The following is a 57,671-nucleotide window of genomic DNA, read 5'->3' on the forward strand; positions in this document are numbered from 1 at the left end:
GCACCTGGACCGGCCGCGGGTAAGTGGTCAGGTGGCTCTAACCATTGGTAACCATAATGTTAATATTGCCGCCATGCAAGTAGGTCGCCGGGAAAAGGGAGGCGAGGCTATTATACTTATGAGTCTGGATTCTGAGATCCCGCGGGAAGCCTTACACGCCGTGCGTCAGGTTAACAATGTACTTGAAGTGTGCTATATTTATCTTTAAAGAGCGATAAAAAGTGTTATCCGTACATATGGTCTTATTGGCAATTTATGACGCTAATGGAGAAATTGCTGACAAGATAGTTTCTTTAGAAAAAGAAAAGAAATGTTTATTCCTGCTTAACCCTTGCCAATATTCCTTTAAAACGCCTGTCCACGCGCAGGCTTTTTGTTTGCTGAAGTAAATAAGTTATATCCAGATCTTCCTGGTGAGATAGGATGTTTTCCACGTCCCACAGGTCCTTCGGACCACCTGCTTTAAGTTTGAGGATAATAAGATCTTCCGGGCTGATAATCTTAAGGTCGTGGTTTTCATATTTAATAATTTGTGCCCGCTCTATTGCTTTATAATGATAGGTATATTTAGCCTCAATAAGCTGGACGGGAACGGTTAACTTTATGGTAATAATATCGCCTAGGGGGTCTAACACGTCGGTCCTGGACAACACGAAAGATAAGTTTTCTTCTTGTAAGTTAGCTTGCAAATGCGCCAGATAATCATTTAAGCGGGACACCAAAAAATCAACATCAGCAGTATATCTGGGCGCGCCATAGGCGGCAACAGCATAGCCACCAATTAGACAGTAGGGCATATCTATCTTTTCCAGTATGGTACTAACCTTAATTATCGGGTCGTTCATTTTTCCCAGTCTTCTTTACCCCCTGCCTTAGCTTTGCCGCAAACCGCCCCAGTTCCGGCACCATCTTCATTTTTTGCTCTGGCGTTAGCTGTTTAAAATAATTAATGAGGCTTTCTTTTTTTTTATCCACTTGGTATCCACTCCTGGGATTGCTTGACTCAATATTATCATTCTTTTTCATGACGAACAATAGCAGCGGGTTGTTTCCGGGAAGCCGGGTACGAGGACGAGGTCTTTACTTTCAACGTTCCCAAGAAATACGGCTTACCCTGGAGGTAGTTCAAGGCTCCCTTTTACTCACAAAAACTAGCCCCGATTAACACAGGATTGTCAGCATCAGCTACCTGTTAGCAGTACCTTATCATCGGCAAAGATGTTACCGCTGGCCTGTCCAAACATTTTCAAGAGGTCGGCTACCGTGGTTCTAGACCGTTCCGGGCCGGAAAGGTCCAGGATAATTCGCCCCTCATGCATCATAATGGTACGGGTGCCGGTACGCAGGGCCTGCTCCAGGTTGTGGGTTACCATCAGGGTGGTGAGGTGGTGGTGCGCGATTATTCTTTCCGTCAGTGCCATTACCGTACGGGCCGTGCGCGGGTCCAGGGCCGCCGTGTGTTCGTCCAGTAGGAGTAGTTTAGGGGTGGCTATGGTCGCCATAAGCACGGTTAAGGCCTGGCGCTGACCGCCGGATAAGAGGCCTACCCGGGTACCCAGGCGGTCTTCCAGCCCGAGGCCCAGGAGGGCCAGGTGTTCCCGGAACATTTTTCTTTCGGCGGCGGTAATACCCCGCCGCAAGAAACGCGGCCTGCCGCGGCGTAAAGCCATGGCCAGGTTTTCTTCGATGGTCATGGATGCAGCCGTGCCCAGCAAGGGATCCTGGAAAACCCGACCTATCCAGGCCGCCCGGATATGCTCGGGTCGGCAAGTGACATCCTCCCCGTCCAGGAGTATTTTGCCGGATTCGATTTCGCAAACACCGGCCACCACGTTTAATAAAGTCGACTTACCGGCACCGTTGCTGCCTATAATGGTAATTACCTCCCCGGTTTGGACATGGAGGGTAATTTCTTGCAAGGCAGACTTTTCATTGACACTTCCCGGATTAAAGATCTTCGTTACTTTGCTTAGCTGCAGCACCCTGCTCACTCCTCAGGCGTAGGGTTTTCAGTCCCAGGTGTCGCCGCACCAGAGGGAAGGCCATGGCAATGACCACTATTAGCGAAGTCAACAATTTGAGATCCGTCGGTGGCAGCCCCAGTTGTAGCACCAGGCTGATTACGGCGCGGTAGATTATCGAACCGGTAATGGCCGCCAGCAGTGCCCGGACCAGGGTTTGCCGTCCCACCAGGGCCTCGCCAATGATTACTGCCGCCAGGCCGGCGACGATCATGCCGATGCCCATACCGATATCGGCAAAGCCCTGGTACTGGGCGATAAGCCCGCCGGAAAGGGCGATCAGGGCATTGGCGATGGCCAGGCCTATAAGTTTCATGGTGTTGGTATTTACACCCAGGCTGCGAATCATCTGCTCGTTGTCGCCGGTGGCCCTGATGGCCATCCCCAGTTCTGTGTCCAGGAAAAGGTAAAGGAGGACTAAGACAAGGGCCACCAGCATTAATCCCAGGAGAAAGGGGCCTAAGGGAACAAGGGCGGCATATCCTTTGATCCAGGTAAAAATGGTCGGGGCACGAAGAAGGGACAGGTTGGCCTGTCCCATAATCCTCAGGTTGATTGAATAGAGGGCGATCATGGTCAGGATGCCGGCAAGCAGGGGCGCCACCTTTAATTGCGTGTGCAACAGGCCGGTAACAAGACCTGCTAGGGCACCGCAAAGGAGGGCCACCACGAGGGCCAGCCAGGGATCATATCCCGACAGGATTAATTTGGCTGCCACCGCCGCTCCCAGGGTAAAGGAGCCATCAACGGTTAAATCCGGGAAGTCGAGCACCCTGAAGGTCATGTAGACCCCCAGGACCATGGCTCCCCATAGCAATCCCTGCTCCAGGGCTCCTAACCAGACGCTCAAGGACATTCAGTTCACCTACTTAAAATGTTCTATTCGATAATTTTACTGGCTCTCTTTTTAAGATCCTCGGGGATAGTTACCCCGAAGGCCTGCGCTGCTCTGGCGTTTAAAACGATACTAAGGTCTTTTTGCTTTTCGATGGGCATATCCTGGGGTTTTTCGCCCTTCAGCACCCGCAGGGCCATCTGCCCGGTCTGTTCACCCAGCTTGTAATAGTCGATGCCGATTGTCCCCAGGGCGCCGGCCTCAACGGTATTGCTTTCTCCGGCAATAACCGGTATTTTATGCTGTTCCGCCACCTGCAGGACCCCGGCTACGGAGGCCACCACGGTATTATCGGTGGGAATGTAAATGGCCTCCACTTTTCCCACCAGGGATTGAGCTGCCTGGACCACTTCATTGCTCGCCGTTACCGGCGCTTCTATCACGGTCAAGCCCAGGCCGACGGCCTCTTCTTTTACAATTTTCACCTGTACCTGGGAATTAACTTCGCTCGAATTATAGATGACACCTACTTTTTTAGCCCCCGGTACCAGTTGCTGCAATAGCTCCAGCTGTTCTTTAATGGGGTTCATATCTGTTGTACCGGTGACATTGGTACCGGGTTTTTCCATGCTGTTAACCAGCTTGGCGGCAACTGGATCGGTAACGGCGGTTATTAAAATAGGGATCTCCTGCGTTTCATTGGCCATGGCCATGGCCGATGGGGTGGCGATGGCCAGGATCAAGTCTTTTTTATCCTGGGCAAACTTGCGGGCGATGTTTTGCAGGGTGGACTGGTCGCCCTGGGCGTTCTGGAAGTCAACCTGCAAATTTTTACCTTCTTCATAACCGCCGGCCTTCATGGCCTCTAGGAAACCCTTCCGGGCGGCATCCAGTGCCGGGTGCTCGACAATCTGGATGATACCGAGTTTGATAACTTTAGTTTCGTTCCCCTTTGAGGATTCCTGCCCGCCACCGGCAGTTTTGCTACCGCCGGAGCTACAACCGGCAAGCAGCAGGCTGATAACCAGCAACAGGGATGCCAGCATTAAAAACCGTTTTTTCACTTTTCCTTGCCTCCTTGTCTTGTTTTAATTTCCCGGCTGGCAAGGCAGTTTGCGGGTCATGGTCATAAATAAAAATACTCCCGGCGGGAGCATGATTGCCCTACCTGCCATCCTACCGTACTTATTGCCGGCGGGCCAACCGGTCAAAGTAAATTTAACTTTATTTAATCTTAATTTAATAAAGCTCTAGATGTCAATAGCCTGGCAGCCAGTAATTTTTCGGTCGCAGCAGGATACCATACATATATTATAATGCGTTGCATAAATCCAGAAGCATTGTAATGGTGGAGCTTATTTTACCCCGCTTTTCCCAGGAAAAGGCTAAGGAGCAGTATTAGCAAAACGTAGGCAGAAATGAGAGTATAATTATAATCCCGCCGCAAAAAGAAGGCAACTGTGGAGGCCGTCACCCAGAAGATGGGCGTGGCGAGGAGGATCAGCAGGCCGAACTCGATAATGGCAAAGGATTTGAGCTGGATGAGGCCATGTAAAACCTCGATGATGCTGGTAGGGAAAGTAGCGTCCGGGTAGCCGCTCTGGCCGGTGGTAAGGAGTAAGATTAGGCCGCCGGTAGTCACAATCGAGCTGATTATAACGCCTACTCGCAGGGCCAGGCTGATTAAATCTTCCACCATAAAGGGTTTGGCTGCAGTTTGTTTTTGCTCGTCGCTAAAAGTCACAGGATCACCCCCGAATTCCTTTAACCAGCATTTCCAGGGCTACATATAACAACACCGGTAGGAACACTTTGCGGATAGTAGAATTACGCAGGCGTACCATGAGGCGTGTCCCTAGCACGGCACCCAGGACTACTCCCAGGGCAACCGGGGCGGCAATGGCCGGATTGATATACCCGCGTACGAAATAAACACCGGCGCTGGCGGCAGCCGTAATGCCAATCATAAAGTTGCTTGTTGCCGTTGACACCTTCATTGGTAGTTTCATGAACATATCCATGGCCATGACCTTAAAAACTCCGTTACCGATGCCCAGTAAGCCGGAGAGGATACCGGCGGCAAACATGGTGCCAAAGCCTGCATAGACCCCGGCCGAGGTATAGTTAACCTGTTGTTGAAGTACCTGATCGTAGTAGCTGCCTGCGAGTTGTAGCTTGACAGCAAGAGGATGGGGGGTCACATCCCGGGCCAGTTCCACGTTGCGTCGTTGGTAGAGGGCCAGGGTGGAATAACCCATTACGAAGGCGAAAATGAAGTATAAAAGCCGCGGGCTGATCAGGCCGGCCAGAAAAGCACCGACGATAGCACCGGTGGTAGTGGCCGTTTCTAAAAACATACCGATACGGATATTGGTAATGCGGTCGCGAATGTAGGTCGCTGCTGCACCGCTGGAAGTAGCTATGACGGCGATTATGCTGGCGCCGATGGCGTAGCGGATGTCGATACCAAAGGCCAGGGTGAGCAAGGGGATAATAATGATGCCCCCGCCCAGGCCCAGCAGGGCGCCGATGATACCGGCCATAACAGAGCCGGTGAAGATCATGAGAGTCAAAGAGACACTTATCAAACTAAGACCCCCTAAAGCCTGTTTACCTCCCATTTATCCCGTATCGCAGGTAGCTGCGCGTAACGGGCGGTTTATAACTTCGTTATAGCCGTACCTAGTTGCCGTTTCTATTCTCTAATCCCAGGGGATGTCTTTGCAGGTTGACGTGATATTCGTAACGGTCCCCACGGTAAATGGCACAGGAGAAATCAATGGGCAGCCCGCCTTCGACGTAGGTGGTACGCCTGACGACCAGGACGGGACTGCCAACTTTGCACTGCAGGTACCGGGCCTGTTCCCGTGAGGCCAGGCCGGCGCTGATGCGCTGCCGTCCGTTGCTGATTCTATACCCGTAAAGCTCAAGTTGGGTGTAGATCAAGTCCCGGGACAGGTCGGTGTTCTGGAGCAAATGGCCGATAGTCGGTGGAAAGTAGCTGGTGTCAAGGAGTAGAGGCTGCCGGGCAGCGGTTATTAGTCTGATAACACCAAATACAGGTTCGCCTTCTTTTAGCTGGAGTTCTTTGCGGGCTTCAGGAGTAGCCTCCTGGAAACCGGTTTTAATTACCTTAATCTCAACCTCCAGCCCTTCCAGGGTCAACTCCTCGGCTACTCCCAGCAGCCTGGCCAGGGGTCGCTCGATGCGTTTGGGGGCGACGAAGGTGCCCTTGCCGTGCTGGCGATATAATAAGCCTTCGTTGACCAGCTCGGCAATGGCCTGCCGCACGGTAACCCGGCTGACGCCGTAAGTTTCCATTAATTGCCTTTCACCGGGTAGGGCTTCCCCCGGTTGCAACTCGCCGGAGGAAATTTTTTGTTTGAGGATATCTTTGAGTTGTTCGTATAACGGCCTGGCACTGCCGGGGTAAAGCACAGGAGAAGCCCCCTTCGTAGAAGTGGGAAGTTAGAAGTGAGAGGTGGGATACTTGTGGAAATTGGCTACGCCAATTTCTTATTTGAAGCCTCCCACTTTAGCTTAGTTTGGTTTATTGGCCATGGAGGTTGCGGTTATAGCTTTTATCTTGTACTGATGCCGTCTGGGTAGCAGAAGTATGCCTATCCAGTTGGGCCCTTTAGGGGTACGTATGCCTAATCTACTTACGTTTTAGATGTACTGCGACCCTCAGAAAGCTTTCCGGGAGGACCAGGATGCGCGGGTTTTTGCCCACATATTTTAACGCCCGCTTTAGGGCCTCGGCAAAAGTATTGGTGGGGATGCAGCCCATGGCGCGGGCGTAACCGGGTTTCCTGGCGCCGGGGATGAAAATGGCACTGGTATGCTTTAGGGCTACACCTCCCATGGAAACCATGGAAAGGGCATGGAAGGGGTGATAGCCGTAAGCGTAGCGGTATTTATATATATACTCCGGGTCATGGGCGATTTCGTCCTCAAAGCGCACGGCCTCGGCGAAGTCGGCTACTTCCTGGAGTTTATGGAATACCTTACGGTAAGAGGGGAACCATTCGTCGTTGAACCAGCCGTCGCACATGGATGGGGCGATGATGACGCCGCCGTCATTAAAGACATCGAAGTTGCGCGCCAGGTTGGCACCGATAGCCTGGAGCATAAGTATCGGGTTGGTTCCCATGCCCGGGCCGTAATGAAAAGTACGTGGTAAACCAAAAACCATAATATCAAATTTATCTTTAATATCCAGGTAGACATTGGTGCGGCGCTCGGCCAGCTGCCAGCTGGCTTCCTGGACCTCTTTAGCCGCGCCGGCATAAACTCCCAGGACCTGGGAGTTGGTTCCAGTGACGGCGTCGACGCAGAAAAACTTTTTCCCCATGCCCTTTTCAATGGCCTGGCCGATGGAATCGAACTGCTGGCGCATTAAGCTTTTTTCGGTGTTGACGGGGATAAAATCATCCCGGTGCATGGTGTCCGGGCAGTGATGGCAGCGAATAGAACGCCAGGTTGTGACACCGGTGACGCACATCTTGTAGCCGCCACTGTAGCCACCGTAGGGGTTTCCCTGGACGTGGCCGATCATAATGGCCAGGTCAGCCTCGGCTACATCGCGGTTGACGTTGACGACGTTACCCATTTCATCATAACCATATTCGACGATGCCATCAGGGTCTTCGGCGTCGTGCATAACCAGACGGTCCGGCCAGAAAGCGTCCACTATTTCCTGGCCCAGGTACCAGTAGAGTTCCTTTTTTGTGTTCTTGCGGTGCAGCCCCATGGCGCAGATAAGTTTGATGTCTTTAGCTTCGACTCCGGCTTTTTGTAGTTCTTCAACAATAATGGGGATGCACACCCGCCGATGGGCCCTCGCGTGGGCGCCGCCTTTTACCCGATCGGGGAAAGCTATGACTACCTTGCTGCCTTTTTTAACCAGGCGGTTTAGAGGCGGCATGCCCAGGGGATTGGCCAGGGCCTGACGGGTGGCCTCCCAGGGGTCAACTTCCGGGGGGTCGACGTTATCCCGGCCTACCTGGAAAATAGTAGCAGTATCCGGTACTTCAATGGGCATCTTGCCATCGCCGTATTCTATCATTACTTCCTGCATGGAGAACAGCTCCTTTCTTCTACTTTTAAACAACTTCCGGCCCTGCCGGGCTGTTTATTGCCCGTTTTCCAGCCCTGCCCATGATTTGTTTTTTTAAAATAATGTCACGTACTTACGTTGCGTACCTGGTAATGATGTTTTTTAATCCTTCCGGTTCAAAACCGATCTCACCGGTAAACCTGGTTAAGGCTACCAGTCCGCCGCCAATCGTTTCAATATCTGCTATCATTTTCGCATTTTCCTCTTTCAAACCCCCGCCGTAAACGACTACAGGGTCGAAATTAAATTTTTCTTTTACTATTGCCTTTATAGTTTTAGATACAAAGCTTATATACTCTTTACCCGGGGGTGTCTTACCCGGACCTATGGCCCACACCGGCTCGTATCCAATTACAATCTTTTTGGCGCCGGTTTCACTTTCAATGCCCTGTAAGCTGGTTTCAAGCTGGGCTTTCAAGACGGCTTCTATGCGCGGCTTTTGCACGTCAAAGGGCCCCTCGCCCCTCTCCTCTGCGGTTTCACCCACACACAGCAATACCTTCAACCCTGCCTTTAGGGCGCACAGGACTTCATCATTTATGATGCCGTTTATAGCTTGCATTGCTCTGGCCTTTAACATTTCACTTTTATGGCAGGAAGGATCATAGCGTTCTATAATTCCCAGCTTATCTTTGCGCTCTTCGGAATGGCCGATGATCGTCCAGGTACATCCCAGGTTTCTGGCAGCAGCGGCGGGCAGATTGGTGGTGAAGGCGCCGAAGTTCCCCCCGGGAGTAATGTCTTCGCGGAAAACTCCCTGGCAACCTAAATATAAATTCTTTACTTCGCCCGGCGGATAGGAGGCAAGTTTTTCTACAGCACTGATAATAAGGGCCTCCGGTAAAAGGAAGGTGACCCTTATATCCTGCAATTTACCAAGTCCATATTTTATGCTTTCTTCTAGCACCCACTCAATCCATTTTTTAGGATTATCGATAGGACAAATACCTCCCAGTCTTTTGGGGACTTCAAAACGTTTCAGGTTAACAAATATTTCCTTCATAAACTGCCTCCTTTCAGGTATGCTGGTTAGTACCAGTATAATACACGGGACAAATTAGAGCAAGACTTTCGTATCGATAAAAGTTTACTTTGGGCAGGGGTGTAATTATGATATAGTAAAACGCTGGCATGGCCAACCAGCGTTTTTATTTTTAACCCTTGCCACCGCACCCGCACAGGGTGATCTTCTGCTTCACCACTTCGCGCACGGCTTCCCTGGCTTTCATAGCCGCCTGCCATGGTTCTGTTGTGCCGGCCGCCAGGGCCTCCTTCATGGCTCCAGCCCAGGCGACCTTGAGCTCCGTGCCGATGTTAACCTTGCTGATCCCCCTGGCAATGGCCTCCCGTATCATATTATCAGGTATGCCTGAACCGCCATGGAGGACGAGAGGTACCGGGACCAGGGCGCGGATTTTATCCAGGCGCTCGAAGTCGATTTTAGGCTGGGATGTATACAGGCCGTGGGCCGTGCCCAGGGCCGGGGCCAGGGCGTCGATGCCGCTTTCCCGCACCAGTCGCGCCGCTTCATCGGGGTCGGCCAGGCTGGTACCAGCGCTGCCCCGGTCGACGGAATCTTCCACCCCGCCGATATGTCCCAACTCGGCCTCGGCGGTAGCACCAGTGGCATGGGCAGCTTCAGCCACCTGCCGCGAAAGGGCGATATTTTCCGCCAGGGGTAATTTAGAGGCGTCAATCATAACCGAGGTAAAATCGTGGGCCAGCGCCCAGATAACCCATTTAAAACTGTCGCTGTGGTCCAGGTGCAGGGCTACCGGCACCCTGGCGGCGGCTGCTGCTTCCCGGGCCATGGCAGCCGCGGCCGTAGCCCCGATTTTTTCTAAATAAGTAGGGGTGATTTGGAGGATAACCGGGGCCTTTTCAGCTTCAGCGGATTCAATAATAGCATACAAAATCTCCAAGTTATGAAAGTTGAAGGCACCAACGGCATAGCCTTTTTTTTGCGCCCATTCTAGAAGTTCGGCAGATGATGTTAACATTTTTTTAACCTCCATATAACAAAATACTTGACGCAATAATACTAACAAAATATAATTAAAGTGTAAAGACGCAAATATATAATATTACAAAAGGATGAGACCCTCCCCGATGCCTTTTAACAAAAATGAACCCCTACCATTACACTACCAGCTCACCAACGACCTGCGTGAGGCCATTAAGAGTGGCCGGTGGAGCGTAGGAGATCTCTTTCCTACTGATAAAGAATTAATGGAAAAATATGGAGTCAGCAGTACGACCGTGCGCCGGGCGGTAGCCCAGCTGGTCCAGGAAGGCTGGCTCGAGCGTAAGCCGGGTAAAGGAACTTTTGTTAAGAAAGAACGGGTTGAAGAAACCCTGGGCCGGCTGACGGGGTTCTTTGAGGAAATGCGCCGTCACGGTTTTACCCCCAGCGCCGATGTCCTGGATCTCCGTCCTGTTGAAATTACCCCTAGAGAATTAGAAAAAACACCGGGTCTTAGCGTTTTTGGCAACCAGAAAATGTTTCTGGTGGAAAGGTTACAGAAATTAAACGGCAAACCAGTAGTTTACTTGCGCAGTTACTGGCCCTATGAATATGGGAAACGCATGGCTGAATTCGATCTTAGCAAAGAAGCGCTGTATGAAATTGCAACCAGGGAGCTGGGCCTGACCCTCACCAGGGCCGAGCAGACCATTGCCGCCGGTGTGGCCCGTAAAAAAGAAGCCGAGCTGCTGGACGTGAGGGTAGGTTTTCCTGTGCTCATCATGGAACGTATCGCCTATGCCGGTGACCGGCCGGTAGAACTTTCCATCAATGCCTACCGGGCCGACCGCTATAAGTACCGCGTCTTTTTGTACCCTACCAACAATAACATCGAAGGGGTCTTGCTACCATAAAATAATAGGCCGGAATATGGTACCATCGCGGTAACCCCCGCGGAGGAGTTTTTCGATTTGCCGCCTAGATATAACTAAAACATACGCGGAGTGAGTGGTATTTTGATATGAAGCAAAAGTCGTTGTTTGTGGCCCAATCAGGCGGCCCTACTTCGGTAATTAACAGCACCCTGGCGGGAATCATCGCCGAGGCCGGGCGGCAGCTGCAGGTAGAGCGAGTATACGGGCTGCTTCACGGACTGGAGGGCGCTTTAAGGGGGGAAATCGTCGACCTTAGCAATTTAAGCGGGGAAGAACTTGATAAGTTGCGGCATACACCGGCGGCCATACTGGGAGGAAGCCGGTATCCTTTGAATGATGAAGATATACTTAAGATTGCCAAGTTTTTAAAAGACAACTATTGCCAATATTTTCTATTTATAGGCGGCAATGGTACCATGGATACCTGCTTACGACTGCAAAATATGTGCCAGCAGGAAAAAATTGCCATAGAAGTGGTGGGCGTTCCCAAGACCGTTGATAACGACCTGGAGGTAACCGATCACGCCCCCGGTTATGGCAGCGCGGCCCGTTATGTTGCACTGTCGGTCAGGGACCAGGTCCTGGACCTGCAGGCCATGCAGCGCTTTGAGCAGGTGCGCATTATTGAAACCATGGGCCGCATGGTGGGGTGGCTGGCGGCCGCTTCTTTCCTGGCCATGGGCCCCACCACGACCATTAATCCCCTGTTTATCCCGGAAGTACCTGTTGATGAAGATGAATTTATTGCTCATATTGATAAGGTATATAAAAAACAGGGTTATGTATTAGCCGTTATCGGGGAAGGGCTGCGTAATAAAAAGGGCGAGCCCATGGGTAACAAGCCCTTTGCCGGTATGAATGATACAGGGTGTCATACGGTGCGGACTGGGGCGGCCGAATACCTGGCGCAGCTGGTCAACGAAAGGCTAGGCGTGCGGGCACGGGCGCAGATCCTGGGGATGAATCAGAGGAGTTTTGCTGCCTGCGTATCACCGATTGATGAGGAGGAAGCCTACCGGGTCGGCCGGGCGGCTGTCCGGCTGGCAGTTGAGGGAGGAGGAGGACAAATGGTAACCCTCATCAGGGAGGGGGATTACTCGGAAACCGGTGTTACTCCCCTGGAGCGGGTAGCCGGAATAGAGAAACAGGTACCATTGAACTACTACGACCAGGTCAATAAGAGAGTGACTCAGGAATTCGTTGAATGGCTGGCGCCCCTGGTAGGGGAGATAGAACCGGTTTTTTGGCCGGGCGATTTAAGAACTGCAAATGCAGCAACATGCGCTGTTTGTGGAGGGAGGACTTGCCTTGGCAGGAGTTAAGCTTGCGGGAGTAAGCAAGGTTTTCGGCAACACCACTGCTGTTGCCAGGACCGACCTGGAGATTAAAGACGGTGAATTTTTAGTCCTGGTGGGGCCTTCTGGCTGTGGTAAGAGTACCACCTTGCGGATGATTGCCGGCCTGGAAACGCCTACGGAAGGAGATATATATATAGGTGATAGGAAGGTAACAAACCTCGAACCCAAAGACCGGGATATCGCCATGGTCTTCCAGAATTACGCCCTCTACCCCCATATGAAGGTCTTTGATAACATGGCCTTCGGGCTGCGCCTGCGGAAAGTACCCAGGCAAGAAATTGAAGCCCGCGTCAAAGAGGCGGCGGAGATTTTAGGCATAGCTCACCTGCTGGATAGATTCCCCAAGCAGCTTTCCGGTGGCCAGCGGCAACGGGTGGCACTGGGCCGGGCCATTGTCCGTCACCCCCAGGTGTTTTTGATGGATGAGCCGTTGAGTAACCTGGATGCCAAGCTGAGGGTGCAGACCCGGGCCGAGCTGATCAAGCTGCACCAGCGTTTAAAAACGACGGTTATTTATGTAACTCATGACCAGACGGAAGCCATGACCATGGGAACGCGGATTGTTGTTATGAAGGATGGGGTTGTCCAGCAAGTAGGGACTCCCAAAGAAATTTACAATAACCCCGTCAATATTTTTGTAGCTGGATTTATAGGTTCCCCACCGATGAATTTTATTAAGGGTATTATCGAAAATACAAACGGAAAGTTGCTTTTTAAAGCGAAAGGTATTACCTTACCCCTTCCGGCGACAGATATGGCGGTACCCTCGAACACAGAAGTTATATTAGGTATCCGTCCTGAAAGCCTAGCCATAGTGAATGGCGAGAATAACGGGACTCAATCTATATCCTGTGAAGTGGAGGTGGTAGAAAATATAGGGTCGGAAACCATTATCCATGCGCGAACCCAAGGTAAAGAGGAGGTTGTCATTAAGGCGAGCGGGTTTGATAAGGCCCCGCAAATGGGAATGGTTATGAAAGTTAAAGCCAGTCAAGGAAACATGCATTTGTTCGATGCTCAAAGCGGTACTTGTTTAATAACGTTTGCTATTCTTGCTTAAATGATAATGTATTTTTAAATTTAAGGAGGTCAAAGTTGATGTCCAAGAAGAAATGGGTTATTTTGTTGACAATGCTTACAATTCTTACTCTTGTATTAACTGCTTGTGGCGGAGGAGGTTCTGCGCAACAAAAAAATGCAAGTGGCGGCTCTCAGGGTACGGTGGAAATTACCTTTGTTAACTGGGCTACGGCAGAAGAGGCCACTAAGCAACAAATGCTGGATGTTATTAAAGAGTTTGAAAAACAAAATCCTGGTATTAAGGTCAAGAATGTCCCCATACCTGTTGGAGAACAATTAAATCAGCTAACTATTATGACCACTGGTGGCAATGCTCCGGATATTGCCCAGGTACACTTTGACGTAGGTATAAGCCTGGCGGCTATGGGGGCATTAGAGCCCAATGATAACTTGCTTTCTAAGGAATTTTTAGATGATGTCAATAAGAAGCTTTATGATTTTGGCATGTACGAGGGGAAACATTACCTTATACCCTGGGTCGGGCATCCGCTAGGTTTCTGGTACAATAAGAAGCTTTTGCAGGAAGCGGGACTGGATCCTAATAATCCGCCGCAAACGATGGATGAACTTACTAAAGCTATGGAAATAATAAAGCAAAAGTTACCTAAAGATGTTGTTCCTTTGCAGATCGATACAACGATTCGTACATTAGGTCTATCCCATGAATGGTCTTTCATGAGTGCCTTTGGCACAGTACCCGTTGATGGTGATAAAGTCCAGGCTAATCAAATGGGACCCTATGCCGAGTGGTTGCGCATGCTAGTACAGAAAGGTTATACCTTACCCGGGAAAAAATTTGGTGAATTCCGGCCGTTGGCAGCCCAGAATCGTCTTGTATTTGGTTTTGATGGCCCGTCCTTTAAAGGGATAATACAGAGCTTCGATAAATCAATTACCGATGAAAAATTCTATGAAACCTGGGGAGTAACAACTTTACCTGTAGGGGTTGACAAAAAGCCTTATTCCGCGCCGGACGATCATAATTTAGCCATATTTAAGGCTTCCAAGCATAAAGAAGCCGCGGCGAAGTTTGCTGAATTCCTGGCACGGAGCGATTTCTCAATTAAAACTTATGTTATCCCGCTAGGATTTTTGCCAACTGTTCAAAGTGCGGTGCAAAGGTTCCCCAAGGAATTTAGCGATCCGGCCAGGAAGGCATATGTAGAAAAAGTAGTCCCGGCAGAAGTACGGTTACCATATGGACCAAACTATTCCAAAATAGCAACGGTAGTTATGGCTGGTATGCAAGAGGTAATTACAACCAATAAGCCGATTCCCGAGATATTAAACAATGTCCAAACGAAGCTGGAGGGTATTATTCATGGCAAATAAGCCCGACAGAATACTCGAGGAAGTAGGCAGGCGAGGTTTTCCTCGCTTGCCCCTCCCTTTCCTTTTAGTATTCCCTGCTATTTTTGTGTTGAGTATAGTTATTCTTTACCCACTTATAAGCTCATCCTTTCTCTCGCTCTTTCATTATGAGTTAACCAAACCGAATGAAGTAGAATTTAATTTTCTAACAAACTACAATAATATGCTGCACGATGATACCTTCTGGTTGGCTTTTAAAAACACATTAATATTTACGGGGGTTTCAGTTGTTGTAAGTTTAGTGATCGGTTTAATAGGAGCCATTGCCATTGACCAGCTTCCAGAGCGATTTGCCGGCCTTCGCGGTGTGGTATTGGTGCCCTGGATTATTCCCGGCGTGGTGGTTGGTTTTTTATTTATGTTAATTTTTGATGTTGAAGTCGGCGTAGCCAATGTTATTCTCAAACACTCTGGTATTATCAAGGAATTTCTCCCCTGGCTTATGGATGAACATTTAGCGATGATTGCTGTTATCGTAGCTAATATATGGAATCAAGTTCCTTTTTATATTTTAATGTTTACGGCAGGTTTAAAGGCAATTCCTATGGATGTCAAAGAAGCCGCCATTGTAGAAGGGGCGAGCCGCTGGCAAGAATTTATTCATGTAACCTTGCCTTATCTAAGGGGCATCCTGGTAATTACGAGCTTACTAATGGTAATTCGTAATTTCAATAATTTCCCGATCATCTATACGATGACAGGAGGGGGGCCTGTTTTTTCAACGACTACCCTGGTCATTTATATTTACCGGCTGGCTTTTGAACAGTTTAACCTTGGCTATGCTTCGGCGGTAGGTATTGTCTGGTGTGGGGTGCTATTAATGGTATCTATGATTTATGTAAAGATGCTTTACAAACAAGTACATGGGTAAATATTAAGTTAATGCGGGAGGCCAAGTGCATGTTTCGGCGTCGCTTTTCTTTAGGCTGGACATTAAGTGTATGGGGAACAGTAATAGTTATCTTAGGCTGGTCGCTTTTCCCGATTTACTGGATGCTGGTAACATCTTTAAAAACCAACATGGATGTCTTTAAAGTGCCACCCGATTTCTGGCCTTTAAAACCGACTCTGGAGAACTATACTGCCTTAACTACCGGCATATCGCCTATAGGAAGGTTTTTCTTCAACAGCCTGATAACAGCTCTATTAACTGTTTTGATTACCATTGTCCTTGCCACTTTAGCAGGTTATGCTTTGTCAAGGCTAAAATTTCGTTTTCGGGACCAGATTTTGGTGAGTGTTTTGGTAACGCAAATGTTTCCCCTGGTGGTTATGCTAGCTCCTTTATACCTCTTATATGTTAAGGCGCACCTGCTTAATACGTACACCGGCATGGTTATCGCCTTTACGTCCTTTGCTCTTCCCTTTGGTATCTGGATGATTAAAGGTTTTATCGATTCAGTGCCAGTAGAAATTGAACAGGCAGCCATGGTAGACGGTTGTAGCAGGTTAAAAGCTATGTGGACAGTTGTTCTTCCCCTGACGATTCCCGGAATAGTAGCTACTGGTATCTTTGCCTTTTTAGATGCGTGGAATAACCTGCTGTTTCCTTTGACCCTTACCAATGATATTATGATGAAAACTTTACCTGCAGGGATGGTTTTGGCCTTTACCGGGCAATTTAAACATGACTGGAGTGGCATGATGGCAGCCTCTTTTATCACCACCCTACCAGTCCTTATTCTCTTTGTCTTACTGCAACGTTACCTGGTTGAAGGCCTTACCGGTGGTGCCGTTAAAGGGTAAGGTCAAAATGGAGGATATAAAGTATAAAATGACAGGTCGAGAAAGGGTTTTAATAGCTGTTAATCATAAAGAACCCGACCGGGTCCCCTTTGATTTAGGTTCATCAGGGGTGACGGGTATTCATATCCTTGCCTACCAGCGTTTACGGCAATATTTAGGTTTAAAAGAGGGTTCCGGTAAGCTATATGATCCAATTCAACAACTGGCGTTGGTAGAAGAAGACGTAGTTGATCGTTTAAGAATAGACGCGCGTCCAATAACGCGACGCCTACCGCCTACCTTAATAACCGAGGACGAAGATTATTTTAGCTTTAATGATGAGTGGCAAGTTTTATGGCAAATGCCTAAAGTAAATGGTTTTTATTACGATGCCATGTCTAGCCCCTTAAAACATGTGGAGACGGTGCAAGATGTTGAAGAATTTCCCTGGCCCGATTTTAATGAACCGGAACGGTATCAAGGACTAGCTGCAGAACTAAAGGTTATAGCCGAGCGAACAGGATGTGCGATTGTAGCCCAGGACATTTGCCCTGGGTTTACGGAAACTGCCGCCCGTTTACTCGGTATGGAAAAGTTTTTAATGGGTTTCATTCTTAATCCCAGCATGGTATGTAGTGTTATGGACAAGATTATTGAGAACAAAAAGCAGTACTGGTACAATATGTTAACAAGATGCGGCGGCTATATTGATATTGTCCAACAAGGTGAAGACCTGGGTACACAATACTCCCTCCTTATATCGCCGGACTTGTATCGAAAATATGTTAAACCCAGGCAAAAGGATTTATATGATTTTATAAAAAGCCTGGCGCCGGTTAAGATATTCTTTCATTCCTGCGGGGCAATAAAAGAATTGATTCCTGATTTTATTGAAGTAGGGATCGATATTTTAAATCCTATTCAATTAAGTGCAGCAGGGATGGATGATACGGCTAAGCTAAAACGGGAATTTGGTAAGGAGGTTTGCTTTTGGGGTGGAGGTATTGAAACGCAAACAATTTTACCCCATGGGAAACCGGAAGAAATAAAAGATGAAGTTCGCCGGCGCATTGAAGATTTTGCGCCGGGTGGCGGTTTTATCTTCAATACGGTACACAATATTCAACCGGATGTTCCGCCGGAAAACATCATAGCTATGTGGGAAGCATTACAGGAATATGGAGTTTATTAAATTAAAGAGTTAAAGAGTAAAAGGTGAAAGGGTGTTGTGGCTTGGTTAGTTCGGCTGCAAAAGCAGGTTTAGTAATGCTGGGCCGGCCGTTTTTTGACATGCCGCTGGCCAATGAATTTTTCTCTAAGGTTAAAGAAACTTTACAAGAAGCAGGGGTTGCCTCTGAAGTCATTGAAGAACCGGTGACCGTTCCAGAAGAAGCAGTGGCTGCAGCTCGGAAACTAAAGGAAATGGAGCTGTCGGCCGTCATTGCCGTCCAGGGAACCTTTACCGATGCTTCCTTAATCCTTAACCTGGCCGGAAACATGGATTTGCCTTTGCTAATCTGGGCCGTAAAAGAAGAGCCTACAGGGGAACGCTTGCGCCTGAACTCTTTTTGCGGGCTGAATTTAGGCGCCCATGCATTAACTGCTGCCGGGAAGAAATTTAAGGGCGTGTATGGTAACCCGGGATCACCGAAGGTAGAGCAAGAGGTTCTGGCTTTCATCAGGGCTGCAGGGGCCATTAATTGGCTCAAAGGCAAGCGTATCGGCCTGGTGGGCCACCGCCCGGCTGGGTATTATACCTCTAATTTCAACGAAGTGGATTTGTATAGTACTTTAGGAGTGGCTGTAGAGTATATTTCCCTGGCGGAAGTTTTTGCCCTTGCTAATGAAATAAATCTAATTGATGAGCCCGCCTTGACTGCCGGCCTGGTAGGCTACGAGCAAGTCGACGCCGGGGCGGCGCAGAAATCATTACGTGCTTACCTGGCTTTAAAGAAAATAGTAGCTGACAGATCCCTTGATGCCGTGGCGGTAGAATGCTGGCCCGATTTTATGGTTTCTTACGGGGGAGCGGTATGTTTTACCCTGGGGCAACTGAATGATGACGGCATCGTTGCCGCCTGTGAAGCCGACATTAACGGCGCTGTGACCATGCTAATTGGGCAATACTGGTCGGGTCAAGCCACTTTCCTGGCCGACCTGGTAATCGGGGAAGAAGAAAAGAACGAGTTAACCTTCTGGCACTGCGGTGCCGCGCCCCGGTCATTGATGGCCGCCAATGCCAGGGCAACGGCGGGGGTACATCCCAACCGCAAGATCCCGCTATCCCTTTATTTCCCCTTACGGGAAGGGCAGGTAACCATCAGCCGGCTGAGCCCCGACAAGAATGGCAAGTTAAGGTTATTGGTAGGCAAAGGAACCGGTCTGCAGGCGCCGCTATTATTTAGTGGTAATACCCTGCCGGTGCGTTTAGAAAAACCTGTAGAACCGTCACTAAATACGATCCTGACAAAAGGATTTGAACACCATTATGTTTTAACCTATGGTGATTTTACGAAAGAACTGCGGGAGTTTGCCCGGCTTTTGGAATTAGAGATAGTTGAGATTTAAGGGCTGAAAAGTTCATGGCAGGAGCAACAAAAAGAAAAGTGAGTCTTCCGGCAGCACTGGGAGCCACTATACCGGCGATATTAGCGTTAGTAACGGCAAGCCTCATGGGCTTGCCGTTACAAATTCCCTTTTTGCTGGGCATATTTTTAGCAGGTGTTGTTGGTTGGCGCTGTGGCTACGGGTGGCCGGAAATCGAGAAGGCTGCCTTACAGGGCATGGGCCAGTGTTGCTTTGCCTTATTGATCGTTATATTAATTGGTGCCACCATTGGCATCTGGATCGCGGCGGGTATTATCCCCACCTTTATTTACTATGGCCTCCAATGGCTGTCGCCGCAGTTTTTCCTGGCGGAAGCCTGCCTATTAACCTTTTTGATGGCTCTGGTCACCGGATCCGATGCTGGTGCCTTCGGGACTATAGGAATGGCTTTGCTGGCTATTGGCTATGGTTTGGGGATACCAGTTTCCATCACGGCCGGGGCAGTTACGGCTGGGGGTATAGCCGGACACATTGTTTCGCCTTTAAGCGACCTTTCGGCAATGGCTATCAGTGCCAATGGCGGTAGTTTGCCTGAACTGGTAAAACTGTTTGCCCGCCGGGTGGTAACGGCCCTGGTTATCAGCATATTTTTTTACGGCGTATACGGTTTTTTCCAGACAGGAAAGCTGAACGATTTAGCAACGACAGGGTTATTGGCCGAGCTGGAAAAACTTTTTGTCATCAGCCCCTTATTGTTTACGCCGGTGGTATTGCTGTTTCTCTTGATCATTTTGCGGGTGCCGCTGGTACCGGCCCTGGGAATAAATTTATTGCTATCGGCAGTAATATCCATGATCTTCCAGGGGATAGATTTTGCGGGCGTAATCAGGTTTATGAGTAACGGGTATACCGTTCCTGCTGGTAACCAGTTGGCCGCCATGCTCAATAAAGGCGGTATAATCGGTTTCGGTAATATTATCGAGCTAATTCTCCTGGCCTCGGCCTGGGCCACCGTATTGCAGCACATCAGGGTGCTGGAGTTGTTACTGGGCAAACTGGCTAACGTGAAGTTGTTAAAAGGCAGGATATGCGCTACCGGTACTTTGCTGGGCGTTTTAATGTCGATCCTAACCTGCGCCATTATCCCGGCGGTACTGGTGCCTTCCCTGTGGCTCAAAGAACGGTACATGGAGGCGGGTTACCGGCCGGAGCACCTTTCCCGTGACCTGGTGGAAGGCTCCTTTGCTGTAGCCGCCCTGGTACCCTGGACGAATTTAAATTTTATCGTTCTTGGTACCCTGGGGATTGGGGCCTTTCAAACTACACCTTATAATATCTTTTCCTGGCTAATAGTTATTTTCGGGTTTCTGGCGGGGTTGCGCCGCCAGGCAGGTCAGGTCCAAAATACTGAGGGGAGGAAGTGCTAGGATGTCTGTTAAACTTGGTATAGGTATGTTGGGATACGGTTTTATGGGTAAAGCACATACCAACGCTTTTAAAAAGGTTACCTATATTTTTTACCCCTTTCCAGCGGAACCGGAGCTGGTGACAATCTGCGGCCGCAATGAGGCCAATGTCCGGGAAGCCGCCGCCCGCTACCGGTATCAAAAATGGACCACCGACTGGCGGGAAATGATTGCCGACGATAGGATACATATCTTCGATAATACCGGTACCAATGATATTCACTGTGAACCCTGCATTGCCGCCCTTAAAGCCGGTAAGCATGTCATCGTCGAAAAGCCCATGGCCTTGAACATGGCCGAAGCCCGGAGAATGTACCGGGCAGCCAGGGAAGCGGAGAGGAAAGGTGCTAAACACCTGGTGGCCTTTAACTACCGCTTCGTTCCGGCTCTCCGCCTGGCGCGGCGGATTATTGCCGAAGGGCGGTTGGGGAGGATATATCACTTCCGTTCTGCTTACCTGCTGGACCGCCTGTCCGATCCGGCGGCCTCTTTTTTCTGGCGCCTGAACAAAGAGCGGGCCGGTTCCGGCGTGCTGGGAGATTTAAATTCCCACGCCATAGATATCATGCGCTTTCTCTTGCAGACAGAAATTAACGCGGTCATGGCCTGGAACCATACTTTTATTTCCCAAAGGCCCGGACCCAACGGGGAAAATTGCCCGGTAGATGTTGAAGATGCCTCAATGCTGTGGCTAAAACTGGCCAATGGTACCATGGCCACCTTGGAAGCCAGCAAGGTGGCTACCGGTTATAAAACCGCGTGGCGCATTGAAGTCCACGGCAGCGAGGGGGGATTGGCGTTTGATCTTTCCCGGGGGAATGAACTGCAGTTTTATACCAAGAGCGATCCCTTATACCTCCAGGGTATGCGTACCATCCATGTCACCGAGCCCGAGGCCCATGATTATGCCAGTTACTGGTGGCCCCGGGGTCACGGCCTGGGCTGGGAACACTACCATATCCATATGATTGAACATTTCCTGCGCTGTATCGCTACCGGGGTCGATGTGGCTCCCTGGGGGGCAACCTTTGCCGACGGTTTACGCTGCCAGGAAGTGATTGAAGCTGCCCTGGTTTCCGGTGAAAAGGGCTGTTGGGTAGATATAAACCATACACAGCTTGAATAGCAACTAACTGAGTGGCCCTCTTTATATCTGATGGAAAATGCTGTAATACTGCGACTATGGATTTCGAAATGGATGTTAAGCTTTACGGGAGAGTAGGAAAAATGACAAACAGGCAAAATGAAGTAGCTAAAAAGGAACAGCGTATCAGGGAATTATCTGCCAGGATGGGCCTGGATGGCCTTTGCCTTTCCCGGGCCATCAATTTCGCCTGGTTTACAGCTGGGGGTAATAACCGCGTCGTGACAGGTTCGGAAACGGGAGCCGCCGCCCTGGTGATCCTGGGCGACAGGAAGTATATAGTAGCCCCTAAAAATGAAATCGAGCGGTTTATGGAGGAGCAGGTGCCCGACCTGGGTTTTGAGTCCTGGACCTATGAATGGTATGAAAGCAGGGAAAAGGCCATTGCTGACCTCGTCGGTAGCCGCAGGATCGGCAGCGATATACCCATGGGCGGCTGGCCGGTGCTGGGTGCCGACCTCAACCGCCTCCGCTACAGCCTGACGGAAGAGGAGATTGCCCGGGCCAGGGAAATAGGAGACGTTTGTTCCCGGGAACTGGCCGCCACCTGTGTTAATATAAGCCCGGGGATGACGGAATGGGAGATCCAGGCCGAGCTATCTTACCGTCTCATCAAGTATGGCGTACGGCCGGCTGTATTGCTGGTAGGCACTGATGAACGCGCCTTTAAGCACCGCCATCCGGTTCCAACGGACAAAAGGCTGGATAAATATGCCGTCATCGGCCTGGTGGGCGAAAAGGGCGGTTTGCACCTGGCTTTGACCAGGTCGGTCTATTTTGGCCGGCTACCAGATCACTTGCGCCGGTTATATGAGGTGGCTTTAAAGGTAGAAGCAGCCTTCTTGCAGGCTAGTAAAGTTGGTATCGACAGCCAGCTCATCTTTAACCAGGGCCGGGAGGCTTATGGTGCAACCGGTTTCCCGGATGAGTGGCAGCGCCATCACCAGGGGGGAGCCATTGGCTACGCGCCCCGGGAATACCGGGCCGGGGAAGGTGCCGGAGAAACTATCCAGCTCAACCAGATGCTGGCCTGGAATCCTACCGTCCAGGGCACCAAATGTGAAGATACGGTGCTGGTAAAGGTTGGAGGTGGCCTGGAATTTTTAACCTCAGTGCCGGGATGGTGGCCGGTAGCAAAGTTAGAGCTTGAACGGCAAGAGGTCAGTCGACCCCTTATTCTAGAGAGGTAAGGGCAAGTGATGCTTAAGAAGCAGCCTTTAAGGTTAGCAGAAAACCGGGTCTGGCGGATGTACACCGGCGGCTGGCTGCTAGAAAGATTTTTAGGTAAACCGCAGCCAGCCGACGGGCATTTTCCTGAAGATTGGATTGGTTCCACTGTCCTGGCTCGTAACCCTGGCCATGACCGGGCCGGTACGGAGGGATTAAGCTATGTTACCATGCCAGGTGGAGAAAGGTACACCTTAAAGAGCCTTGTGGAGCAGGCGCCGGCGGCCCTATTGGGTGAAGAACATTACCGTAAATATGGTCCCAATCCGGGTATCTTAATTAAACTGCTGGATGCGGCCATGCGACTCCCCATACAAGTCCATCCTGATAAGAGCTTGGCGCAAAAGTTTTTTAATTCACCCTTTGGTAAAACGGAGGCGTGGCTGGTCCTGGCGACCAGGGAGATTAATAGTACTCCCCCCTATATCCTCTTTGGCTTTCGCGAAGGTGTCTCCTGGGAACAATTTTCCACAGCAGTACGGGAAAATAATTCACCGGCCCTGGAACAATGCCTGCACCGCCTGCCGGTACAGGCAGGCGATGTTTATCTTATCGAAGCGGGAATACCCCATGCCATTGGCCCGGGTAATTTAATCCTGGAAATCCAGGAGCCTACGGACATTACTATTCGCGCCGAGAAAAATGTTGGCGACATTGTAATGATCGACGAAATTGCCTACCAGGGCTTGACGTTAGAACAATCCCTGGAGTGTTACCGCTTTGAACCTCTAACTGCCGGTGAAACGCTGCGAAAATACAAATTAAAACCATGCCTTAGGAAAGAACAGCCGGGTCAAGGCCGGGAGCAATTGCTAATCAGTTATACCGATACCCCTTGTTTTGCGCTACGTTATCTCCAGGTGGATTCTTATTGGGAGGTAGAAGGCCATAAAACCTTCCATTTTATGATAGTCATCAGGGGGAAAGGGCGGCTGGTGGCTGAGAAAGCAATGCCTGACTCATCAACGACTGTTATTCAGCCAGGCGATTACTTTTTTATTCCCGCCCGGGTTCCCTATCGCATAGAGAATTTACATGGAGAGCCGGTAGAAATAATCACCTGCTGGCCGCCCCAATCCTAAACCTCGAAATATGGAGCGCATTAAAACCGCATTCTCCCTTTGAAAAATGTTTTGTAAACTCGCCAGGAAGGCATCGAGGTCGCTCAAATCTTCGCGCATAGTTTTGAGCATTTTTTTATTATCAATTTTCCCATAGCCGTATACTAAAAGGTTGCGAAAACCCATCATTTTCCCCAAACGTTTAGCCAGAGCATCATCAATCAGCTTATTTTCCCCCAACAATAAGAAACTTTCGGCATAACTGGTTGGAGCTAGATTTAATAACCTGGCACAGAGATGATTGGCTATGTTGGTGGCCGCTTCGATAAGAATAATAAATGCATACTTGGCTGACCTGACAGCTTCCAAATTGTTTAAAAAGTCCTCATCGTCGCGGGCTGCATACTCACGTAATATAGCCAAAGCTTCTTTAATATCAGCACCTTTTGTCCGAGACGGGCTATGTTCAGATCCCTGTAAGCCATAGGGCTTTAACTCCTTTTTGAAACCATTAACATTTGACCCGTAATTATTTTACCATATTATGACGGGAACTTACCACTGGGAGCTCCTCTTACCAGGGCTAAAAAAATAAGCCCCGGGTTACCCTAAGCAAAGAAATAACGGCTTAAAGGGGGACCATTATGGCTGCCTATCCGGGTTATCTGGATAGCTCCAGGAGCGGCAGGCTAAAGGACCTGGCTGCCGGTTTCATGGAACGCCTTAAAGATTGCACTGTTTGTCCCCACCATTGCCATATCAACCGGCAAAAAGGGGAATTGGGCTTTTGCCGGGCGGGCTGGGAGGTGGAAATCGGCGGCTACGGTCCCCACTTTGGCGAGGAGCCACCCCTGGTAGGGCGAGGTGGCTCCGGGACCATTTTCTTCAGCCACTGCAACCTGGGCTGCGTTTTTTGCCAGAACTATGATATAAGTCGCGGGCACCATAGCGAAAAGGTTTCCCTGGAAAAGCTGGCCCGCATTATGTTATCTTTACAGGACCGGGGTTGCCACAATATCAACCTGGTGACGCCATCCCACTATGTTCCCCAGATTATCGCCGCCCTGGCCATTGCCGCCGAAAGGGGCCTAAAGCTACCCCTGGTTTATAACTGTGGTGGTTATGAAGAAAAGGCGACCCTGGAGGAGATCGCCGGCCTCATAGACATCTACATGCCGGACTTCAAGTATACCGATCCTGAGATTGGCAGACGCCTTTCGCATGTACCGGATTATCCCCGGGTGGCAAAGATAGCCATTAAAGAAATGCAGCGCCAGGTGGGCGACCTGCAGGTGGATGCAGAGGGAATAGCAAGGCGAGGGTTAATTATTCGCCATCTAGTCCTGCCGGAGGGCCTGGCCGGAACGAAGGAGGTTATGGAGTTTATCGCCCGGGAAATCTCACCCTATGCCTACATCAACGTCATGAACCAGTATTACCCGGCCGGCGAGGCTTACCGCTACGGTCCTTTGAGCCGGCGGATTACCAGAGAAGAGTTTAAAGAGGCTTTAGAGACGGCCCGCCGGGCCAGCCCCCATTTCCGCCTGGCCGAGTAGCAGTTTTTGCAGAAGTAGCATTACTGTATTTGATGCCGTCCGGGATAGGGAATGCATAGAATATAAGGAAATAATGTCCAGGAGGAATGGGCATGGCCGAAACGCAAAATTTCTGGCCGTCATGGCCGGCGGTTCCTCCGGGCGGCCACCGCTTACCGCCCCTACCTTACCCATATAATGCCTTAGAACCTGTCATCAGCGAAAGACAGTTGCGCATCCATCACGATCGTCACCACCTGACTTATGTCGAGGGCCTCAATAAAGCGGAGTTAAAGCTGGTTGAAGCACGCCAGAAAGGCGATTTTGCCCTGGTGAAGCACTGGGAACGGGAGCTGGCTTTTCACGGTTCGGGCCATATCCTGCACAGTATCTATTGGACGGTGATGAGTCGGTGGGGGGGAGGCGGCCCGGGGAGTTTGCTGCGGGAAAAAATAAACAGTTATTTTGGCAGCATGACGGCCTTTCAGGAACAGTTTATAAAAGCAGCTGTTGATGTGGAAGGTTCCGGGTGGGCGATTTTGGTCTGGCAACCGGCCTGGGGCCGCCTGGAAATCCTGACGGCGGAGAAGCACCAGGATTTGACCCAGTGGGGCGGCATCCCCATCCTGGTGCTGGATGTGTGGGAACACGCTTATTACCTGGACTACCAGAACCGGCGCGCCGATTATGTCAAGGCCTGGTGGCAACTGGTCAACTGGCTGGAGGTAGAAAGGCGCCTGCAGATGGCTATCCGGGCCTGGGTACCTTTGACTATTGATAATTATCCGGGGATGGTCCTGGCAGAAGAAAGTAAAACCAGCTTCCCGGTATAGAGGCGGCTGCTCCCGGCTCCTGCCCCGGAAAGTTCCTCAACATACAGAATAAAACACCCATGCCGCCGGGCGGCACAGCAGCCGGAAGAAAACACGACAGCCGGCTTCTTTCAGGAACCGGTTTCAGCCTGTTCCTGCCCTCTCGACTTCAGACCTCTTGCCTCCGGCCTCCGTTTTCAAGGCCGACCTCTCCGACTGGGGACATTGCTCCCAGGGGGGTGAGGCGCGAGGTGGGATCCGGCGGAAGATGGAGGCAAAGCCACGGCACGAAGATGCTCGATAAAAGCTCGGCCCATCCTATATAGGGCGCCAATTTACAGGCCCATGGGTACGGCCTGTTTAACTGCTGGCGAAAACCCGGTAGTTGATATCCGGGAAGATATTATTATCCTCCTCCATAGCCTGCACCTTTTCCGGGTCCAGGTCATTTTTATTGATAGAGCGGGCAAGGTCCCAGAAGTTGAGCAGGTGTTTTTTCGTCCGGCTGACGGCGTAGTCAACCATAGTCCCGGTTTTCATGATGAAGGCCCAGTCGCTGCTCTGGGCTACCAGGAGTTCCCTGGCAGCCTGGTTTAAGGCGCGTAGCAGCAGGCCCGCTGCGTTCTGGTACCGGTTGGCCAGGTGGATCATTTCCTCGGCAGCGTGGTGGAGATGGCGGTAAATCCAGTCGTTGGAACCCTCCAGCCAGACTTCGTTATAACCGTTGTTCCCCCAGCTGGACATGCAGGGCGTGGCCGGTTGGTTGACGGGGAAGCGCTCCAGGTACTCGCTCGGGGTGATAAAAGTAAAGGGCTGATGGGCTAGACCCGCCACCTGGCGGAAGAGGGATTCCAAAAATTGGGGCCCCTCAAACCACCAGTGTCCGAAGAGCTCAGCATCATAGGGGCAGACAATGAGGGGCGGGCGGTCCATGTATCCGGCCAGGTAGTTAATCTGGTGTTCCCTGTTAAAAAGGAAATTGCCGGCGTGGATGTGGGCTTTGAAACTCGCCCATTCTGGTACATAAGGCTCTTTATAATTGGATTTGCCGGTAATGCGGTAGTACTTCAGGCCCGTATCTACCCGCAGGCCGGAGGGATGGATGTACGGCTTGATATAATCGTAATCCAGGTCATAGCCGATATCCCGGTAAAATTCCCGGTAATCGAAATCGCCGGGGTAGCCTTCCTGGGCACTCCACACCTGCTCCGAAGACTCAAGGTCGCGGCCGAAAGCAGCAACTCCTGCCGGGGTATAGACAGGAGCAAAAATACTGTAGCGCGGCCGCGGCGTGGCGTAAAGGAGACCGTGGGCGTCGACAAAAAAATATTTGATGCCGTAATCCTTTAAAATGACATCGTCACCCGGATTGTAGGCACATTCGGGCAGCCAAAGGCCTGCCGGCGGGCGGCCAAAGAGGCGGCGGTGGTTGTTGACGGCCACTTCCACCTGGGCCCGGACTACTTCTCGCTGGAGGCCGATTAAGGGCAGGTAGCCGTGGGTGGCGGCGCAGGTGATGATTTCTACTTTACCGCTGTCCTGGAGTTCCCGGAAGGCATTAGTAAGATTGCCGCCGTACGCCAGATAGGTGCAGTATACTTTTTCAAAGAGATCCTGGTACATGCGGGCCAGGATGTGGAAGCGCGGGTCGTTCCTGGTACGCCAGACCTCCCGGGCGGCCAGTTCCCGCCGGCGTTCCAGGTAACGGCGATAATGCTCCTGGACCAAAGCGTCAGCCATCATCGCTGTTAAAGGCGGGCTTAAGGAAATGGTAATTTTGTAGGGTATCTTGTCCCAGTTGAGGCGCTGGCAGACATGGATCAGGGGGATGTAGGTTTCGGTAACGGCCTCGTGAAACCACTTTTCGGCCAGGGAAAAGTCGTCTTCTGGATCGCGGACATAGGGTAAGTGAGCATGTAAAACCAGGGCAACATAGCCACGGGGCATGGTTTTCTTCCTTTCTGATTTCCGGACTTCCTGCCTTCGACTTCTATGGTTCAAAGTTGGTGAAGGTTGGGAAGGGGGAGACGAGTTATATGGTAATTAAGGGAAGGGCCTTCAGGTCGCCCTTATTCATTTTTTTACCAGTTCGGGAGAGCTTAGACCCCTTCCCTTGCCGTAACGTTCTACCGCCTGCCAGCAGGCTTCCAGGGGCGGCCACAGGGGGTCAATAACGCTGCTGGGTTTATCGGCCGGGGTAGTGACGATATTGGATCGAGCTATGGTAACAAAGCCGTATTCCGGGAACCAGCGCCCCAGGTCAACACAAAAGGTGCTGCAGGGTTTACCGGTATGGATATACCAGTTGTCGGCCATATCAGTGATGGCAATTTCAAAAAAGGGTGCCTGGAGAAAATCATAGGGATGGTTGGTAAGGTCGTAAATCCTTAGTTTTGGAAGGGATTTTTCCCAGGCTGTCAAACCAAAGCGCCGCTTAAGTTCATCTTTTTTAGTATCGCTTAACTCCCAGTAGGCATAGAGCCAGTAAGGGTCCTTTACCATCAGGACAATTTCATCTTTACCGTATTTTACTGGCAAATCCTGGGATACCGGTAAATGCGCAGGTAATGGTTTAGCTGCCGGGCGGGTTGCCTGCCGGCGCCGGTACCAGAAAAAGACCCCGGACAGGAAAGCTATGATAAACAGGGCGATTAAGGTTATCATGCAATAATCCCCGCTCTCTGGTGGAATAATGCTAATGAACTTAAACTCATCGCTTAGTATATCCACTTACCCCGACTTTATTGCCGCTTAAATGAGGAAAGTAAAGGGGTGTTAACTATGGCGCGAGAACTGGTTTTGGGGAACGGGCGTTTGTTGATTAATTTTGATGCTGAATTTAATATGCGTGATTTATATTATCCCTATGTCGGCTGGCCCAACCACATCGGCGGGGAGAGGAATCGCCTGGGCTGCTGGACGGATGGTCGTTTCAGCTGGCTGGGAAGCGGAGAATGGGAGCGGGAGGTAGGCTATGAAGCGGATACCCTGGTAGGCCATTGCCGGGCCAGGCATAAAGGAATGGAACTGGAAATAATTATCGACAATGCCGTCCATTTTCAAGAAGATATCTACCTGGCCCGGATTATAGTTCACAATATGGCCCCTCGCGCCCGGGAAGTGCGGCTGTTTTTTTATCATGATTTTACTTTGAATGAATCCCCCATCGGTGATACAGTGACTTACTTGCCGGATCAGAAGGTTTTACTTCATTATAAACGGGGACTTTATCTTTTAATTAATGGACGCGCGGGGGCTAATATTTTTTTCCAGTTTGCCACCGGTAACAAGCGCTTTCGCGGTGCCGAGGGAACCTGGAGGGATGCAGAGGACGGCTGGCTGGAGGGCCATCCTATCCACCACGGTTCGGTAGACAGTACCTTTAGCTTTCGCCTGCAGCTGGCCGCCGGGGAGAGAGGGGAGATTACATACTGGATTGTGGCTGCCGAAAATTTTACGGCTGCCAGAGAGTTAAATAACCGGGTGCTTTCCCAGGGAGTAAAAAACCTGCTAGCAGGCACAGCGGCTTACTGGCGGGGCTGGGTCTATAAAAATGGACGCGATTTTGCCGATTTACCCCCGGCGGTAGTTGAACTTTATCACCGCAGTCTTCTGGTCATGCGCACCCAGATCGACAACCGGGGAGCGATCCTGGCGGCTACCGATAGCGACATCTTGGCGGATGCCCGGGATCACTACGGCTACTGCTGGCCCAGGGATGGGGCTCTTGTAGCCGGCGCCCTGGACCAGGCTGGGTATAGCGAATTAACGACCGGCTTCTTTTATTATTGTTCCAGGGTACTGGAAAAGGACGGCTTTTTTTATCAAAAATATAATCCCGACGGCAGCCTGGGATCCAGCTGGCTGCCGCCGGTGCACCGTGGTGAGTGTATTTTACCCATCCAGGAAGACGAAACCGCCCTGGTCCTTTGGGCCCTGGGCCAGTCCTTTCGCCTGGGACGAAATTGGGTTCTCGTGCACGATCTTTACCCGGCCCTGGTACGCCCGGCGGCCGATTTTCTGGTGGAATATCGCTATCCTGAGCTGGGGCTGCCCCTGCCCAGCTATGACCTCTGGGAAGAACGGCGGGGTATCTTTTCTTTTACTTCTGCTGCCGTGTATGCCGGGTTGACTACCGCTGCAGATATAGCGCGACTGGCCGGGGATATTTTCCGGGAAGACCGTTATCGGCGGGCAGCGGTAGAGGTTGGGCGGGGGATTAACGAGCATCTTTATTCTCCGGATCTGGGGCGCTTCATCAGGGGGATTTACAGGGAAGATGACGGTAGCCTGGTGCCCGATTTTACCCTCGATGCCAGCCTCGCGGCCCTGGCTTTTTTGGAAGTAATACCGGTGCATGACCCGCGCCTGCAACGGACTATGGCGGCTGTGGAGGAAGGATTGAAGGTCAGGACGGAAATCGGCGGTATTGCCCGCTACACCGGCGACTATTACTTTCGCAAAAGCGATAACCTCCAGGTTGCTCCGGGTAATCCCTGGTTTATTTGCACCCTTTGGCTGGCTGAGTGGTACGCTTTAAGGGCGCAAAATTTAAATGACCTGGATGCAGTTCGCCGTATTCTTACCTGGGCGGCGGAACGGGCAACCCCGGCCGGCATGCTCCCCGAGCAACTGCACCCCTTCACCGGCGAACCCCTGTCCGTTTCTCCCTTGACCTGGTCCCATGCCACCTTTGTAAGCGCCGTAGAAAAATACCTCGCCCGGAAGCGGCAATTGCAGGTACAATAACCTTTGCAAATATTTGGGGCATGTTATATATTTTAAAGAAAGCCTGCTGCTGGCGTTGTGGTATTGCTCCTATAGTTAAAGCAAATGTGGTGAGGCAAATGAAGGGAGAAACGGAGAAAATACCCTGGAATCTATGGCACTGTCTCCTGGTATTGCTGAGTATGGTGGCGGCGGGTTACGGTATGGCATTACTGGTGCGCTTTTTTGCTCCGGGGTTGTCCCTGGCCTGCCGTTACCTGCTGGTTGGTCTGGCCCAGGGTGCGGCCGTCTTGGGGGGGCTCCATTATATCGTCCGCGTTAAAAACGGCCTGGGATTGGAAGCTGTGGGCTTAAAAACCGCTTCCATCCCCATGGCCATAACCTCAGGCCTGGGGGGCGGGCTGGTTTTATTTTTGCTGGTAATCATAGTGGGTAGCCTGTTGCAGTTATTTTTACCTGATCAGGCGCCCCAGCCTTTCACTGAACTGGTCGTCAATGCCCGGCGGCCCGGCGATCTAGCCATACCGCTGTTTCTTGCTTCTTTTTTTGCTCCCGTGACAGAAGAACTTTATTTCCGGGGTTTTCTTTTTCCCGCCCTCAAAGAACGTTACGGGTTGAAAAAGGGTCTCCTCGGTAGCGGCTTAATCTTTGCCCTGCTCCACCTCGATCTTGTCCGCTTCCTGCCCCTTGCCCTGGGTGGCGTCGGCCTGGCCTATCTTTATGAACGGACGGGAAGCGTCCTCTCTGCCATTGTCGCCCATGCTACCTGGAATACAATCATGATTTTCCTTCTTTATTTTGCTCTGCGGTGGGTATAAAACATGCAGAAAATCGATATAACCGGTCTCAACCACGAAGGGGCGGGAGTGGGCCGCCTGCAAGGCGGCATGGTAGTATTTGTGCCGGGAGCCCTGCCGGGAGAAAGGGTAAAAATTGAAATCGTGGCCAGGAAAAAACATTATGCCCTGGCGCGGCTGCTGGAGATCGAAAAAGCTTCCCCGGATCGGGTGTTACCTCCCTGCCCGGAGGTGTACCAATGTGGTGGCTGTCACCTGCAGCATCTCGACTACCGGGCCCAGCTTTTATGGAAACGGCGCCAGGTTGTTGAAGCCCTGCGGCGCCTGGGAGGTTTGCGGGACGTTAGCGTCTTGCCGGTCCTGGGAATGGCCAACCCGTGGGGATACCGTAACAAGGTGCGGCTTCATGTGGCTGGTAACCGCCTCGGTTTTTACCAGCCGGGAAGCCATGAGGTAGTCCCCTTTGCCCATTGCCGTCTCCTGCCATCCGGGCTTCTGGAACTTGCCCGGGAGATAGCCCGTCTATTGCCGGGCCTGGAAAAGGGCCTGGAACACGTGACCCTGCGCCAGGGCCGGGCTACAGGGGAGATGCTGGTGGCCCTTGAGGCCCGGTCCGGCTGGCCGGGGGCAAAGGTGTTGTCTGGGGAACTGGCCGGTCGCTTCCCGGAACTGGTGGGAATAGTAGCCCATCCTACTAAAAATGACAGGGGAGGGTTTAGGGAAACCCTTCTTTTCGGGAGGGATTACCTGGAGGAACGCCTGGGTGCACTGCGTTTCCATATATCGGCTACGACCTTTTTTCAGGTAAATTCGGCCCAGGCCGAGGTCCTTTACGACCGGGCAGGGGATTTGGCCGGCCTGCGGGGCGGTGAAGAGGTCCTGGATGCCTACTGTGGTAGCGGGTCGATTGCCATGTGGTTGAGCCGGCGGGCGGGTATGGTTACCGGGGTGGAAGTGGTAGAAGGAGCCGTTAAAGACGCCCGGCGTAATGCTGTTTTAAATAAGATTAATAATCTCAGCTTTCATGTCGGGGCTGCGGAAAGGGTATTACCGCGCCTGGCCGGGGAAGGTTACCGGCCGGAAGTAGTTGTTTTGGACCCGCCCCGGTCCGGTTGCGACCGCCGGGTGCTGGCAGCCGTAGCGGCCATGCAACCCCGCCGGATAGTTTATGTTTCCTGCAACCCGTCGACGCTGGCCCGGGACCTGTCCTACCTGCAAAAAACAGGGTTCACCCTTGGACCGATGCAACCGGTGGATATGTTTCCCCACACCCATCACATTGAGTGCGTGTGCTGCCTAGACCGGATGGAGGTTTGTTATCCGAATTAGCCATTCTCCCTCCCTTAAAAGTTCAACCCTTTGCACTTCGTATCCCTGCCTTTTAGCCAGGTCGGGGACGTCCTTTGTTGCGGCAGGACAATCCACTAACAGGTCTAAATAGCTGTCTGACGGCAGCTTTTCCAGAATGGCCGTGATAGCGTATTTGGGATAGGGGCACATCCATCCGCGCATATCAACCTGATAATGGTTATCGTTTACTTTAACTGCTTTAAGCTCTTTCATGCTTACCGGCCTCCACCCAGAGGATAAATAAGTAGAATAGAATTAAGAAACCGTAGATAAAGGCGAGGGCTCCTCCCCACCCCAATAATTGAGGCAGAAATACCGGCTTGCCATAAAGCCACCCCTGGCCGACTTTCTGGCCGTAGATGTGGACCCAGGCTCCGGAAGTTAACATGGCCGTTAAAATCGCCGTCCAGGAACGAGTGTAACCTTCGCCGCTGCGGGCCAGGATGCCCACGCCGCATCCCCCGGCCAGGACCATGCCGGCACCGAAAATGAAACCGCCGGCGATATTATGCCATCCGGCAGGGAAAACCATGTGATCGGGTTGATAGCCCTGGGCCTTGAGGAGGGCGAAACCCATGACGCCTACGGCCATTCCCAGCAATATCCATTTCATAACCTTGCCGTCACGGCTCACCAGAATTTCGCGGAAAGCCCCTGCAAAACAAAGACGCGAACGCTGGATAATGAGCCCGAAAAGGATGCCGAATAAAAACAGACCTGCATTTTTGGGCATGCCTGCCAGGTAATAAATGACGGCAAGGAGAAGTGCAAGGGAGAATACCAGGACACCCCACTGGGGTTGACGGGATAAAACCTTCACCCCTTGCGTTTCACCCTTTGGGGCGGCGGAGAAGTCCAGCTTCTGCATAGCTTTGTGCATCTGATATTGGAGAATCCTGCCTCCTACATAGGCTCCCAGCAGGAGCCCCACAGCAGACAGGGGGCCGCTTAAAGAAAAGGCCATAGTAGCTACCCAGAATCCTCCCACATTACATGGGGGCATGAGGAGCGTACCGAAGCCCATCAGTATGCCCCCGGCAGCGCCCCAGAGATAACCCTGCCAGTCTTCTTTGCGGATTTTAAATTCACGGGCCAGCAGGGCAGCCCCGAGGGCGCCGACTATAATACCTATGTCAATCATGCTATGCATGTCCAGGTAAATAGGTTTTACAGGGTAAGGTGCAAAGGGGCTTTCCGTTTTGATTCCCATTATGTTATACAACCAGCTTCCCCACATGGCCATTTGGGGAAAGACGCCCAGGGCCCGGGCATACATGAACATAAATAGATTGGTAATGGTCAGAGCAAAAACACCCGCTCCGATAGGCCAGGGTTCGGTAAAAATCCTTGACCAACCACCTTTTAATGACTGCCAGACATAGCTTTTAGAGCTCAAGGTATCATCTCGCTCCTTCGGGGTTGATATGCCAACGATATTCGCTGTGATATTATAGAATCCTGCCATGTTTTATATTCCTTTTTGGAATATTAGAACGACCAGTTGCGGAAGGGTACGAGGCACTCAGCAAATTGGGCGGGTTGCAGGCGGGAACACGAAATGTTAACATAAAAAAGAACAAGACAACCATCCGGGGAGGGGAGAAAAATGGCCTGGACTGCCGGGGATTTTTGGGCTACAACCTTTAACGCCCTGCACCAGGGCATGATCTACGTCGATGCCGGCGGCCGCATTCAAGTCGCCAACCCCCTGGCCGCCGCCATCCTGGGGCTGGCCGGCCGGGATTTAAAGGACCGGCGGTTGACGGAGGTCTTTCCGGAGACGCGCCTGGCCGAAGTCTTTACCAACCATAGCCCCCTCCTGGGAACCTGTTTTACCTCCGGCGCTAAAAACTACCGCGTCGATTATTTCCCCGACGACGAAGGGGGAGTCGTCGTTCTTTTCACGGAAAACCAGCCGGATGCAGCGCAACTCCAGGCCCTCAATGAACTCTACGCCGCCCTCCTCGATGATTTTCCCCTCTATCTGGCGGTGGCTGACCGCCAGGGTATAATTGTAAGTATCAACCAGATGTATGCCGAACTCCTGGGCTGGCGGGCCGATGCCCTTACCGGGCGAAAAATCGGCGAGGTTTTAACCTTCAGCCGCCTGCCGGAGGTCCTGGCTACCGCCCGGCCGGTAGTCGGCTTTGAAGCCCGTTATGCCAGCAAGAAACTGCTATTGTCGGAAATGCCTGTCAAAGATGCCGCCGGCAACCTGCTGGGTGCCGTAAGCAAGGCCGTGGCCGTTGATGATCTGGCTGCCGCAGGCATGAAGGATATTACCCGGCGTCTTCAGGTTTTAGAGAGCAAAGTCCTTTTTTATCAGCAGGAACTGGCTTCCATGCAGGGGGACCAGGACGCCTGGCAGGGTATCCTGGGGATCAGCCCGGCCATGGTTCAATTGAAAAAACTGGCGGCCCGGGTGGCCCGGGGCGAGGCCAACGTTTTAATTACCGGCGAGAGCGGTACCGGCAAGGAGCTGCTGGCCCAGGCCATTCACCGGGCCAGCTCCCGCCGCAATGAACCCCTGATCAAAATCAACTGCGCCGCCATCCCGGAAAACTTATTGGAGGCCGAGCTCTTCGGCTACGAAGAAGGGGCCTTTACCGGGGCGGCCCGGGGCGGACGGCCGGGCAAGTTTGAACTGGCCGACGGCGGCACCATATTCCTCGATGAAATCGGAGATTTACCCCTCAGCATGCAGCCCAAACTCCTGCGGGTCCTGCAGGAAAGGGCCTTTGAACGGGTGGGCGGCCGCCGGACCACTAAAGTGGACGTGAGGATCATCGCCGCCACCAACCAGGACCTCCTGGCCCTGGAGGCGGCCGGCAAGTTTCGCCGCGACCTCTATTACCGCCTGGCCGTAGTAAACCTCACTATACCGCCCCTGCGCGAGCGGCCGGAGGACATCGAGGTTTTGACGGCGGCCATTATCCGGCGCCTTAACAGCCGGTACGGTATGGACGTCAGGGGCCTGGCCCCGGCAGTGCAGGAGCTTTTTTACCGTTACCCCTGGCCGGGCAATGTCCGCGAGCTGGAAAACGTCCTGGAGCACGCCTTTAATTTCCTGGAGCCGGGGGAAGAGATTATCCGCCGGGAACACCTGCCGGCGGCAATGCAACAGGCAAGGGGCAACGGGGCCGGCCTGGAGTTGAAGGAGGCCGTTGCCGAAGCAGAAAAGGCGGCCATCCAGAGGGCCCTGGCGGCCGCCAACGGCAACAAGCAGGAGGCGGCAAGGCTCCTGGGCATCCATCCTTCCGGCCTGTACCAGAAATTAAAGCGTTATGATATCGAGTAACTTATGTCAGGCGGGCCGCCCGGTTACCGGGGGGTAACGCTTGCCGAAAGAGGGATCGACGATGGCACTGGCAGAGTTGCAACAGGGGATAGTCAGCCTGTTTCAGGACCGGGGAGAAGCAGCCGTGGACCGCTGGGTGGCTACCACCTGCGGCTATTGCGGAACCGGCTGCGGCCTTTACCTGGGGGTAAAAGAAGGCCGGGCTGTGGCAGTCAAGCCTGATCCCGCCGCGCCAGTGAATAAAGGCCACCTATGCCTTAAAGGCCTGTATGAGTGGAAAACCCTGGATCACCCGGAGCGGGCGACGGTACCCCTCCGGCGCCGGGATGGTGCGATGGAACCCGTGACCTGGGAAGCGGCCCTGGCCGAGGTGACGCAGCGCCTCCGGGAGGCCCTGGTAACCGGCGGGCCGGAGGCCGTCGGTATTTATCACGGCGGGCAGTTGACCCTGGAGGAATACTACGCCATCCACAAGCTGGCCAAAGGCGTCCTGGGCACGCCCAATATCGACGCCAACACCCGGCTCTGCATGGCCTCTACGGCAAGCGGTTATATTCGCTCCTTTGGGGTGGATGCCCCGCCGGGGTGCTACGAAGACCTGGATGTGAGCAGCCTCGTCTTCATCTTCGGCGCCAACCCGGCGGAGATGCACCCCCAGCTCTGGCAGAGGATTTTGCGCAACCGCAAGCTTAACGGGGCTAAAATCGTAGTCGCCGATCCGCGCCTCACCCTGCCGGCCCGGGCCGCCGACCTCCACCTACGTTTGCGCTGCGGCAGCAACATTCCCCTGCTGTACGGCCTTCTTAATATTTTGATTAAGGAAGACATGCTGGACCGGGATTTCATCCGGCGATCTACGGCAGGCTTCGAGGAACTGGCGAGGGCTGCCGTCGCCTTCCCGCCGGAGCGGGTGGCCGGTCTAACCGGCGTATCGGCGGCGGATATTGTGGCCGCCGCCCGCCTTTTCGGCCGTTCCCCCAGCGCCGTGACCGTCTTCTGCCAGGGGGTCAACCAGAGCAGCCAGGCGGTCGATACGGTAACTTTGATTAACTCCCTGCACCTGATCACCGGTAAAATAGGCCGGCCGGGCTCAGCCCCTTTTTCCCTGACCGGCCAGGCCTCGGCCCTGAGCATGCGGGAGATCGGCGGCGGCGGTTCTTTACCTGGTTTCCGCAATCCGGAGAATCCCGAGCACCGTCGCCAGGTGGCCGACTACTGGGGTATCCCGGCAGAACGGTTGCCCCGCCGGGTCAATGACATCAACCGCATGCTGGAGCTGATAGAAGGCGGGAAGCTCCAGATCCTATGGATTATCGGCACCAACCCGGCCGTCTCCCTGCCGGATCTGGGCTTCAGCCGCCGCCAGCTGGAAAAGGTTTTTTTAATCGTCCAGGACATATTCTACCCCATGGAGACGGCGGCCTTCGCCAATATCTTCCTGCCCGCCGCCGGGTGGGGGGAAAAGACGGGGGTAGTTACCAACTCGGAACGGCGCCTGGACCTGGTCCGCCGGGCCGTGGACCCGCCGGGAGCGGCGCAGGACGACCTGGCCATCGTTACCCACGTGGCTAGCCGTCTGGATACAGGGGAACTATTTGCCTGGCAGGACCCGGAAGATGCATTTCGGGAGTTGCGGGAGCTCACCCGCGGCCGGCCCAATGATATGACGGGGGTGGATTACGCCCTGCTGGAACGCGAGGGGGGCGTCCAGTGGCCCTGCCCGGAGGGCGGCCGTGGAACACCGCGGCTCTATACTACCGGTGTTTTTCCCACGCGGCCGGAAGAAGCCCAGGGTTATGGCGAGTTTAATCACCCGGAGGGCAGGGCGCACCTCTGGGCTGTTCCTTATACACCGCCGCCGGAAGTACCTGACGGAGAATTTCCCTTCTGGCTCAATACCGGCCGGATTATTGAGCATTACCATACCCGTACCAAGACCAAGCGTATACCAGAACTCCAGGCCCTGGTCCCTGAAGCTTATGTAGAAATTAACCCGCAAGACGCGGCCCGCTTGCAAGTGGCCGAAGGTGAGGTGGTGCGGGTGGTGACCCGCCGGGGCTGGGTTGAAGTACCGGCCAGGCTTACCGAGGTGGTGGCGCCGGGAGAGGTTTTTATCCCTTTCCACTTCGGTGACCTGGACCCCGGCGAGGGGGGATGGCGCCAGGCGGCTAACCACCTAACCGGCCGGAACGTCGACCCCCTTTCCGGCCAGCCCCTGGCCAAGGCCAGCGCCTGCCGGATCGAGAGGCGGGTTCCCGGAAGGGGGAGGCAAGAAAGAAGCATGGGGCAGGAAGGCCGGGGTTAAAACTGAAACGGCCAAGAGGTTTCTATAAAACTAGAAGGTATTCTAAGATTTTAGAGACATTATCAACTCGGTAAGGTAAAAAGTCCCGGGAAAATGCACCCTGGGGCTTTTTGTTTTGCCGGCACGAAAATTGCAATAAAAACATGTATAAATATGTTACTTTCACAAGACGGGGAGGTAGAGATAATGATCAGAAATACTATGGTATAGTAACGTCGTAACGGCCGAAATTGGGTGTAAATGCCGGGAGCCGACCCCGGAATGCGCCATGGAGGTGACAGGCTAAATCATGAAGGATGAAAATAAGAAAGAAGCATTCAGGCTCAGCCGGCGCCAGTTTTTAAAAGCGTCGGCGGCGACGGCCGTCCTGGCGGGTGCGGCAGGAAACAGCAAATATTTTATTTCCCAGGCTGCGGCAGGGGAGGGCCCGACCCCCTTAAAAGACGTTAAATACGTGCGCAGCACCTGTTCGCCCAACTGCACTTCTTCCTGCGGCATCAGGGCCATGGTGGTGGACGGCCAGATAAAGGCCTTATTTCCTACCAATGATTATCCCGAGCCCGAGTACGGTCCCCGGGGTTGTTTAAGGGGTTTGAGTTATATTAACGTTATTTATGGCCCTGACCGGATCAAGAAACCCCTCATCAGGACGGGAGAACGGGGTAAAGGAGAATTCAGAGAGGTTTCCTGGGAAGAAGCGCTGGATTACACGGCCAGCCGCTTACAGGAAATTGCCACCAAATACGGCCCGGAATCTGTTTGTTTCAGCTTTCAGGTAGGCGGGACCGGCCACGTCCAGAAAGGAGCGTGGACCGCTCTCTCTACCCTGGCGGGATGGAATTTGAACCATCCTTATGATAAGAATGGCGACCTGCCCATGTTCTGGCCCCAGACCTTCGGCGTCCAGTCGGAAGAGCTGGAACCCCTGGAATGGGCCAATTCCCGCTATATTGCTGTTTTTGGTTCCAATATTATGGTAACGCGCTTGATTGATTCTGACTTCTTAATCAAAGCACGTAATAACGGCGCTAAACTTGTTGTTTTTGACCCTAACTACTGCCCAACTGCAGCTAAAGCGGATGAGTGGATCCAGCTTAAATCCAGCAGTGACGCGGCCTTAGCCCTGGGGATGGCCCGGGTGATAATCGAAGAAAAACTGTACGACGAAGAATTTATCAAAACCTTTACCGATATGCCCCTTCTGGTGCGCCTTGACACCGGGAAGCGCCTGAAGGCGGAAGAAGTCAAAGGCCTGGCCAGACCGGCGGATGTACCGCCCTACCGGGAAGCTTTTGTCGCTTATAACGGCGGTTTCCTTGTCGTGCACCCGGATAAACTCGAGCTTCCCCTCAATGTGGCCCTGGAAGGGGAACTGGAAGTGGAATTAAAGGACGGCACCAGGGTGAAGGCAAAACCAATCTTCCAGCTGCTGAAGGAACACCTGGCTGCCTATCAACCGGCCTATGTGGAACAAGAAACGGGGGTACCGGGGGATACCGTTGTCCGCCTGGCCCGGGAGATGGCGACTACAAAACCCCTCCATGTCATCTACGGTGCCAGCAACTACCAGTGGTATCACGGTGACCTTAAGGGCCGCGCCCTGGCCCTGTTGCCGGTGCTGACCGGTAATATCGGTAAACCGGGTGCGGGTATTTCCACCTATGCCGGCCAGTACAAGATCCGGTTTAATGTTAAAGAATGGTGGTTCCCCAAGCCGGCCAGGTGGCTTCCTTGGCTCTATATCCTGCATGGTCCCACTAAGGGTATGAAAGCCCAATGGCCCAAGAATGGGGTGAAGGCACTGATCTTTGGCTGGGGTAACCCCTTCGACCAGCATAATATGGCCGACCGTTTACGGCAAATGGCAGCCAGGGGAGAAATAGAATTTATCGTCGGCCTGGACAACCAGATGACCACCAGCTGTCTTTATAGCGACGTAGTATTCCCGGTAGCCAGCTGGTATGAAAAGACCGAGCTGACAACCACACCTTTACACCCTTATATGCAGTTGCAGCAGCCGGCCATTAAACCTCTATACGAATCGAAATCCGAACTTTGGATTGCCAGGGAGATTGCTAGGAGGCTTAACCCTGACTTTGAGAAACACTTCTTTCCTGGCCTTGATGAGAATATGGCGGCCGAAAAGGTAATAGAACTGCTCCTTAAAACCGGCGGCCCGCCGGTGGCCGGGATTACCCTGGAGCAGCTCAAGAAAGGCCCGGTGCGGCTGAAATCAGAGGTACCGGGGAATCGCCAGATCCCCTTTTACGAGCAAGTGCAGTTTAAAAAACCCTTCCCCCCGGTTAGCCGGCCGGCGGCAATTGAAGCTACAGCTAAATTTGTTAAAAGCGGCAGGATTGAATTTTACAAGGAAGAAGATACCTTTATGCAACTCGGCGAAACCTTGCCCGTGCACAAGCCACCCTTTGAGGATAGCGAGTATGCCTTGAACCCGGAAGCTAAGGGCAAGTACCCCTTCGCCTTTATTACCCGTAACTCCCTTTACCGGATTCATTCGACCCACGCCAACAATATCTGGCTGGACGAACTGCAGGACAACAGGCCCAAGGTCTTCTTAAACCCTGAGGACGCGGCGGCAAAAGGGATTAAAGAGGGCGACCTGGTGGAAGTTTACAACGACCGCGGTAGGGTCAGGGGCTACGCCGTCCTGGCCCCCGGCCAGGGGAGGCAAATAATCGTCTTTGAACAGGGCTGGTGGAGCCGCTATCTCAAAGGAGATTCTTATAACTCATTAACCTATCCCTTTATCAAGCCCACCCATGAGGTCTACTTTGTACCGGGGATATGGGCCCCCAATACAGCCTGGAACGAAGCCCTCTGCGACGTACGAAAGGCAGGTGAGGTGTAATGAAGCTGGGAATGGTCATTGACCTGGACCGCTGTATCGGCTGCCGTACCTGCGTTGTGGCCTGTAAAGGGCATAACTCGCAACCGCCGGGCACCTGGTGGAACCGGGTATTTACACCTGGAAGTAAGGAGCACCAGATCCCCCTCGCTAAAGACGGGGAAGCGCAGATGTACTTTTTACCCGTGTCCTGCCAGATGTGCGAGAACGCTCCCTGCGAAAAGGTCTGCCCGGTTGGGGCGACTTATACCGACGAACAGGGCCGGGTGCTGGTTGACTACGAGCGCTGCATCGGCTGCCGTTACTGTATGGTCGCCTGTCCCTACGGCGTGCGCCAGTTTAATTGGGAAGACGCCAGAAAAGCCAAAGAGAAAGCCGGTTACATGCCGGGCTATGATTACGGGTATCCCTTCGAGCACCGGGATAAAAGGGGGCGCCTGGTCTACACGCCGGATCGCCCGAAGGGGGTTGTGGAAAAATGCACCTTCTGCGTGCAGTATACGGATCAAGGCGATCCGCCCATCTGCGTTCAGGCCTGTCCGGCCAGGGCGCGTTTCTTCGGCGACCTCGATGACCCCAGGTCGGAGGTAAGCCGCCTGGTGCGGCAACGGCAGGCCCTAAGGCTGAAAGAAGAACTGGGTACAAAGCCCAAGGTCTTTTACCTGCCGCCCACAGGACCGCGGAAGTAAGGCAAGACCTTTGCCACAAGATAGAGCTATCCTGGCTTAGTTTGAATGGGCGAGCCTCTACCTGGGGGTCGAAGCGGCCGCGGGCTCTGCCGGAGAGCGAGGGCGGGGCCTTCTAACATGGCCGGGAATCCCGCCTTAAGCTTCACGGCTGACCCAGCACTCAACCTCCAAAGTTTTTGTTGGCGAAGAGTCACCTGTTCCAAACGAGTTGAGTGCTAGGCGCTCCTTAAGGGGTTTGGTGCGAGCGAGCAAACGACATTTTTTAGGAGGGAGATCCTGTGAGGAAACTAAATGCGGCTTTTGTCCCGGGTCTGGTTCTTTTGCTGGTAAGTTTATTGACCTGGGGCTACCAGCTTAAAAGCGGCCTGATTGTGACCGGCATGCGCAATCCCTTTAGCTGGGGACTGTATATTGCTACCTTTGCCTTCTTTGTGGGGATCGCCGCCGGGGGGCTAATCGTTTCTTCTTCGGTTTACCTTTTCAATCTTGAGCAGTTAAAGCCCTTTACCCGCATTGCTTCCCTTTCCGCCTTTGCCAGCATTATGGCCGCGGCGGTAATCATCCTGCCTGACCTGGGGCGGGTGGACAGGATTTACAACTTGCTGCTGCACCCCAATTTCCGGTCGCCTTTAATCTGGGACGTAATAGTTGTTTCTGCTTACACCGTTTTGACTTTCTTAAGCGTTTATTTGCAGCTTTTACCGGACTGGAAAAAGGAAGGACGCGGTTTTCTTAACGGCTGGACAAGGAAGCTTACCCAGGAGGAAGTAGAAAGCATTGCTGCCAGGTGGTCCCGGCGGGTAGCCGTGGTGGGGCTCCCGGTGGCGATTCTAATTCATACCATCACGGCCTTGATTTTTGCCACCCAGGCCTCCCGCGGCTGGTGGTATACGGCCGTTTTGCCTCCGGATTTCATCGCCGTGGCGGTGGCTTCCGGGACCGCCCTGGTCCTGGTGATTGCCCTGCTGATAACCGGCAAAGAGGAGTTTGGCCGGTATGCCGGCGCCTTTGACACCCTGGCCCGGATCACGGCTGGCGCCCTGGCCGTCCACTTCTTTTTCGTAGCCATGGATCTCCTCATCCACTGGTGGTGGGGCGGTCCCGAAGCCCTGGCGGTTCTATCCCTGGTGTTTAACCGCTACGCACCCCTCTACCTGGTGGAAATAGTCCTACCGGCCTTTGTTATGATTTATTTCTTTACGGGGAAAGCCAGGCGGTCGCCGGGCAACCTCCTTTGGGGCTGCTTTCTACTATTTACCGGCGTCTTTGCCCACCGGCTGATGCTGATGTTCCCGGCCTTCAACCAGTATCCCTTAAGCCTTTCCCTGCCGGGAATGGAAGTGGAAAGCTGGCATTACCCGGTGGCCATCGGCGGCTTTAAGGCGGGAGCGCCGGTATTTGCCGGCTCCTGGCCCTACGTGCCGACCCTCCTTGAAGTTGCCGTTGATCTCTTGCCCTTTGGCCTGGCCCTGTTGATTATCACCTTGATGGTAGGTTCGTACAATTTCTTGCCGGAGAAACGTTAAGCCGGGACGACGGTCCCGGCTTTATAGTTTTCTTTTCCGGTTCCCCTGGCATGTTCTGCTTGCAGCGACCGGACCAGGCTGGTTTCACCCTTTAACGCTCCGTACAACCGCACGAAGGGCTTTTCTTTCAAGGGGACCAGTACCAGCTTTCCCTCGGCCACCTGTACCTCAAACTTGTTCCCCTGCTTGATGGCATATTTTTTCCGGATGTCAGCAGGGATAATTAGCTGTCCTTTTGAAGATATCGTCACTACTGGCACTGCCTTACTCCCTCCCTTAACTTACATTATAAAGGTAAGGCCAAGGAGAATCAATGTATCCGCAAGCCCCCCCTGGCATTTTAAAAAGGAGAAGCGTTCCGGCGCCGCCTTTACAGGACTATTTTTTCGGGTTGGGGATCTTCATCACCAGGACGCTGAAATCGCTGCCGGCATTGGCCTCCAGGGCGTGGGGACACCGGCCGGGCTGACTACTATCTCCCCGGCTTTGACTTTCACCGTTTCCGGACCAACGGTAATGGAGCCCTCGCCCTCTATGACATGGAACAGCACGTCTACCGGCGTGGTGTGGGACGGCACCTCGTCACCCGGGGCCAGGGTCAGGTTCATGATATTGATGTAAGGCACATCTAATACGGCCCGGGCCTTGACGCCCCTGGGAGTTACCTGCTGCGGTAGCTCGGCGATGCGAATGATATCCATGAGACATTCCTCCCGTGTATTTAGCTTCTATTATAAAGTCTGCTATCTGGAGAAAAAGTGATGTATATCACCTTCAAGGCCGGTTATGTCATTGTGGCCATGGTTAGCACCTCTGCTAATAGAGTTTTTCACGGGCCGGAACCGGCTGCCTATACCGGAACTCCGTTTTGAAGTGAGTTGTGAGCAGGATGGCTCCGCCGGCGTGATCTTGAGCCATAAGGGAAAATCCCGGTCAATTTCTCGCCGATATAGAGACAATTACCGCAGCTTTAACCAGGCGCATCCGCGCCGAGGAAGACGAGCTTTATCCTTTGGCTGAAGGAGTTTAGGCAGCCTCTGCGCGAGGATTTCAGCTATGCGCATATTCTTTCTTGAAGGCCTTAACAAGGGAGTTTCTCGCCGATAAAGAAATACTCGTTTCAATGCTAGAATAGACACCCCTGCCATACCATATGGTAGGGGTGATTTTTAGTATGGAAGCCATTATCTGCCAGGAAGCTGAATGGATTCTTTCCCAGCAGCTAGCTAGCGGGGCGGTGGTCACCGCCTATCCGGGTCAACCGAAGATCGTGCCCTATTTCGCCCACCTGGCCCTCTACGGCCTGGCGGCCTGGGGCTTGAACCTTCCGCGGGTGCGGGCCTACCTGGACTGGTACCTGGCCCACCTGGAGAGGCCCGATCGCTACGGCGTCACGGGTACCGTCTATGATTATTACCTGGATGAGGGGGGTATGGAGGTCCCGGCCTACAGCTATGATTCCTCCGATTCCTACGCTGCCACCTTCCTCACCCTGGTGCGGCTTTATTATGAGGCCGGCGGCGACACGGCCTGGGTGGAGGCCCACTGGCCGGAACTGGAGGTGGTGGCCGGGGCCGTGTTGGCCACGTTGCAAAGGGATAATCTTACCCTGGCCCGGCCGGACTGGCCGGTAAAGTATTTAATGGACAACTGCGAAGTCTACCGGGGCTTAAAAGACTACGCCCGGCTGCTGGCGGAGGTCAAAGGGGCAGGAGAGGCGGGAAGGTACGAGGCCCTGGCCGATAAGGTCAAAAGGGCCCTGGAAACCAAGATGCGGCTCAACGGCGGTTACTGCCCGGCCGTTTACCGCGCCGGCCTGCGCCGTCGGCCCAACTGGCGGCGCTGGTACCCCGACGCCCTGGCCCAGCTTTTCCCCATTATTACCGGCGTCCTCACGCCCCAAGGGGAGGCCGCCCGGCGCTTGTACGCCAATTTCCTGCGTAACTACCCCCACTGGTACCGGCAGACGCAGCCGGAGAATTTCATCACCACCCTGGTGGTCTATACCGCCGCCTTGATGGAGGACCGCTGGCGGGTGCGCCAGTATGTTGCCGGGCTGGAGGAGAATATTATTGCCCGGGGTCATCCCTGGCCCTACCACGCCGCCGAGGCCGGTATCCTGCTCCTGGCCATTAAAGCTTATCTGGCGGGGGGAGCAGCTTATCAGTAACCGGGGAAACATAAAAACGGCGCGGAGCATAAAATGCCGACAGGATTTTGTATCTGCAGGGAGAATATGTAAAGGAACGGGAATAAGGGGGCTTCATTTAAATACTGGAGGCTCCCCTTCCCCATACCATCATAGGAGGCGATATCTATGCCCTTGCCGCCCTTTATTGAAGCCCTGGCTGAACGGGACCCGGAGTTTTACCGGGCCGTTAAAGCAGTTGCGGAAACGGCCATGGCCCCCGGCGCCCTGGATGCAAAAACAAAGACCCTGATCACCCTGGCCCTGGACGCCGCCCACGGCGCCAGTGAGGGCGTGGCCATCCTGGCCAAACAGGCCCGGGATTTGGGCGCCAGCGAGGAGGAAATCCGGGAATCCCTGCGCCTGGCCTACTTTGTCGCCGGGAATGGTGTCCTGGCCACAAGTGGTGCCGTCTACCGGTAAAGGGACGAGTCGGTTACCTTGATAATGAACTTCCTCGCTCGACCGAAGGAAGGAGCATCCCCCAAATCCCCTGGTATCCCCATAGTGTGAATGGTCTCCCTTCACCCTTGCGTCCTCCCGTCCCTTGCGCTATACTCTATACGGCAAAAAGCGCACAAGCAAAGGGACGGAAGAAACTTATGGAGCAGCTAAAAATACGCAACCTGGCGATTATCGCCCATGTTGATCATGGCAAGACAACCCTGGTCGACGGCATGTTAAAACAGAGCGGAGTTTTTCATGAAAAGCAGGTGGTCCAGGAGCGTATCCTGGACCGCAATGATCTGGAGCGGGAACGCGGCATTACCATCATGGCCAAAAACACCGCCGTCTTTTACCGGGGTTATAAATTGAACATTGTCGATACTCCCGGCCACGCCGATTTCGGCGGCGAAGTGGAGCGCATCGTCCAGATGGTGGACGGTGCCCTCCTTTTGGTGGACGCTTTCGAAGGGCCCATGCCCCAGACCCGCTTTGTTCTGAAAAAGGCCCTGGCGGTTGGCTTGAAACCGATAGTTGTCATCAATAAGATGGACAGGCCCGACGCCAGGCCGGCAGCGGTGGTAGACGAGGTCCTGGAGCTTTTCATCGATCTGGGTGCCACCGAGGAGCAAATGGACTTCCCGGTGGTCTACACCATCGCCCGCCAGGGAAGGGCCAGCCTGGACCCGAACCGCCCCGGCGAGGATTTGCAACCCCTCTTTGACACCATTGTCCGCTATATACCGGCTCCCAGCGGCGATCCGGAGGCTGCCCTGCAGGTGGGAGTCAACCTCATTGATTACGACACCTATGTAGGCCGCCAGGCCATCAGTCGGATATATAACGGCACCATCCGCGTCAAACAGGAGGTGGCCATCGTCCGGGCCGACGGCAGCCTGGCCCGGGGGCAGGTGGCCGCCCTGCATGTCTTTGATGGGCTGCGCAAGGTGCCTGTAGATGAGGCCGCCGCCGGTGAGATTGTAGTCGTCAGCGGCCTGGAAGAGATCAACATCGCCAACACCATTACTTCACCTGATGCTCCAAGGCCCCTGGACTTCGTCCGGATCGACGAACCTACGGTGGCCATGACCTTTATGGTCAATAAAAGCCCCTTCGCCGGCCGGGAAGGGGAATATGTAACTTCCCGCAAGCTGCGGGAGCGCCTCTCGCGCGAGGCGGAGTCCGACGTCAGCCTGCGGGTAGAAGAAACGGATTCCCCCGAAGCCTTCCTGGTATCCGGGCGGGGCGAGCTGCATCTGGCCATTCTCATTGAAACCATGCGGCGTGAGGGATACGAATTTGAAGTATCCCGGCCCCAGGCAATAGTGAAAGAAATAAATGGGGTAAAATGCGAGCCGGTTGAAGAACTGGTCATCGAGGTGCCCGAGGCCTTTATGGGGATTGTTATTGAACGCCTGGGGCCGCGCAGGAGCGAGATGATCAACCTGGAAAACAAGGGTGACGGCCAGGTCCGCCTGACCTTTCATATTCCCACCCGCGGCCTTTTCGGCTTCCGGTCCGAATTCCTCACCGATACCCGGGGGCTGGGAGTAATGTACCACGCCTTTCACCATTATGCCCCTGTAAAGGGTGAGATTGTCACCCGGACGCGGGGATCCCTGGTAGCCTTTGAAACCGGGGAAACCACCAGTTACGGCCTGGAGAATGCCCAGGAACGGGGCGACCTCTTTGTCGGGCCGGGGGTACCCGTGTACCGGGGTATGATCGTCGGCGAGCATTCCCGTCCCGGCGACTTGATGATCAATGTCTGCAAGAAAAAACAGCTTACCAACATGCGCAGCTCTACTGCCGATATTGCCGTCAAGCTCACGCCACCCCGTGAGATGAGCCTGGAGCAGTGCCTGGAGTTTATTGCCGCCGATGAGCTTCTGGAAGTGACGCCTAAATCTTTGCGGATGCGCAAACGGGATATATAATAAAGTGTACTGTATACATGCAGCTATTCTGTTGACCTTCCCGCCGGGCTTATGATATATTGCAAAAGATCATAAACGAGCAAAAGGGAAGGGAGAAACTGTGGGCAATACTTTGGGTTTAGAAAAATTAGGTATAATAAATACAGGAAACCTTTACCGCAACCTCCCGGCGGCCCGGTTGGTAGAAATGGCCCTGGCCCGGGGTGAAGGAATTCTCGCCCCCAACGGTGCCCTCAGTGTAAAGACCGGCAAATATACCGGCCGTTCCCCTGGCGACAGGTTTTTTGTAGATACGCCCGCCGTTCATGATAGTATCAACTGGGGTGGCGTCAACCAGCCGGTGAGCGAGGCGACCTTTGAACGCCTCTATAGGCGCCTCACCGCCTACCTCCAGGGAAGGGATCTCTTCGTTTTTGACGGCTTTGTCGGGGCCGACCCTGCCTACCGCATGCCCATCAGGGTTGTCAATGAATACGCCTGGCAGAATCTCTTCGTCCATCAGCTTTTTATCCGGCCATCGGCGGAAGAACTGGCCGGGCATGAGCCCCGGTTTACCGTTATCTGCGCCCCCGGTTTCATGGCCAATCCTGAAGAAGACGGTACCCGTTCGGAAGCCTTCATTATTTTAAACTTAGACCGGCGGCTGGTAATTATCGGCGGGACTTCCTACGCCGGTGAGATGAAGAAGTCTATCTTCACGGCCATGAATTATCTGCTGCCTGAGCAGGGCGTATGCCCCATGCACTGCTCGGCCAACACGGGACCCGCGGGGGATACGGCCCTATTCTTCGGCCTTTCCGGCACCGGTAAAACTACCCTCTCGGCCGACCCGGAACGGCGCCTCATCGGCGACGATGAGCACGGCTGGTCGGACAATGGCATTTTCAACTTTGAAGGCGGCTGCTATGCCAAGTGTATTAAACTCTCCGCTGAGCATGAACCCCAGATCTGGAATGCCATCCGTTTCGGCAGCGTCCTGGAGAATGTGGTATTAGATCCTGAAACCAGGGTGATTGACTACGACAGCGATGCCCTAACGGAAAACACCCGCGCCGCCTATCCGGTAGACTTCATCCCCAACGCCGTCATCCCCGGGGTGGGCGACCATCCCCGGGCGGTAGTCTTCCTAACTGCCGACGCCTTCGGCGTTATGCCGCCCATAGCCAAACTGAGCCGGGAACAGGCCATGTACCATTTCCTCTCCGGCTATACCAGCAAGCTGGCCGGCACGGAGCGGGGTATCACCGACCCCCAGGCCACCTTTTCCACCTGCTTCGGCGCTCCCTTCCTGCCCCGAACGCCCATGGTTTACGCCAACCTCCTGGGCGAAAGGATAGCCAGGCACAACGCCAGTGTGTACCTGGTCAATACCGGCTGGACGGGAGGGACCTATGGTACCGGTCGGCGCATGAGCCTGCCCTATACCCGCACCATGGTCCGGGCGGCTTTAAACGGGGAACTGGAGAAAGTGGAGTTTACCCGCGACCCGGTCTTCGGCTTCCTGGTACCGAAAGCCTGCCCCGGCGTCCCGGCGGAAATCCTCAATCCCCGCAATACCTGGGCAGAACCGGAAAAATATGACGCCATGGCGCGCAGGCTGGCCGGGCTTTTTATCGACAACTTCAGCAAATTCCATGAAGCACCGCAGGGGATCCGCGCGGCAGGGCCGGTGGCCCGGTAAACCTGATATGCAGCAAGAAAGCCGGCGCAGGACCGGCTTTTTTGCTGCATATTATTTATTGATATCGGTAACCCGGACGACTTTGACGCCCTTCAAGGTGTCCGATACCGGGCACCGCTCTTCGATCAGCTCCAGGAGGCGGTTAATATTGCTCTCCGGTGAAGGAGATTCTATGTAAATGCGGTAGCGGATCTCCTGGTAACCCTTACGGACATCGCGATTCTTACCCAGGAAACCGTCGGGGTCCAGGTCGCCTTCCAGCTCTACGCGGAAATCTTTAAGTTCCACATGGCAGGCCGGGGCAAAGGCGGCGGCGCAGATGGACATGCAGCCTCCCAAGGAGCAGAGGAGAAGCTCCACGGGGTTCATGGCTTTATTGGTTCCACCTAAATCCGGGGGTTCATCTACAGCAACTTTAAATCCCCGCGCTTCGCCCTCGCAATAAAGGCCTTCTCCGGACCAGCGGACGGTAGCATTAAAAGTGGTTTTAGCCATGCTAATCATCCTTTTCACCATTAATGATTTATATTTGTAGAAGGTATCACAAACAGTTGTAGGTGTCAAATAAAAAATAGCCACAGGGAATTGATTGAGGAAGAATTTCCCAGGGCTAAAAAGGATATTAATCTGTTTGTTTGCTTTAAACTTTAACGTGCTGCATTGGAAAGGGTAACGACCATACTGACTTCGCCGGCAGAACTGGCCTGGTCGAAAAGGGAACGGATGCCGGCCCACACCTGCTCTTCTGTACCGTGGATTTCGGTGCTGATGGGGCCAACGTTGTAACTGATGCCCTGCCGGGCAAGGGATTGAATAGATTCGTTGATAATTTCGCTGGCACGGGTCGTCTTCTGGGGGTAAAGGCTTACTTCGGCGCTGAGCATAGAGAAACCTCCTGTCATAATGGCTAAAAGATGTCGTTTTGTTCGTCGCCGTACCGGCTTTGATTCAAGCAGAGGCGGGTCGTTTTTATTTTTTGCCCGGGAGATGGAAGTTATGCAGGAAAACAGGGTGGAAGCTCTTCTGCAAGGGTTACGAACTGCATACCCGGGAGCGCAATCGCGCCTCAAATACAGCAATCCCTTTGAGCTCCTGGTGGCGGCCATCCTTTCGGCCCAGACGACTGATGACCAGGTAAACAAGGTAACACCGGGGCTTTTCCGGCGTTATCCCACCGCGGCGGCCCTGGCGGCGGCAGACCCGGAAGAAGTGGCGGCGTGCATTAAAAGCCTCGGCCTTTACCGGATGAAGGCCGCCAACCTGGTGGCTGCCTGCCGTATTCTAGAGGAAAAACACGGCGGTCAGGTACCGGACAACATAGATGAACTCCTGGAGCTGCCGGGAGTGGGGCGCAAGGTGGCCAATGTGGTCCTGAGCAACGCCTTTGGCCGCGACGTCATCGCCGTTGACACCCACGTTTTCCGGGTGGCCAACCGCCTGGGCCTGGCCACAGCCGGCAGTGTCCTGGAGACGGAAAAGCAGCTAATGACCGTCCTGCCTCCCGGCACCCGCGGCGAGGCCCATCACCTGCTCATTCACCACGGCCGGGCGATCTGCAGGGCCAGGCACCCGAAGTGCCGGGAGTGTGTAGTCAGCATGTATTGTAGTGATGAAGATCACAAGAACCGGGGTAAGGCATCACACTAGGCTTTGGGAAAAAGAGATAGAATAGAAGCAAACAAAGCTGCTTGAAAAAACCTTTATATCTCCTAAGAAGGTGATTTGTATAAAACGCAAGATTGTCCGGATAGACGAAGAAAAATGCACCGGCTGCGGTCTGTGCGTATCGCCCTGCGTCGAGGGGGCCATTGAGATTGTTAACGGTAAGGCCAAAGTCCTGCGGGAAGAGCTGTGCGACGGCGCCGGGGTCTGCCTGAACGTGTGTCCCACCGGGGCCTTGACCATCGAAGAGCGGGAGGCGCCGGCCTTTGACCCCATTGCCGCCGAAGAAAATCTGGCCGCCAAAAGGGCGGAAGGCACGGCGCCCCGCTGCCTACGCTGCGGTGCCGACGAAACCCGGGCCGTCCTTCTCTTTGCCCGCTACCACGGTGAGAGCACCTGGGTCTGTACCCGCTGCCTGCCGGTATTGATCCACGGATAAAGATTTTGTGGGGTAAATTTTCCGCCCTCGTTTTTTAGGGGATGGGCTAGGTACTGGAGGTAAGTTTCACTGAAAGAAAGGGGCTAGACTGGTAAAAAACTACCGGGTCTAGCCCTTTTAACCTTTTAATAGTACGGGGTGTTTTACTTCACTGCCTGCTGCCTGGTGTAATTCAACAAGCCTCCGGCCAGGATGATAGCCCGCTGGCGGGGAGAAAGGCCGTGGCGGACTTTAAAGGTAAAGCCCCTGGTGACGTTGGTCACGGTGATTTCATCCTGCTCCAGGCCGTTTGTCAGATCAATGGCCAGCTTGTCGCCATCTGCATTGCGGTCGTAATCGGCCGGGTCGGCAAAGGTCAGGGGCAGGATGCCGAAGTTCACCAGGTTGCTGCGGTGGATGCGGGCGAAGGATTTGGCGATGACGGCCTTGATGCCCAGGTACATGGGGCAGAGGGCGGCGTGCTCGCGGCTGGAACCCTGGCCGTAGTTTTCCCCGCCGATGATAATTCCCTTCCCCGCATCTTTAGCCCGCCGGGCAAAGCCCGGATCTACACCCTCAAAGGCATGCTCGGCCAGGGCGGGAATATTGGAACGCAGGGGTAGGTATTTGGCCCCTGCCGGTGAAATATGGTCGGTGGTAATATTATCGCCTGTTTTCAAGATCACCGGCGCTTCAATCACCGGGTCCGGTGGCTGGGGAAGCGGCAGGGGCTTGATGTTGGGCCCGCGCCGGATTTCCACCTGGGAGCCATCCTCCGGGGGAAAGATAAACATGCCGTCGTCTACGGGAAAGCTTGCCGGCAGAGTTATATTGATGGGAGCACCCAGTTCCCGGGGATCGCTTAAATAGCCGTTGATTGCCGTGACGGCGGCAACTTCCGGGCTGACCAGGTAAACTGAAGCGTCGGCAGTGCCACTGCGGCCCTGGAAGTTGCGGTTGAAGGTACGCACCGAAACTCCGCCCGAAGGCGGGGCCTGTCCCATGCCGATGCAGGGGCCGCAGGCGCACTCCAGGACCCGGGCGCCCGCTGTGACCAGGTCGGCCAGGGCGCCGTTTTCGGCCAGCATACGCAGGACCTGGCGGGAACCGGGGGCAATGACCAGGCTGACATCGGGGTGGACGTACTTGCCTTTAAGGATGGCCGCGACGCGCATAAGATCGGTATAAGATGAATTGGTGCAACTGCCGATGGCCACCTGATTGACCTTAATGGGCCCTACTTCCCGGACGGTAGCCACGTTATCCGGCATATGGGGCCTGGCCACCAGGGGTTCCAGGCTGCCCAGGTCGATGTCGATTATCTGCTCGTAAGTAGCATCGGGGTCGGGTTGCAATTCCACCCAGTCCTCAGCCCTTCCCTGGGCGGCCAGGAAGGCCCGGGTAACCTCGTCGCTGGGGAAGATGGAAGTAGTGGCCCCCAGCTCGGCACCCATATTGGTAATGGTGGCCCGTTCCGGTACGGAAAGGGTGGCCACGCCGTCGCCGCCGTACTCGATAATTTTGCCCACCCCGCCTTTGACCGTCAGGCGCCGCAAAATCTCCAGGATAACGTCTTTGGCGCTGACCCAGGGCGCCAGGCGGCCGTGCAAATTGACACGGATTACAACCGGCATGTTAAAATAAAAGGGTCCGCCGGCCATAGCCACGGCGACGTCCAGGCCGCCGGCGCCGATAGCCAGGGCTCCTACTCCACCGGCAGTGGGAGTGTGGCTGTCGGAGCCCAGGAGGGTTGTCCCCGGCACAGCGAAGCGCTCCAGGTGTACCTGGTGGCAGATGCCGTTCCCGGGGCGGGAAAAGATGATGCCGTATTTAGCGGCAATGCTTTGCAGGAAAAGATGGTCGTCGGCGTTTTCAAAACCGGTCTGGAGGGTGTTGTGGTCTGCATAGCTGAGGGAAAGTTTGGTCCGCACCCGGGGGATGCCCATGGCTTCCAGCTGGAGGTAGGCCATGGTGCCGGTGGCGTCCTGGGTCAGGGTCTGGTCGATGCGGATGGCCACTTCCTCCCCCGGTACCATCCTCCCGGCCACCAGGTGCCGGCTGATTATTTTCTGGGCAAGATTCTGGCCCAAATTAGTTTCCTCCTCTCCAAAAGGCTGGGATCCATTATAATATAACAGAAGCAGGCCTAAATGTGAACCCGGGAAAGGGGATGCAACCTCATGGTAATTGGGGTCGGCCAGGCCACCCTGCGCTTCGCCGGAGCCAGGAGTTTAAAGGATAAACGGCGGGTGTTAAAGAGCCTGCTCACGCGTTTGCACAACCGCTTTAACGTTGCCGTTGCCGAAGTAGGGCACCACGACAGCCACCAGGAGGCCGAAGTGGGCATTGCCTGCGTCAGCACCGCCGGCAGTCATGCCGATCAGGTCCTGGCAGCGATCCTGGTTTTTTTGGAGGCGCAAGGGGATATTGAAGTGGTGGATTATCATACGGAGTTACTTTGATGGTGGGCTGGATGTGCCTATGAAGCGTCAGCAATAGCAGGTGTTAAAATAAAATTATATTAAAGGAGTTCGGGTTACCTTGCCGCTGCACGTAGTTCTCTATCAACCGGAGATCCCCCAGAATACCGGCAATATAGCCCGTACCTGCGCGGCTACGGGAGCAATCTTGCATTTAATCCATCCCCTGGGTTTCCGCCTGGACGAGAAGCACCTGAAACGCGCCGGCCTGGACTACTGGCAGGAGGTAACCATCCATGAACATAAGAGCTGGCAGGCTTTTCAGGAAACCTACCCCCGGGCTGTCTGTTATTATCTTTCGACTAAGGGACAGCGTTTTTATACCGGGGTCAATTATCAACCGGGGGATTTTCTCGTCTTTGGTCCTGAAACCCGGGGGCTACCGGCTTCCATCCTGGAGGCGGCAGGGGACAGGGTATTGCGTGTACCCATGCGCCCGGGGCTCCGTTCCCTCAATCTAGCTAATACAGTCGCCCTGGTCCTCTATGAAGCTTTACGCCAGATTTCTTTCCCCGGGCTGGTATAAAAATAGAGCCAGGTTAGCCTGGCCCCGGATAAATCCCGTTATTTTCTTATTTGTCGCCGAAGAACAGCAAGATGAGGATCAGGAAAAGGATAAAAGCAAAGCGGTTGTCTAATTTTAGGCTATCCATGTAGCTTCCCTCCATGATTGGTTTTTAATATATCCTATGTTTGCTACCTTAAAGTGTGATGCCGCTAAATAAAAATGGCCCATCTCAGGGTTTGAGATAGGCCTTTTATTTTTGAAAGTCATGGTCGGGATGACTGGATTCGAACCAGCGACCTCACGGTCCCGAACCGTGCGCTCTAAGCCAAGCTGAGCTACATCCCGGCAGCAAAACTTATTATAATCCAAAAACCGGGTGAAGTCAATGTAGCTTTTTTCCTTTGCTCTGGAAAATATCCTTATGACTTCTCTGTAGTTTGCTATAACTTTTCTTTAACTTTCTAAACCAGGTATCGCTGGCTTTCCAGGTTATATTTTACTATTTTTCCAGGCAAGATAAAGATAGCATTTAAAGGAGAAGAAATCCTGGTGACTAATAAATCCTGGCGTTACCTGGGACATAGGAATAAGGCCTCAAAAACAAGAGAAAAAATAGCCCTTCCCCTGGTCGATGAAGGGCAAGCGGCAGCACTGCCGTTGCAATATAGTTTGGCGGTTAATCTAGAAACTTTACAAGCCATTTTTGCCGACTGCCAGGATGTTGTCTACAGGCAGATGCGAATTGGCGGGGTTATGGGGCATCAGGCGGCTCTTGTTTATGTCGACGGGCTGGTAAACAATGATATTGTTAATGATCAGATTATGAAATCAATCCTCCTGGAAGCGCCCCAGGCGATGCCGGTATTGACGGGGGCACCTTATGAACTCTACCGCCAGGTCAGGGACTCCCTTTTAACTGTAGCCAATGTCCGGGAAATAATTGATTTTCGGGAAGCGGCCCGCTGTATCCTGAGCGGCTTTGCCTTATTTTTACTTGATGGTGTCAACCGGGCTCTGGCCATTGAGGTTTATGGCTGGGAACACCGGGGGGTGGAAGAGCCCCAGGCGGAAGCGCTAATACGGGGTTCCCGGGAGGGTTTTTCTGACTGCTTGCGGACCAATACGGCCCTCTTGCGGCGCCGCCTGCGGGACCCTCAGCTTAAATTAAAGACTTATTTTTTAGGCCGGCGCAGCCAGACGACAGTTGGCTTAATGTACATTGATGGCGTAGCTAACCCTGGGTTGATCACTGAAGTGGAGCAACGCCTCAACAAAATCGATATCGACGGTATCCTGGAAAGCGGCTATATCGAGCAGTTTATCGAGGATAAATGGTATTCGCCCTTTGCCCAGATCCAAAATACCGAAAGGCCCGATGAAGCTGCCGCCGCCCTCCTGGAAGGGCGGGTAGTTATTCTAACCGATAATACACCTTTTGCCTTAATTGTACCTGCTACTTTCAATTCCTTAATGCATAATCCGGAAGATCACTACCACCGTTGGTTTATTGCCGTCCTGATTCGCATCTTGCGTTTTGCCGGCTCTTTCCTGGCCCTGCTGCTACCATCCTTCTACATTGCCATGGTTTCCTTTACACCGGAAATGATCCCTACCTCCCTGGCCATATCCATCGGCGCCGGGCGCGAAGGCCTCCCTTTTCCAACTATTATCGAAGCCTTTATCATGGAAAGTGTCCTGGAGCTGTTGCGGGAAGCTGGTATACGCCTGCCAGGCCCTCTAGGGGAAACCCTGGGGGTGGTGGGGGCGCTTATTTTGGGCCAGGCGGCTGTCCAGGCAGGTATTGTTAGCTCGGCCATGGTAATTGTTGTGGCTCTGACAGCTATAGCCGGGTTTGTTCTTCCCAGTTATGATGCCGCCATCTCCTTACGGATCTTGCGTTTCTTTTTAATGATCATGGCGGCTGTTTTTGGCCTCTATGGCGTTATTTTAGGGTTAATGTTAATCCTTACCCACATGGTTTCTTTAAAAAGCTTCGGTGTACCTTATCTTAAGCCCTGGGCACCCTGGACAGCCGCGGATCTTAAAGATAGTATTTACCGGACCGCCCTTTTCAGGGAGCGCTTGCGCCCCGCTTATCTCAGACCCCTAGAAGCCAGGCGCATTGGTAGGGGGAAGAAAAAGCAATGAACCGGAGGAGCCTGTACCGGGCCGGCCTACTCCTATTATTGTTAACAATAATTACAGCTGGTTGCTGGGATAATAAAGACCTGGAACGCCGGGCCCTGGTGCTGGGGGCAGCAGTTGACCTGACTGCTGCCGGTGGTAGTTTGGTGGTGACAGAACCATGGAAAATTACCCTGGAAATGCCGGTCCTGCGCCGCATGGTTACCAGGGGTGGGGGCGGTGGTGGCGGTGGCGAAGGGCAAGACGAGAATACCATGCCAACCTGGCGTCTAACTTTAACGGGGATTACCTTTGCCGAGGCCATACGTAAGGCAGCTACCCGTTCGGAACGGACCCTTTTTTTTGGCCACCAAAAAATACTTCTCATGGGCGAAGAACTGGCCCGCCGGGGTGATTTAAGGTCGGTATTAGATTTTTGGGCCCGCAACCGGGAAAGCTATCTGGCTATTG

The 57,671-nt window shown here is 53.3% G+C and carries 53 protein-coding genes, 1 tRNA gene and 1 pseudogene (1 of these 55 running past the window's edge); 33 read left to right on the forward strand and 22 right to left on the reverse strand.

Annotated features, from left to right (window positions below; translation table 11 throughout):
- Positions 1-208, forward strand: a pseudogene (locus NWF31_RS05370) (phosphoglycerate dehydrogenase); the annotation flags it as partial.
- 106 nt (positions 209-314) lie between these two features.
- Here NWF31_RS05370 and NWF31_RS05375 read toward each other — a convergent pair.
- From NWF31_RS05375 to NWF31_RS05425, 11 genes are all read right to left on the reverse strand, one after another.
- The gene (locus tag NWF31_RS05375) at positions 315-845 is read right to left on the reverse strand and encodes a nucleotidyl transferase AbiEii/AbiGii toxin family protein (RefSeq protein ID WP_258359490.1); all 531 of its coding nucleotides are present in this window, start codon (positions 843-845) and stop codon (positions 315-317) included.
- On the reverse strand, positions 826-975 hold the full coding sequence (locus tag NWF31_RS05380) for a hypothetical protein (RefSeq protein ID WP_258359491.1): 150 nt from the start codon (positions 973-975) through the stop codon (positions 826-828). The genes NWF31_RS05375 and NWF31_RS05380 overlap by 20 nt, the downstream gene beginning before the upstream one ends.
- 206 nt (positions 976-1,181) lie before the next feature.
- Positions 1,182-1,982, reverse strand: coding sequence for an ABC transporter ATP-binding protein (locus tag NWF31_RS05385; RefSeq protein ID WP_258359492.1), 801 nt, complete (start codon positions 1,980-1,982; stop codon positions 1,182-1,184).
- A complete protein-coding gene (locus NWF31_RS05390; RefSeq protein WP_422880249.1) occupies positions 1,948-2,877 on the reverse strand; it encodes an ABC transporter permease in 930 nt (309 codons plus the stop codon). The genes NWF31_RS05385 and NWF31_RS05390 overlap by 35 nt, the downstream gene beginning before the upstream one ends.
- A gap of 23 nt (positions 2,878-2,900) precedes the next feature.
- Positions 2,901-3,902, reverse strand: a complete 1,002-nt coding sequence (locus NWF31_RS05395) for an ABC transporter substrate-binding protein (RefSeq protein WP_277998853.1) — start codon at positions 3,900-3,902, stop codon at positions 2,901-2,903.
- A gap of 314 nt (positions 3,903-4,216) precedes the next feature.
- Positions 4,217-4,600 carry a DUF1634 domain-containing protein gene (locus NWF31_RS05400; protein WP_258359495.1) on the reverse strand — a complete coding sequence of 128 codons (384 nt, stop codon included), beginning with the start codon at positions 4,598-4,600 and terminating at the stop codon, positions 4,217-4,219.
- A 4-nt stretch (positions 4,601-4,604) separates the two neighbouring features.
- Positions 4,605-5,444 carry a sulfite exporter TauE/SafE family protein gene (locus NWF31_RS05405; RefSeq protein WP_258359496.1) on the reverse strand — a complete coding sequence of 280 codons (840 nt, stop codon included), beginning with the start codon at positions 5,442-5,444 and terminating at the stop codon, positions 4,605-4,607.
- 94 nt (positions 5,445-5,538) lie between these two features.
- Positions 5,539-6,294, reverse strand: coding sequence for a GntR family transcriptional regulator (locus NWF31_RS14760; protein ID WP_258359497.1), 756 nt, complete (start codon positions 6,292-6,294; stop codon positions 5,539-5,541).
- A gap of 220 nt (positions 6,295-6,514) precedes the next feature.
- Positions 6,515-7,936 (reverse strand): lactate racemase domain-containing protein, encoded by a 1,422-nt coding sequence (locus NWF31_RS05415; protein ID WP_258359498.1) that lies wholly within the window; start codon positions 7,934-7,936, stop codon positions 6,515-6,517.
- A gap of 112 nt (positions 7,937-8,048) precedes the next feature.
- Positions 8,049-8,978, reverse strand: coding sequence for a triose-phosphate isomerase family protein (locus NWF31_RS05420; protein WP_258359499.1), 930 nt, complete (start codon positions 8,976-8,978; stop codon positions 8,049-8,051).
- A gap of 151 nt (positions 8,979-9,129) precedes the next feature.
- Entirely contained in the window at positions 9,130-9,975 is an 846-nt protein-coding gene (locus NWF31_RS05425; protein WP_258359500.1) for a class II fructose-bisphosphate aldolase, read from the reverse strand.
- Positions 9,976-10,084: 109 nt separating this feature from the next.
- Between NWF31_RS05425 and NWF31_RS05430 the strand changes: the two genes are divergently transcribed.
- The 12 genes from NWF31_RS05430 to NWF31_RS05485 all read left to right on the forward strand — a co-directional run bounded on the left by NWF31_RS05430 (position 10,085) and on the right by NWF31_RS05485 (position 23,873).
- Positions 10,085-10,852, forward strand: a complete 768-nt coding sequence (locus NWF31_RS05430; RefSeq protein ID WP_258359501.1) for a GntR family transcriptional regulator — start codon at positions 10,085-10,087, stop codon at positions 10,850-10,852.
- 107 nt (positions 10,853-10,959) lie between these two features.
- A complete protein-coding gene (locus NWF31_RS05435; RefSeq protein ID WP_258359502.1) occupies positions 10,960-12,195 on the forward strand; it encodes a diphosphate--fructose-6-phosphate 1-phosphotransferase in 1,236 nt (411 codons plus the stop codon).
- Positions 12,182-13,291, forward strand: coding sequence for an ABC transporter ATP-binding protein (locus NWF31_RS05440; RefSeq protein ID WP_258359503.1), 1,110 nt, complete (start codon positions 12,182-12,184; stop codon positions 13,289-13,291). The genes NWF31_RS05435 and NWF31_RS05440 overlap by 14 nt, the downstream gene beginning before the upstream one ends.
- A gap of 38 nt (positions 13,292-13,329) precedes the next feature.
- Complete coding sequence (locus NWF31_RS05445; RefSeq protein WP_258359504.1) at positions 13,330-14,643, forward strand: ABC transporter substrate-binding protein; 1,314 nt, start codon at positions 13,330-13,332, stop codon at positions 14,641-14,643.
- Positions 14,633-15,553 (forward strand): carbohydrate ABC transporter permease, encoded by a 921-nt coding sequence (locus NWF31_RS05450; RefSeq protein WP_258359505.1) that lies wholly within the window; start codon positions 14,633-14,635, stop codon positions 15,551-15,553. Before NWF31_RS05445 ends, NWF31_RS05450 begins: the two co-directional genes overlap by 11 nt.
- A 29-nt stretch (positions 15,554-15,582) precedes the next feature.
- Positions 15,583-16,428 (forward strand): carbohydrate ABC transporter permease, encoded by an 846-nt coding sequence (locus tag NWF31_RS05455; RefSeq protein WP_106006590.1) that lies wholly within the window; start codon positions 15,583-15,585, stop codon positions 16,426-16,428.
- On the forward strand, positions 16,409-17,599 hold the full coding sequence (locus NWF31_RS05460) for a uroporphyrinogen decarboxylase family protein (RefSeq protein ID WP_258359506.1): 1,191 nt from the start codon (positions 16,409-16,411) through the stop codon (positions 17,597-17,599). The genes NWF31_RS05455 and NWF31_RS05460 overlap by 20 nt, the downstream gene beginning before the upstream one ends.
- 74 nt (positions 17,600-17,673) lie before the next feature.
- A complete protein-coding gene (locus NWF31_RS05465; protein WP_258359507.1) occupies positions 17,674-18,975 on the forward strand; it encodes an L-fucose/L-arabinose isomerase family protein in 1,302 nt (433 codons plus the stop codon).
- 38 nt (positions 18,976-19,013) lie between these two features.
- Complete coding sequence (locus tag NWF31_RS05470) at positions 19,014-20,381, forward strand: Na+/H+ antiporter NhaC family protein (protein WP_258359508.1); 1,368 nt, start codon at positions 19,014-19,016, stop codon at positions 20,379-20,381.
- 1 nt (position 20,382) lies between these two features.
- Positions 20,383-21,546, forward strand: coding sequence for a Gfo/Idh/MocA family protein (locus tag NWF31_RS05475; RefSeq protein ID WP_258359509.1), 1,164 nt, complete (start codon positions 20,383-20,385; stop codon positions 21,544-21,546).
- Between the two features lie 101 nt (positions 21,547-21,647).
- Positions 21,648-22,754, forward strand: a complete 1,107-nt coding sequence (locus tag NWF31_RS05480; RefSeq protein ID WP_258359510.1) for a M24 family metallopeptidase — start codon at positions 21,648-21,650, stop codon at positions 22,752-22,754.
- A 9-nt stretch (positions 22,755-22,763) separates the two neighbouring features.
- A complete protein-coding gene (locus NWF31_RS05485) occupies positions 22,764-23,873 on the forward strand; it encodes a type I phosphomannose isomerase catalytic subunit (protein WP_258359671.1) in 1,110 nt (369 codons plus the stop codon).
- Here the strand turns inward: NWF31_RS05485 and hepT are convergent.
- Positions 23,823-24,287, reverse strand: a complete 465-nt coding sequence (hepT, locus tag NWF31_RS05490) for a type VII toxin-antitoxin system HepT family RNase toxin (protein WP_422880252.1) — start codon at positions 24,285-24,287, stop codon at positions 23,823-23,825. The two genes, NWF31_RS05485 and hepT, sit on opposite strands and share 51 nt — an antisense overlap.
- Positions 24,288-24,496: 209 nt before the next feature.
- On the opposite strand from hepT, the gene NWF31_RS05495 reads away from it, so the two are divergent.
- A complete protein-coding gene (locus tag NWF31_RS05495; protein WP_258359512.1) occupies positions 24,497-25,408 on the forward strand; it encodes a radical SAM protein in 912 nt (303 codons plus the stop codon).
- A gap of 92 nt (positions 25,409-25,500) precedes the next feature.
- A complete protein-coding gene (locus tag NWF31_RS05500; protein ID WP_258359513.1) occupies positions 25,501-26,220 on the forward strand; it encodes a superoxide dismutase in 720 nt (239 codons plus the stop codon).
- 339 nt (positions 26,221-26,559) lie between these two features.
- Here the strand turns inward: NWF31_RS05500 and NWF31_RS05505 are convergent, their stop codons facing one another.
- Positions 26,560-28,146 carry a glycoside hydrolase family 57 protein gene (locus tag NWF31_RS05505; protein ID WP_258359514.1) on the reverse strand — a complete coding sequence of 529 codons (1,587 nt, stop codon included), beginning with the start codon at positions 28,144-28,146 and terminating at the stop codon, positions 26,560-26,562.
- A gap of 126 nt (positions 28,147-28,272) precedes the next feature.
- Positions 28,273-28,863: a DUF4912 domain-containing protein gene (locus NWF31_RS05510; protein ID WP_258359515.1), complete on the reverse strand. Its 591-nt coding sequence runs from the start codon at positions 28,861-28,863 to the stop codon at positions 28,273-28,275.
- A gap of 117 nt (positions 28,864-28,980) precedes the next feature.
- Between NWF31_RS05510 and NWF31_RS05515 the strand changes: the two genes are divergently transcribed.
- The 3 genes from NWF31_RS05515 to rlmD all read left to right on the forward strand — a co-directional run bounded on the left by NWF31_RS05515 (position 28,981) and on the right by rlmD (position 33,053).
- Complete coding sequence (locus NWF31_RS05515) at positions 28,981-30,948, forward strand: glycoside hydrolase family 15 protein (protein WP_258359516.1); 1,968 nt, start codon at positions 28,981-28,983, stop codon at positions 30,946-30,948.
- Between the two features lie 98 nt (positions 30,949-31,046).
- The gene (locus tag NWF31_RS05520; RefSeq protein WP_258359517.1) at positions 31,047-31,745 is read left to right on the forward strand and encodes a CPBP family intramembrane glutamic endopeptidase; all 699 of its coding nucleotides are present in this window, start codon (positions 31,047-31,049) and stop codon (positions 31,743-31,745) included.
- A gap of 3 nt (positions 31,746-31,748) precedes the next feature.
- Positions 31,749-33,053 (forward strand): 23S rRNA (uracil(1939)-C(5))-methyltransferase RlmD, encoded by a 1,305-nt coding sequence (gene rlmD / locus NWF31_RS05525; protein ID WP_258359518.1) that lies wholly within the window; start codon positions 31,749-31,751, stop codon positions 33,051-33,053.
- On the opposite strand, the gene NWF31_RS05530 is transcribed toward rlmD, so the two are convergent.
- Entirely contained in the window at positions 33,021-33,287 is a 267-nt protein-coding gene (locus NWF31_RS05530) for a sulfurtransferase TusA family protein (RefSeq protein WP_258359519.1), read from the reverse strand. The two genes, rlmD and NWF31_RS05530, sit on opposite strands and share 33 nt — an antisense overlap.
- Entirely contained in the window at positions 33,274-34,470 is a 1,197-nt protein-coding gene (locus NWF31_RS05535) for a YeeE/YedE thiosulfate transporter family protein (protein WP_258359520.1), read from the reverse strand. The genes NWF31_RS05530 and NWF31_RS05535 overlap by 14 nt, the downstream gene beginning before the upstream one ends.
- A 210-nt stretch (positions 34,471-34,680) precedes the next feature.
- On the opposite strand from NWF31_RS05535, the gene NWF31_RS05540 reads away from it, so the two are divergent.
- The 5 genes from NWF31_RS05540 to nrfD all read left to right on the forward strand — a co-directional run bounded on the left by NWF31_RS05540 (position 34,681) and on the right by nrfD (position 43,758).
- Positions 34,681-36,372: a sigma 54-interacting transcriptional regulator gene (locus NWF31_RS05540; RefSeq protein ID WP_258359521.1), complete on the forward strand. Its 1,692-nt coding sequence runs from the start codon at positions 34,681-34,683 to the stop codon at positions 36,370-36,372.
- Between the two features lie 61 nt (positions 36,373-36,433).
- Positions 36,434-38,677 carry a molybdopterin oxidoreductase family protein gene (locus tag NWF31_RS05545; RefSeq protein WP_258359522.1) on the forward strand — a complete coding sequence of 748 codons (2,244 nt, stop codon included), beginning with the start codon at positions 36,434-36,436 and terminating at the stop codon, positions 38,675-38,677.
- A gap of 289 nt (positions 38,678-38,966) precedes the next feature.
- Positions 38,967-41,546: a molybdopterin-dependent oxidoreductase gene (locus NWF31_RS05550; RefSeq protein WP_258359523.1), complete on the forward strand. Its 2,580-nt coding sequence runs from the start codon at positions 38,967-38,969 to the stop codon at positions 41,544-41,546.
- Positions 41,546-42,232, forward strand: coding sequence for a 4Fe-4S dicluster domain-containing protein (locus tag NWF31_RS05555; protein ID WP_258359524.1), 687 nt, complete (start codon positions 41,546-41,548; stop codon positions 42,230-42,232). Before NWF31_RS05550 ends, NWF31_RS05555 begins: the two co-directional genes overlap by 1 nt.
- Before the next feature lie 278 nt (positions 42,233-42,510).
- Entirely contained in the window at positions 42,511-43,758 is a 1,248-nt protein-coding gene (gene nrfD / locus NWF31_RS05560) for an NrfD/PsrC family molybdoenzyme membrane anchor subunit (RefSeq protein WP_258359525.1), read from the forward strand.
- On the opposite strand, the gene NWF31_RS05565 is transcribed toward nrfD, so the two are convergent.
- Positions 43,755-44,018, reverse strand: coding sequence for an AbrB/MazE/SpoVT family DNA-binding domain-containing protein (locus NWF31_RS05565; protein ID WP_258359526.1), 264 nt, complete (start codon positions 44,016-44,018; stop codon positions 43,755-43,757). The genes nrfD and NWF31_RS05565 overlap by 4 nt on opposite strands.
- A gap of 144 nt (positions 44,019-44,162) precedes the next feature.
- On the reverse strand, positions 44,163-44,459 hold the full coding sequence (locus NWF31_RS05570; protein WP_258359527.1) for a cupin domain-containing protein: 297 nt from the start codon (positions 44,457-44,459) through the stop codon (positions 44,163-44,165).
- A gap of 473 nt (positions 44,460-44,932) precedes the next feature.
- Here NWF31_RS05570 and NWF31_RS05575 point away from each other — a divergent pair, with 473 nt between their 5' ends.
- From NWF31_RS05575 to pckA, 4 genes are all read left to right on the forward strand, one after another.
- The gene (locus tag NWF31_RS05575; RefSeq protein ID WP_258359528.1) at positions 44,933-45,928 is read left to right on the forward strand and encodes a glucosidase family protein; all 996 of its coding nucleotides are present in this window, start codon (positions 44,933-44,935) and stop codon (positions 45,926-45,928) included.
- 147 nt (positions 45,929-46,075) lie between these two features.
- Entirely contained in the window at positions 46,076-46,369 is a 294-nt protein-coding gene (locus tag NWF31_RS05580; protein WP_258359529.1) for a carboxymuconolactone decarboxylase family protein, read from the forward strand.
- A 179-nt stretch (positions 46,370-46,548) separates the two neighbouring features.
- Positions 46,549-48,327, forward strand: a complete 1,779-nt coding sequence (gene typA / locus NWF31_RS05585; RefSeq protein WP_258359530.1) for a translational GTPase TypA — start codon at positions 46,549-46,551, stop codon at positions 48,325-48,327.
- 100 nt (positions 48,328-48,427) lie between these two features.
- Entirely contained in the window at positions 48,428-50,008 is a 1,581-nt protein-coding gene (gene pckA, locus NWF31_RS05590; RefSeq protein WP_258359531.1) for a phosphoenolpyruvate carboxykinase (ATP), read from the forward strand.
- A gap of 51 nt (positions 50,009-50,059) precedes the next feature.
- Here pckA and NWF31_RS05595 read toward each other — a convergent pair whose 3' ends face one another.
- Both NWF31_RS05595 and NWF31_RS05600 read right to left on the reverse strand, forming a co-directional pair.
- Positions 50,060-50,503 (reverse strand): OsmC family protein, encoded by a 444-nt coding sequence (locus NWF31_RS05595; protein ID WP_258359532.1) that lies wholly within the window; start codon positions 50,501-50,503, stop codon positions 50,060-50,062.
- Positions 50,504-50,655: 152 nt separating this feature from the next.
- Positions 50,656-50,892: a YkoF family thiamine/hydroxymethylpyrimidine-binding protein gene (locus NWF31_RS05600; protein ID WP_258359533.1), complete on the reverse strand. Its 237-nt coding sequence runs from the start codon at positions 50,890-50,892 to the stop codon at positions 50,656-50,658.
- A gap of 112 nt (positions 50,893-51,004) precedes the next feature.
- Here NWF31_RS05600 and nth point away from each other — a divergent pair, with 112 nt between their 5' ends.
- Positions 51,005-51,655: an endonuclease III gene (nth, locus tag NWF31_RS05605; protein ID WP_258359534.1), complete on the forward strand. Its 651-nt coding sequence runs from the start codon at positions 51,005-51,007 to the stop codon at positions 51,653-51,655.
- 79 nt (positions 51,656-51,734) lie between these two features.
- Positions 51,735-52,109, forward strand: a complete 375-nt coding sequence (locus NWF31_RS05610; RefSeq protein WP_422880253.1) for an ATP-binding protein — start codon at positions 51,735-51,737, stop codon at positions 52,107-52,109.
- 143 nt (positions 52,110-52,252) lie between these two features.
- Here the strand turns inward: NWF31_RS05610 and NWF31_RS05615 are convergent, their stop codons facing one another.
- Entirely contained in the window at positions 52,253-54,178 is a 1,926-nt protein-coding gene (locus NWF31_RS05615) for an aconitate hydratase (RefSeq protein ID WP_258359536.1), read from the reverse strand.
- 90 nt (positions 54,179-54,268) lie between these two features.
- Between NWF31_RS05615 and NWF31_RS05620 the strand changes: the two genes are divergently transcribed.
- Positions 54,269-54,550 (forward strand): DUF503 domain-containing protein, encoded by a 282-nt coding sequence (locus NWF31_RS05620; RefSeq protein WP_258359537.1) that lies wholly within the window; start codon positions 54,269-54,271, stop codon positions 54,548-54,550.
- A gap of 79 nt (positions 54,551-54,629) precedes the next feature.
- The gene (gene trmL / locus NWF31_RS05625; RefSeq protein WP_258359538.1) at positions 54,630-55,094 is read left to right on the forward strand and encodes a tRNA (uridine(34)/cytosine(34)/5-carboxymethylaminomethyluridine(34)-2'-O)-methyltransferase TrmL; all 465 of its coding nucleotides are present in this window, start codon (positions 54,630-54,632) and stop codon (positions 55,092-55,094) included.
- Positions 55,095-55,342: 248 nt separating this feature from the next.
- On the opposite strand, the gene NWF31_RS05630 is transcribed toward trmL, so the two are convergent.
- Positions 55,343-55,421, reverse strand: a tRNA-Pro gene (locus NWF31_RS05630).
- 204 nt (positions 55,422-55,625) lie between these two features.
- Here NWF31_RS05630 and NWF31_RS05635 point away from each other — a divergent pair.
- Both NWF31_RS05635 and NWF31_RS05640 read left to right on the forward strand, forming a co-directional pair.
- Positions 55,626-57,224, forward strand: a complete 1,599-nt coding sequence (locus tag NWF31_RS05635) for a spore germination protein (RefSeq protein ID WP_258359539.1) — start codon at positions 55,626-55,628, stop codon at positions 57,222-57,224.
- A protein-coding gene (locus NWF31_RS05640; RefSeq protein WP_258359540.1) for a Ger(x)C family spore germination protein crosses the window boundary here: on the forward strand, positions 57,221-57,671 show its start. 731 nt of this gene lie beyond the right edge of the window; 451 of the gene's 1,182 nt are visible here — the first part of the coding sequence; it begins with the start codon at positions 57,221-57,223; its stop codon lies beyond the right edge, outside the window. The genes NWF31_RS05635 and NWF31_RS05640 overlap by 4 nt, the downstream gene beginning before the upstream one ends.

It is taken from the genome of Neomoorella sulfitireducens, from assembly GCF_024733845.1.
GTDB classification, from domain to species: domain Bacteria; phylum Bacillota; class DSM-521; order Neomoorellales; family Neomoorellaceae; genus Neomoorella; species Neomoorella sulfitireducens.

What these genes read in the sequence shown, in the direction of transcription:
- NWF31_RS05375 (WP_258359490.1), bottom strand. Translation starts at nt 845, where the DNA reads ATGAACGACCCGATAATTAAGGTTAGTACCATACTGGAAAAGATAGAT.
- NWF31_RS05390 (WP_422880249.1), bottom strand. Translation starts at nt 2,877, where the DNA reads ATGTCCTTGAGCGTCTGGTTAGGAGCCCTGGAGCAGGGATTGCTATGG.
- NWF31_RS05395 (WP_277998853.1), bottom strand. Translation starts at nt 3,902, where the DNA reads ATGCTGGCATCCCTGTTGCTGGTTATCAGCCTGCTGCTTGCCGGTTGT.
- NWF31_RS05415 (WP_258359498.1), bottom strand. Translation starts at nt 7,936, where the DNA reads ATGCAGGAAGTAATGATAGAATACGGCGATGGCAAGATGCCCATTGAA.
- NWF31_RS05420 (WP_258359499.1), bottom strand. Translation starts at nt 8,978, where the DNA reads ATGAAGGAAATATTTGTTAACCTGAAACGTTTTGAAGTCCCCAAAAGA.
- NWF31_RS05425 (WP_258359500.1), bottom strand. Translation starts at nt 9,975, where the DNA reads ATGTTAACATCATCTGCCGAACTTCTAGAATGGGCGCAAAAAAAAGGC.
- NWF31_RS05430 (WP_258359501.1), top strand. Translation starts at nt 10,085, where the DNA reads ATGCCTTTTAACAAAAATGAACCCCTACCATTACACTACCAGCTCACC.
- NWF31_RS05435 (WP_258359502.1), top strand. Translation starts at nt 10,960, where the DNA reads ATGAAGCAAAAGTCGTTGTTTGTGGCCCAATCAGGCGGCCCTACTTCG.
- NWF31_RS05445 (WP_258359504.1), top strand. Translation starts at nt 13,330, where the DNA reads ATGTCCAAGAAGAAATGGGTTATTTTGTTGACAATGCTTACAATTCTT.
- NWF31_RS05450 (WP_258359505.1), top strand. Translation starts at nt 14,633, where the DNA reads ATGGCAAATAAGCCCGACAGAATACTCGAGGAAGTAGGCAGGCGAGGT.
- NWF31_RS05455 (WP_106006590.1), top strand. Translation starts at nt 15,583, where the DNA reads ATGTTTCGGCGTCGCTTTTCTTTAGGCTGGACATTAAGTGTATGGGGA.
- NWF31_RS05465 (WP_258359507.1), top strand. Translation starts at nt 17,674, where the DNA reads ATGCTGGGCCGGCCGTTTTTTGACATGCCGCTGGCCAATGAATTTTTC.
- NWF31_RS05475 (WP_258359509.1), top strand. Translation starts at nt 20,383, where the DNA reads ATGTCTGTTAAACTTGGTATAGGTATGTTGGGATACGGTTTTATGGGT.
- NWF31_RS05480 (WP_258359510.1), top strand. Translation starts at nt 21,648, where the DNA reads ATGACAAACAGGCAAAATGAAGTAGCTAAAAAGGAACAGCGTATCAGG.
- NWF31_RS05485 (WP_258359671.1), top strand. Translation starts at nt 22,764, where the DNA reads ATGCTTAAGAAGCAGCCTTTAAGGTTAGCAGAAAACCGGGTCTGGCGG.
- NWF31_RS05495 (WP_258359512.1), top strand. Translation starts at nt 24,497, where the DNA reads ATGGCTGCCTATCCGGGTTATCTGGATAGCTCCAGGAGCGGCAGGCTA.
- NWF31_RS05500 (WP_258359513.1), top strand. Translation starts at nt 25,501, where the DNA reads ATGGCCGAAACGCAAAATTTCTGGCCGTCATGGCCGGCGGTTCCTCCG.
- NWF31_RS05505 (WP_258359514.1), bottom strand. Translation starts at nt 28,146, where the DNA reads ATGCCCCGTGGCTATGTTGCCCTGGTTTTACATGCTCACTTACCCTAT.
- NWF31_RS05510 (WP_258359515.1), bottom strand. Translation starts at nt 28,863, where the DNA reads ATGATAACCTTAATCGCCCTGTTTATCATAGCTTTCCTGTCCGGGGTC.
- NWF31_RS05515 (WP_258359516.1), top strand. Translation starts at nt 28,981, where the DNA reads ATGGCGCGAGAACTGGTTTTGGGGAACGGGCGTTTGTTGATTAATTTT.
- NWF31_RS05520 (WP_258359517.1), top strand. Translation starts at nt 31,047, where the DNA reads ATGAAGGGAGAAACGGAGAAAATACCCTGGAATCTATGGCACTGTCTC.
- rlmD (WP_258359518.1), top strand. Translation starts at nt 31,749, where the DNA reads ATGCAGAAAATCGATATAACCGGTCTCAACCACGAAGGGGCGGGAGTG.
- NWF31_RS05530 (WP_258359519.1), bottom strand. Translation starts at nt 33,287, where the DNA reads ATGAAAGAGCTTAAAGCAGTTAAAGTAAACGATAACCATTATCAGGTT.
- NWF31_RS05540 (WP_258359521.1), top strand. Translation starts at nt 34,681, where the DNA reads ATGGCCTGGACTGCCGGGGATTTTTGGGCTACAACCTTTAACGCCCTG.
- NWF31_RS05545 (WP_258359522.1), top strand. Translation starts at nt 36,434, where the DNA reads ATGGCACTGGCAGAGTTGCAACAGGGGATAGTCAGCCTGTTTCAGGAC.
- NWF31_RS05550 (WP_258359523.1), top strand. Translation starts at nt 38,967, where the DNA reads ATGAAGGATGAAAATAAGAAAGAAGCATTCAGGCTCAGCCGGCGCCAG.
- NWF31_RS05555 (WP_258359524.1), top strand. Translation starts at nt 41,546, where the DNA reads ATGAAGCTGGGAATGGTCATTGACCTGGACCGCTGTATCGGCTGCCGT.
- NWF31_RS05570 (WP_258359527.1), bottom strand. Translation starts at nt 44,459, where the DNA reads ATGGATATCATTCGCATCGCCGAGCTACCGCAGCAGGTAACTCCCAGG.
- NWF31_RS05575 (WP_258359528.1), top strand. Translation starts at nt 44,933, where the DNA reads ATGGAAGCCATTATCTGCCAGGAAGCTGAATGGATTCTTTCCCAGCAG.
- NWF31_RS05580 (WP_258359529.1), top strand. Translation starts at nt 46,076, where the DNA reads ATGCCCTTGCCGCCCTTTATTGAAGCCCTGGCTGAACGGGACCCGGAG.
- typA (WP_258359530.1), top strand. Translation starts at nt 46,549, where the DNA reads ATGGAGCAGCTAAAAATACGCAACCTGGCGATTATCGCCCATGTTGAT.
- NWF31_RS05595 (WP_258359532.1), bottom strand. Translation starts at nt 50,503, where the DNA reads ATGGCTAAAACCACTTTTAATGCTACCGTCCGCTGGTCCGGAGAAGGC.
- NWF31_RS05600 (WP_258359533.1), bottom strand. Translation starts at nt 50,892, where the DNA reads ATGCTCAGCGCCGAAGTAAGCCTTTACCCCCAGAAGACGACCCGTGCC.
- nth (WP_258359534.1), top strand. Translation starts at nt 51,005, where the DNA reads ATGCAGGAAAACAGGGTGGAAGCTCTTCTGCAAGGGTTACGAACTGCA.
- NWF31_RS05620 (WP_258359537.1), top strand. Translation starts at nt 54,269, where the DNA reads ATGGTAATTGGGGTCGGCCAGGCCACCCTGCGCTTCGCCGGAGCCAGG.